This is a genomic window from Rubrivivax sp. A210 (assembly GCF_904426505.1).
Taxonomy (GTDB): Bacteria; Pseudomonadota; Gammaproteobacteria; order Burkholderiales; family Burkholderiaceae_C; genus Rubrivivax.
In genome coordinates this window covers 1-52,359 of record NZ_CAJGBN010000011.1, presented here as the reverse complement: position 1 = coordinate 52,359, position 52,359 = coordinate 1, and the positions used below count along the sequence as shown (strand labels likewise).

62 protein-coding genes and 1 tRNA gene (1 of these 63 only partly in view) are annotated in these 52,359 nt (G+C 69.2%); 10 read left to right on the top strand and 53 right to left on the bottom strand.

Features of this window, described 5'->3' with window-relative positions; translation table 11 throughout:
• From JMV16_RS08505 to JMV16_RS08495, 3 genes are all read right to left on the bottom strand, one after another.
• Nucleotides 1-1,238, bottom strand: the 5' portion of a protein-coding gene (locus JMV16_RS08505) for an O-acetylhomoserine aminocarboxypropyltransferase/cysteine synthase family protein (protein ID WP_201493826.1). The gene continues 58 nt to the left of window position 1, outside the view; the window shows 1,238 of its 1,296 coding nt (coding positions 1-1,238); its start codon is at nt 1,236-1,238; its stop codon lies beyond the left edge, outside the window.
• A 115-nt stretch (nt 1,239-1,353) separates the two neighbouring features.
• Nucleotides 1,354-1,776: a rubrerythrin family protein gene (locus JMV16_RS08500; RefSeq protein WP_201493825.1), complete on the bottom strand. Its 423-nt coding sequence runs from the start codon at nt 1,774-1,776 to the stop codon at nt 1,354-1,356.
• A 146-nt stretch (nt 1,777-1,922) separates the two neighbouring features.
• A complete protein-coding gene (locus JMV16_RS08495; protein WP_201493824.1) occupies nt 1,923-2,792 on the bottom strand; it encodes an alpha/beta hydrolase in 870 nt (289 codons plus the stop codon).
• A gap of 97 nt (nt 2,793-2,889) precedes the next feature.
• Here JMV16_RS08495 and JMV16_RS08490 point away from each other — a divergent pair.
• A tRNA-Ala gene (locus JMV16_RS08490) sits at nt 2,890-2,965 on the top strand.
• A gap of 70 nt (nt 2,966-3,035) precedes the next feature.
• On the opposite strand, the gene murI is transcribed toward JMV16_RS08490, so the two are convergent.
• Nucleotides 3,036-3,875, bottom strand: a complete 840-nt coding sequence (murI, locus tag JMV16_RS08485; RefSeq protein WP_201493823.1) for a glutamate racemase — start codon at nt 3,873-3,875, stop codon at nt 3,036-3,038.
• Between the two features lie 270 nt (nt 3,876-4,145).
• Here murI and JMV16_RS08480 point away from each other — a divergent pair, with 270 nt between their 5' ends.
• Nucleotides 4,146-4,643 carry a hypothetical protein gene (locus JMV16_RS08480; RefSeq protein WP_201493822.1) on the top strand — a complete coding sequence of 166 codons (498 nt, stop codon included), beginning with the start codon at nt 4,146-4,148 and terminating at the stop codon, nt 4,641-4,643.
• Here the strand turns inward: JMV16_RS08480 and JMV16_RS08475 are convergent, their stop codons facing one another.
• From JMV16_RS08475 to JMV16_RS08465, 3 genes are all read right to left on the bottom strand, one after another.
• Nucleotides 4,644-6,899 (bottom strand): diguanylate cyclase, encoded by a 2,256-nt coding sequence (locus tag JMV16_RS08475; protein WP_201493821.1) that lies wholly within the window; start codon nt 6,897-6,899, stop codon nt 4,644-4,646.
• 192 nt (nt 6,900-7,091) lie between these two features.
• Nucleotides 7,092-8,258 (bottom strand): hypothetical protein, encoded by a 1,167-nt coding sequence (locus tag JMV16_RS08470; RefSeq protein ID WP_201493820.1) that lies wholly within the window; start codon nt 8,256-8,258, stop codon nt 7,092-7,094.
• A 97-nt stretch (nt 8,259-8,355) separates the two neighbouring features.
• Nucleotides 8,356-10,254, bottom strand: coding sequence for a M48 family metallopeptidase (locus JMV16_RS08465; RefSeq protein ID WP_201493819.1), 1,899 nt, complete (start codon nt 10,252-10,254; stop codon nt 8,356-8,358).
• 160 nt (nt 10,255-10,414) lie between these two features.
• Between JMV16_RS08465 and JMV16_RS08460 the strand changes: the two genes are divergently transcribed.
• Nucleotides 10,415-10,972 carry a hypothetical protein gene (locus tag JMV16_RS08460; protein WP_201493818.1) on the top strand — a complete coding sequence of 186 codons (558 nt, stop codon included), beginning with the start codon at nt 10,415-10,417 and terminating at the stop codon, nt 10,970-10,972.
• A gap of 8 nt (nt 10,973-10,980) precedes the next feature.
• Here JMV16_RS08460 and JMV16_RS08455 read toward each other — a convergent pair whose 3' ends face one another.
• Entirely contained in the window at nt 10,981-11,592 is a 612-nt protein-coding gene (locus JMV16_RS08455; protein WP_201493817.1) for a methyltransferase domain-containing protein, read from the bottom strand.
• Between the two features lie 86 nt (nt 11,593-11,678).
• Between JMV16_RS08455 and JMV16_RS08450 the strand changes: the two genes are divergently transcribed.
• Both JMV16_RS08450 and JMV16_RS08445 read left to right on the top strand, forming a co-directional pair.
• On the top strand, nt 11,679-12,179 hold the full coding sequence (locus JMV16_RS08450) for a GNAT family N-acetyltransferase (protein WP_201493816.1): 501 nt from the start codon (nt 11,679-11,681) through the stop codon (nt 12,177-12,179).
• Nucleotides 12,180-12,286: 107 nt separating this feature from the next.
• Nucleotides 12,287-12,829, top strand: coding sequence for a hypothetical protein (locus JMV16_RS08445; protein ID WP_201493815.1), 543 nt, complete (start codon nt 12,287-12,289; stop codon nt 12,827-12,829).
• A 31-nt stretch (nt 12,830-12,860) separates the two neighbouring features.
• On the opposite strand, the gene nifA is transcribed toward JMV16_RS08445, so the two are convergent.
• The 26 genes from nifA to JMV16_RS08315 all read right to left on the bottom strand — a co-directional run bounded on the left by nifA (nt 12,861) and on the right by JMV16_RS08315 (nt 34,611).
• Nucleotides 12,861-14,666: a nif-specific transcriptional activator NifA gene (nifA, locus tag JMV16_RS08440; RefSeq protein ID WP_201493814.1), complete on the bottom strand. Its 1,806-nt coding sequence runs from the start codon at nt 14,664-14,666 to the stop codon at nt 12,861-12,863.
• 132 nt (nt 14,667-14,798) lie between these two features.
• Entirely contained in the window at nt 14,799-15,257 is a 459-nt protein-coding gene (locus tag JMV16_RS08435; RefSeq protein WP_201493813.1) for a ferritin-like domain-containing protein, read from the bottom strand.
• 10 nt (nt 15,258-15,267) lie between these two features.
• Nucleotides 15,268-15,561 carry a ferredoxin family protein gene (locus JMV16_RS08430; protein WP_201493812.1) on the bottom strand — a complete coding sequence of 98 codons (294 nt, stop codon included), beginning with the start codon at nt 15,559-15,561 and terminating at the stop codon, nt 15,268-15,270.
• The gene (locus tag JMV16_RS08425) at nt 15,558-16,862 is read right to left on the bottom strand and encodes an FAD-dependent oxidoreductase (RefSeq protein ID WP_201493811.1); all 1,305 of its coding nucleotides are present in this window, start codon (nt 16,860-16,862) and stop codon (nt 15,558-15,560) included. Before JMV16_RS08425 ends, JMV16_RS08430 begins: the two co-directional genes overlap by 4 nt.
• A 15-nt stretch (nt 16,863-16,877) precedes the next feature.
• Complete coding sequence (locus JMV16_RS08420) at nt 16,878-17,978, bottom strand: electron transfer flavoprotein subunit alpha/FixB family protein (protein ID WP_201493810.1); 1,101 nt, start codon at nt 17,976-17,978, stop codon at nt 16,878-16,880.
• Nucleotides 17,979-17,991: 13 nt separating this feature from the next.
• Nucleotides 17,992-18,840 carry an electron transfer flavoprotein subunit beta/FixA family protein gene (locus JMV16_RS08415; RefSeq protein ID WP_201493809.1) on the bottom strand — a complete coding sequence of 283 codons (849 nt, stop codon included), beginning with the start codon at nt 18,838-18,840 and terminating at the stop codon, nt 17,992-17,994.
• Nucleotides 18,841-18,856: 16 nt separating this feature from the next.
• The gene (gene nifW / locus JMV16_RS08410; RefSeq protein ID WP_201493808.1) at nt 18,857-19,207 is read right to left on the bottom strand and encodes a nitrogenase stabilizing/protective protein NifW; all 351 of its coding nucleotides are present in this window, start codon (nt 19,205-19,207) and stop codon (nt 18,857-18,859) included.
• A 19-nt stretch (nt 19,208-19,226) separates the two neighbouring features.
• Nucleotides 19,227-20,375, bottom strand: coding sequence for a homocitrate synthase (gene nifV / locus JMV16_RS08405; RefSeq protein ID WP_201493807.1), 1,149 nt, complete (start codon nt 20,373-20,375; stop codon nt 19,227-19,229).
• A 557-nt stretch (nt 20,376-20,932) separates the two neighbouring features.
• Nucleotides 20,933-21,289: an ISC system 2Fe-2S type ferredoxin gene (gene fdx, locus JMV16_RS08400; protein ID WP_201493806.1), complete on the bottom strand. Its 357-nt coding sequence runs from the start codon at nt 21,287-21,289 to the stop codon at nt 20,933-20,935.
• A gap of 4 nt (nt 21,290-21,293) precedes the next feature.
• The gene (gene hscA, locus JMV16_RS08395; RefSeq protein WP_201493805.1) at nt 21,294-23,201 is read right to left on the bottom strand and encodes a Fe-S protein assembly chaperone HscA; all 1,908 of its coding nucleotides are present in this window, start codon (nt 23,199-23,201) and stop codon (nt 21,294-21,296) included.
• A gap of 14 nt (nt 23,202-23,215) precedes the next feature.
• Nucleotides 23,216-23,539, bottom strand: coding sequence for a HesB/IscA family protein (locus JMV16_RS08390; RefSeq protein WP_201493804.1), 324 nt, complete (start codon nt 23,537-23,539; stop codon nt 23,216-23,218).
• 10 nt (nt 23,540-23,549) lie between these two features.
• Entirely contained in the window at nt 23,550-23,900 is a 351-nt protein-coding gene (gene erpA / locus JMV16_RS08385; protein ID WP_236580417.1) for an iron-sulfur cluster insertion protein ErpA, read from the bottom strand.
• Nucleotides 23,901-23,989: 89 nt separating this feature from the next.
• The gene (gene iscU / locus JMV16_RS08380) at nt 23,990-24,430 is read right to left on the bottom strand and encodes a Fe-S cluster assembly scaffold IscU (RefSeq protein ID WP_201493802.1); all 441 of its coding nucleotides are present in this window, start codon (nt 24,428-24,430) and stop codon (nt 23,990-23,992) included.
• Nucleotides 24,431-24,445: 15 nt separating this feature from the next.
• Nucleotides 24,446-25,666: an IscS subfamily cysteine desulfurase gene (locus tag JMV16_RS08375; protein WP_201493801.1), complete on the bottom strand. Its 1,221-nt coding sequence runs from the start codon at nt 25,664-25,666 to the stop codon at nt 24,446-24,448.
• Between the two features lie 223 nt (nt 25,667-25,889).
• Nucleotides 25,890-26,684 carry a TOBE domain-containing protein gene (locus JMV16_RS08370; RefSeq protein WP_201493800.1) on the bottom strand — a complete coding sequence of 265 codons (795 nt, stop codon included), beginning with the start codon at nt 26,682-26,684 and terminating at the stop codon, nt 25,890-25,892.
• A gap of 2 nt (nt 26,685-26,686) precedes the next feature.
• Nucleotides 26,687-27,781, bottom strand: coding sequence for a molybdenum ABC transporter ATP-binding protein (gene modC / locus JMV16_RS08365; protein ID WP_201493799.1), 1,095 nt, complete (start codon nt 27,779-27,781; stop codon nt 26,687-26,689).
• Nucleotides 27,778-28,461 (bottom strand): molybdate ABC transporter permease subunit, encoded by a 684-nt coding sequence (gene modB / locus JMV16_RS08360; protein ID WP_236580415.1) that lies wholly within the window; start codon nt 28,459-28,461, stop codon nt 27,778-27,780. Before modB ends, modC begins: the two co-directional genes overlap by 4 nt.
• Nucleotides 28,458-29,210: a molybdate ABC transporter substrate-binding protein gene (modA, locus tag JMV16_RS08355; RefSeq protein WP_201493797.1), complete on the bottom strand. Its 753-nt coding sequence runs from the start codon at nt 29,208-29,210 to the stop codon at nt 28,458-28,460. Before modA ends, modB begins: the two co-directional genes overlap by 4 nt.
• A gap of 127 nt (nt 29,211-29,337) precedes the next feature.
• Nucleotides 29,338-29,796 carry a nitrogen fixation protein NifQ gene (locus tag JMV16_RS08350; protein ID WP_236580414.1) on the bottom strand — a complete coding sequence of 153 codons (459 nt, stop codon included), beginning with the start codon at nt 29,794-29,796 and terminating at the stop codon, nt 29,338-29,340.
• Nucleotides 29,766-30,071, bottom strand: coding sequence for a ferredoxin III, nif-specific (fdxB, locus tag JMV16_RS08345; RefSeq protein ID WP_201493796.1), 306 nt, complete (start codon nt 30,069-30,071; stop codon nt 29,766-29,768). The genes JMV16_RS08350 and fdxB overlap by 31 nt, the downstream gene beginning before the upstream one ends.
• Before the next feature lie 26 nt (nt 30,072-30,097).
• Complete coding sequence (locus tag JMV16_RS08340) at nt 30,098-30,301, bottom strand: CCE_0567 family metalloprotein (RefSeq protein ID WP_201493795.1); 204 nt, start codon at nt 30,299-30,301, stop codon at nt 30,098-30,100.
• A 10-nt stretch (nt 30,302-30,311) separates the two neighbouring features.
• Nucleotides 30,312-30,788, bottom strand: a complete 477-nt coding sequence (locus tag JMV16_RS08335; protein ID WP_201493794.1) for a NifX-associated nitrogen fixation protein — start codon at nt 30,786-30,788, stop codon at nt 30,312-30,314.
• A complete protein-coding gene (nifX, locus tag JMV16_RS08330) occupies nt 30,785-31,195 on the bottom strand; it encodes a nitrogen fixation protein NifX (protein WP_201493793.1) in 411 nt (136 codons plus the stop codon). Before nifX ends, JMV16_RS08335 begins: the two co-directional genes overlap by 4 nt.
• A 32-nt stretch (nt 31,196-31,227) precedes the next feature.
• Complete coding sequence (gene nifN / locus JMV16_RS08325) at nt 31,228-32,601, bottom strand: nitrogenase iron-molybdenum cofactor biosynthesis protein NifN (RefSeq protein ID WP_201493792.1); 1,374 nt, start codon at nt 32,599-32,601, stop codon at nt 31,228-31,230.
• Nucleotide 32,602: 1 nt separating this feature from the next.
• Entirely contained in the window at nt 32,603-34,030 is a 1,428-nt protein-coding gene (gene nifE, locus JMV16_RS08320) for a nitrogenase iron-molybdenum cofactor biosynthesis protein NifE (protein WP_201493791.1), read from the bottom strand.
• Nucleotides 34,031-34,188: 158 nt separating this feature from the next.
• Entirely contained in the window at nt 34,189-34,611 is a 423-nt protein-coding gene (locus JMV16_RS08315; RefSeq protein WP_201493790.1) for an ArsC/Spx/MgsR family protein, read from the bottom strand.
• An 84-nt stretch (nt 34,612-34,695) separates the two neighbouring features.
• Between JMV16_RS08315 and JMV16_RS08310 the strand changes: the two genes are divergently transcribed.
• The gene (locus tag JMV16_RS08310) at nt 34,696-35,088 is read left to right on the top strand and encodes a NifB/NifX family molybdenum-iron cluster-binding protein (protein WP_201493789.1); all 393 of its coding nucleotides are present in this window, start codon (nt 34,696-34,698) and stop codon (nt 35,086-35,088) included.
• Nucleotides 35,089-35,464: 376 nt separating this feature from the next.
• On the opposite strand, the gene JMV16_RS08305 is transcribed toward JMV16_RS08310, so the two are convergent.
• From JMV16_RS08305 to nifH, 5 genes are all read right to left on the bottom strand, one after another.
• Entirely contained in the window at nt 35,465-35,797 is a 333-nt protein-coding gene (locus JMV16_RS08305) for a hypothetical protein (RefSeq protein ID WP_201493788.1), read from the bottom strand.
• A 58-nt stretch (nt 35,798-35,855) separates the two neighbouring features.
• Entirely contained in the window at nt 35,856-36,203 is a 348-nt protein-coding gene (locus JMV16_RS08300) for a 2Fe-2S iron-sulfur cluster-binding protein (RefSeq protein WP_201493787.1), read from the bottom strand.
• A 148-nt stretch (nt 36,204-36,351) separates the two neighbouring features.
• Nucleotides 36,352-37,911, bottom strand: a complete 1,560-nt coding sequence (gene nifK, locus JMV16_RS08295) for a nitrogenase molybdenum-iron protein subunit beta (RefSeq protein WP_201493786.1) — start codon at nt 37,909-37,911, stop codon at nt 36,352-36,354.
• Between the two features lie 40 nt (nt 37,912-37,951).
• Nucleotides 37,952-39,415, bottom strand: a complete 1,464-nt coding sequence (gene nifD, locus JMV16_RS08290; RefSeq protein ID WP_201493785.1) for a nitrogenase molybdenum-iron protein alpha chain — start codon at nt 39,413-39,415, stop codon at nt 37,952-37,954.
• Nucleotides 39,416-39,482: 67 nt separating this feature from the next.
• A complete protein-coding gene (gene nifH / locus JMV16_RS08285; RefSeq protein WP_201493784.1) occupies nt 39,483-40,379 on the bottom strand; it encodes a nitrogenase iron protein in 897 nt (298 codons plus the stop codon).
• Between the two features lie 442 nt (nt 40,380-40,821).
• Here nifH and JMV16_RS08280 point away from each other — a divergent pair, with 442 nt between their 5' ends.
• The 4 genes from JMV16_RS08280 to JMV16_RS08265 are packed head-to-tail and all read left to right on the top strand — an operon-like array spanning nt 40,822 to nt 43,466.
• Nucleotides 40,822-41,430: a hypothetical protein gene (locus tag JMV16_RS08280; RefSeq protein ID WP_201493783.1), complete on the top strand. Its 609-nt coding sequence runs from the start codon at nt 40,822-40,824 to the stop codon at nt 41,428-41,430.
• 25 nt (nt 41,431-41,455) lie between these two features.
• Nucleotides 41,456-42,286, top strand: coding sequence for an NAD(+)--dinitrogen-reductase ADP-D-ribosyltransferase (locus JMV16_RS08275; protein ID WP_201493782.1), 831 nt, complete (start codon nt 41,456-41,458; stop codon nt 42,284-42,286).
• Nucleotides 42,279-43,211: an ADP-ribosyl-[dinitrogen reductase] hydrolase gene (gene draG / locus JMV16_RS08270; protein WP_201493781.1), complete on the top strand. Its 933-nt coding sequence runs from the start codon at nt 42,279-42,281 to the stop codon at nt 43,209-43,211. Before JMV16_RS08275 ends, draG begins: the two co-directional genes overlap by 8 nt.
• A gap of 21 nt (nt 43,212-43,232) precedes the next feature.
• The gene (locus JMV16_RS08265) at nt 43,233-43,466 is read left to right on the top strand and encodes an FmdB family zinc ribbon protein (protein WP_201493780.1); all 234 of its coding nucleotides are present in this window, start codon (nt 43,233-43,235) and stop codon (nt 43,464-43,466) included.
• Between the two features lie 80 nt (nt 43,467-43,546).
• Here JMV16_RS08265 and JMV16_RS08260 read toward each other — a convergent pair whose 3' ends face one another.
• The 14 genes from JMV16_RS08260 to nifB are packed head-to-tail and all read right to left on the bottom strand — an operon-like array spanning nt 43,547 to nt 52,114.
• Entirely contained in the window at nt 43,547-43,849 is a 303-nt protein-coding gene (locus JMV16_RS08260) for a 2Fe-2S iron-sulfur cluster-binding protein (RefSeq protein ID WP_201493779.1), read from the bottom strand.
• A gap of 30 nt (nt 43,850-43,879) precedes the next feature.
• Nucleotides 43,880-44,725: an SIR2 family NAD-dependent protein deacylase gene (locus tag JMV16_RS08255; RefSeq protein ID WP_201493778.1), complete on the bottom strand. Its 846-nt coding sequence runs from the start codon at nt 44,723-44,725 to the stop codon at nt 43,880-43,882.
• A 12-nt stretch (nt 44,726-44,737) separates the two neighbouring features.
• Complete coding sequence (locus tag JMV16_RS08250; protein ID WP_201493850.1) at nt 44,738-45,886, bottom strand: DegT/DnrJ/EryC1/StrS family aminotransferase; 1,149 nt, start codon at nt 45,884-45,886, stop codon at nt 44,738-44,740.
• An 8-nt stretch (nt 45,887-45,894) separates the two neighbouring features.
• Nucleotides 45,895-46,158, bottom strand: a complete 264-nt coding sequence (locus tag JMV16_RS08245; protein ID WP_201493777.1) for a hypothetical protein — start codon at nt 46,156-46,158, stop codon at nt 45,895-45,897.
• Nucleotides 46,159-46,171: 13 nt separating this feature from the next.
• Nucleotides 46,172-46,384, bottom strand: a complete 213-nt coding sequence (gene nifT, locus JMV16_RS08240; RefSeq protein ID WP_201493776.1) for a putative nitrogen fixation protein NifT — start codon at nt 46,382-46,384, stop codon at nt 46,172-46,174.
• Nucleotides 46,381-47,571: a cysteine desulfurase family protein gene (locus JMV16_RS08235; RefSeq protein WP_201493775.1), complete on the bottom strand. Its 1,191-nt coding sequence runs from the start codon at nt 47,569-47,571 to the stop codon at nt 46,381-46,383. The genes nifT and JMV16_RS08235 overlap by 4 nt, the downstream gene beginning before the upstream one ends.
• A complete protein-coding gene (locus JMV16_RS08230; RefSeq protein ID WP_201493774.1) occupies nt 47,568-47,930 on the bottom strand; it encodes a hypothetical protein in 363 nt (120 codons plus the stop codon). The genes JMV16_RS08235 and JMV16_RS08230 overlap by 4 nt, the downstream gene beginning before the upstream one ends.
• A complete protein-coding gene (locus tag JMV16_RS08225; RefSeq protein WP_201493773.1) occupies nt 47,927-48,187 on the bottom strand; it encodes a nitrogen fixation protein NifZ in 261 nt (86 codons plus the stop codon). Before JMV16_RS08225 ends, JMV16_RS08230 begins: the two co-directional genes overlap by 4 nt.
• A gap of 25 nt (nt 48,188-48,212) precedes the next feature.
• Entirely contained in the window at nt 48,213-48,548 is a 336-nt protein-coding gene (locus JMV16_RS08220; RefSeq protein ID WP_201493772.1) for a nitrogen fixation protein NifZ, read from the bottom strand.
• The gene (locus JMV16_RS08215; protein ID WP_201493771.1) at nt 48,541-49,326 is read right to left on the bottom strand and encodes a 4Fe4S-binding leucine-rich repeat protein; all 786 of its coding nucleotides are present in this window, start codon (nt 49,324-49,326) and stop codon (nt 48,541-48,543) included. Before JMV16_RS08215 ends, JMV16_RS08220 begins: the two co-directional genes overlap by 8 nt.
• 10 nt (nt 49,327-49,336) lie before the next feature.
• On the bottom strand, nt 49,337-49,891 hold the full coding sequence (locus JMV16_RS08210) for a hypothetical protein (protein WP_201493770.1): 555 nt from the start codon (nt 49,889-49,891) through the stop codon (nt 49,337-49,339).
• Between the two features lie 9 nt (nt 49,892-49,900).
• Nucleotides 49,901-50,284 (bottom strand): HesB/IscA family protein, encoded by a 384-nt coding sequence (locus tag JMV16_RS08205; RefSeq protein WP_201493769.1) that lies wholly within the window; start codon nt 50,282-50,284, stop codon nt 49,901-49,903.
• A 5-nt stretch (nt 50,285-50,289) separates the two neighbouring features.
• Entirely contained in the window at nt 50,290-50,484 is a 195-nt protein-coding gene (locus JMV16_RS08200; RefSeq protein WP_201493768.1) for a 4Fe-4S binding protein, read from the bottom strand.
• Between the two features lie 34 nt (nt 50,485-50,518).
• Complete coding sequence (gene nifB / locus JMV16_RS08195) at nt 50,519-52,114, bottom strand: nitrogenase cofactor biosynthesis protein NifB (RefSeq protein WP_201493767.1); 1,596 nt, start codon at nt 52,112-52,114, stop codon at nt 50,519-50,521.
• Nucleotides 52,115-52,359 lie beyond the last annotated feature (245 nt).

Genomic DNA, 52,359 nt, shown 5'->3' with positions numbered 1-52,359 from the left:
CCCACCGACAGCCGCACCGTGTCTTCGCTGACGCCGGCCTTTTCCAGCTCGGCCGGCGAGAGCTGGCGGTGGGTGGTGCTGGCCGGGTGGGTGGCCAGGCTCTTGGCGTCGCCGATGTTGACCAGGCGCGTGAAGAGCTGCAGCGCGTCGAGGAAGCGCGCACCCGCGGCGCGGCCCTCGCCCGGCGCGCACTTGACACCGAAGGTCATCAGCCCCGAGGCCTTGCCCGAAAGGTACTTGCCCACCAGCGCATGGTCGGGGTGGTCTTCGAGGCCGGCGTAGTTGACCCAGCCCACCTTGGCGTGACCCTTCAGGTAGCGGGCCACGGCCAGCGTGTTGTCGCTGATGCGGTCGACGCGCAGCGACAGCGTCTCAATGCCCTGCAGGATGAGCCATGCGTTGAAGGGCGAGATCGCGGCGCCGATGTTGCGCAGCGGCACCACGCGGGCACGGCCGATGTAGGCCGCCGCGCCCAGGGCCTCGGTGTAGACGACGCCGTGGTAGCTGACGTCGGGCTCGTTGAGGCGCTTGAAACGCTCCTTGTGCTGGGCCCAGGGGAACTTGCCGCTGTCGACGATGGCGCCGCCGACGCTGGTGCCATGGCCGCCCAGGTACTTGGTGAGCGAGTGCACGACGATATCGGCGCCATGCTCGATGGGGCGGCTGAGATAAGGCGTGGCCACCGTGTTGTCGACGATCAGCGGCACGCCGTGGCGGTGGGCGATGGCGGCGATGGCGGCGATGTCGGTGACATTGCCCTGCGGGTTGCCCAGGCTCTCGACGAAGATGGCCTTGGTCCTGGCGTCGATCAGCGGCTCGAAGCTCTCGGGCCGGCGGTAGTCGGCAAAGCGCGTGTTGATGCCGTACTGCGGCAGCGTGTGCGCAAACAGGTTGTAGGTGCCGCCGTAGAGCGCGCTGCTGGCGACGATGTTGTCGCCGGCCTCGGCGATGGTGAGGATGGAATAGGTCACCGCCGCCTGGCCCGAGGCCAGGGCCAGCGCCGCGATGCCGCCTTCGAGCGCCGCCACGCGCTGCTCGAGCACGTCCTGCGTCGGGTTCATGATGCGGGTGTAGATGTTGCCCGGCACCTTGAGGTCAAAAAGGTCGGCGCCGTGCTGGGCGCTGTCGAAGGCATAGGCCACGGTCTGGTACAGCGGCACGGCCACGGCCTTGGTCGTGGGGTCGGGCGTGTAGCCGGCGTGGACGGCCAGGGTTTCGAAGCGGCGCGGGGTGGTCATCGGGGCTCCTTGCAAGATTGCGGGTCGCGGGGCCGCAAGTGTGGCAGCAAGCCGGGGCCATGCCGCCGTCTGGAGGCGGTCGCGTCAACCAGGCTTGCGCAGTAACCAGCGGCCCTCAATCAACCAGGGTGTCGAGCGCCTTCTGGAAGCGGTTGGCGTGGGAGCGCTCGGCTTTGGCCAGGGTCTCGAACCAGTCGGCGATCTCGTCGAAGCCCTCTTCGCGCGCAGTCCTGGCCATGCCGGGGTACATGTCGGTGTACTCGTGGGTCTCGCCGGCCACGGCGGCGGCCAGGTTCAGGCGGCTGTGACCTATGGGCAGGCCGGTGGTCGGGTCGCCGGAACCGCTTTCGAGGAACTCGAGATGGCCGTGGGCGTGGCCGGTCTCGCCCTCGGCGGTGGAGCGAAACAGCGTGGCGACATCGTTCTGCCCTTCCACGTCGGCCTTGCTCGCGAAATACAGGTAGCGGCGGTTGGCCTGGGATTCGCCGGCGAAGGCATCCTTCAGGTTCTGCTCGGTCTTCGTGCCTTTCAAGCCCATGGGGCGCTCCTGATGTCCGTGAGGTTGACGGGGTTGCCGGTGCCGGCGCTGCAGCACGATACGCCAGGCCGGCCCGCCGGGCGAGGCCTGAGCCCGGCAGCTGTGCGGGCCTCGGGGTCAGGCTGCCGGTGCCGTGGCCTGGCGTGTCAGTGCAGTTGCAGCAGGCGCAGGGCCAGTTCGTGCAGCCGGCCGGCGGGATCGGCCAGGCTCTGCAGCACGGTGAAGTGGTTGGCCCCCGCCAGGCTCTCGCACACCGGCACCGCCGTAGGGCCCCAGACATCGCGGATCAGGCGGTTCTGGCGCTGGAATTCCTCGCTCTCGTCCAGCCCCACGGCGGTGTAGAGCTTGGCGCCCTTGGGCCGCGGGAAGAAGGCCGGGCTCAGCCGCGCCACCGCAGCCGGCGTGAGCTGAAGATCTGCCTGCAGAAAGGGCGTGTGGCGCAGCGGCTCCAGGTCGTAGAGGCCCGAGATCGCCAGCGCGCCAGTCACCGGCTGGGTCGGCAGGTCGTCGGCCACTTCCTTCCAGCGGCAGCTCAGCAGCATGGTCGCCAGATGGCCGCCGGCTGAATGCCCGGCCAGCGCGATGCACGATGGGTCGCCGCCATGGGCAGCAGCATGGCGCCAGACCCAAGCAACGGCCTGCACCAGCTGCAGCACGATCTGCTCGATGCTCACGGCGGGACAGAGCGCGTAGTTCGGCACCACCACCATCGCGCCATCGGCGTTGAAGGCGGGCGCGACGAAGGAATGATCGGACTTGTCGAGCGCGCGCCAGTAGCCGCCATGGATGTAGATCAGCACTGGCGCGGGCTGCGTGCGCGGCGCGAGGGCCGGAAACAGATCCAGCGTCTGCCCCTGCTCGTCGCCGTAGCGCACATCGAGCAACGCAGCCGGCGAGCCGGCGCGCGCCGCCGCCGAGGCGCGCGCCCAGTTGTCCAGCAGATGCGCGTGGTTGGGCACGAGGGCGCGGTTGTTGTACTGGGCGTCCAGCCATGGCGGATCGAGTCGGTTGCGCATCGGCGGTCTCCGGGGGTCTGAGGCGCGGCGATGTTAAACGCGAGGCGCGTCAAGCCGGGGGGCCCTCACGGCAGTGCTAAACTTGCGGGCTCGCGTGGGGGGGGTAGCTCAGCTGGGAGAGCGCCGCGTTCGCAATGCGGAGGTCGGGAGTTCGATCCTCCTCCTCTCCACCACACACACCAAGGCCTTGTCACACAAGGCCTTTTTCCTGTCCGGGCCCGGTACCCTGCCGCTTGCACGGCATCAGGCCTTCGATTCAGCAGCACCGGATTCGCCGCCCGAACAGGGCAGGCGCTGCACATCGACAGGCTGGCGCCACAGGGCCGTGATGACGGCTTGCACGGCGTCGGTGCGGCCCGAGGTGAAGAACTGCACGCGGCCCCTGGCGCCGCTTTCGGCCGCATCCGAGTTTTCCGCCATGAGCCGCTTCAATTGCCGGGCCACCGCGGCCGAAGGTTCGATGACCTGAACCTCGGGGCCGGCGATCGCGCGAATCTGCGGCGTGAGGAAGGGGTAGTGGGTACACCCCAGCACCAGGGTGTCGGCGCCTTCGGCGAGCAGCGGGGTGATGTACCGCCTCAACAGGCTGCGCGTCGATTCGCCCTCGAGATCGCCCGCTTCTATCCGCTCGACGAGCCCCGGGCAGGGCTGGAGAAGGATCCTGGCGCCAGCACCGTATACGCGGCAAAGCTGCGCCACGGCCGGGCTCTCCAGGGTCCGGCTCGTGGCCAGGACGCCCACAACCCGCGATCTGGACATGGCGACGGCGGGCTTGATGGCGGGCTCCATGGCCACGATGGGAACCGCGAATGCGGCCCTGAGCCTGTGTACGGCCACCGCGGTGGCGGTGTTGCAGGCGATGACGACGGCCCTTGCTCCCATCTTCAGCAGGAACTCGAAAACCGCGAACGCCCGTGCCTCGATGAATTCCGGTTCCTGGTCGCCATAGGGCGCATTTCCGGAATCCGCCACGTAGACGAAATCCTCGGCAGGCATGGCCTCGCGCAGCGCGGCGAGCACGGACAGGCCGCCGACGCCGGAGTCGAAGATGCCGATGGGGGCCTGGCTTGTCGTGGCGGTCATGCGGCAGGGGGTTGCGTGTCGTGCGCAAAACGCCTGCACGAATGAGGCTTCGAGCACCGCCAAGCAACGCCTTCGGCGACGGCGAGACCCAGGGCATGAATGAGCGTGAAGGCAGAAATTCATCATAGCAACAGGCCGACAGCGCGAGCGTTGCGCATGCGGGTCATGGGCCCTGGTGCCTGAGGGCGCCGCCGCTGGCACCGAGTCGGCGAGACTCGCAGCCCCAGCACGGCAAGCCTGCCGTCATCCATTCCGCCCGAACCCACGCCCATGCCCCGCCGCTTCGATCTTGCCCTGATGCGTCCGCCCGCCCCACAACCGCTGGCCGACCCGGCCCTGCTCGCCCGCTTGCGCGCCTGGTGCGAGGCGGGCGCGCACGCCGCCGAAGCCTTCGGCGCCGCCAGCATCGCGCCGCACGCGGGCCTGGACGGCGTGGCCTGCGCGCTGGATGGCAGCCACGAACTCGCGCGCCTGGGCCGCTGGCGCGGCCTGGCCTGGCGGCTGCAGCTCCTGGTGCAGGAGCAAATGCCCGGGCACCGCCTGGGGCCCGAGGCCCCCTGGGACTGCGGCTGGTGGCGCGCTGGCCCGCTGCAGGCCGCGGCCGCTTTCCGGCCGCGCCGAGTGACGCTGCTGCTGGCCAACGAGCCCGAGCCTGCCATCGCCGCAGCCCTGCTGGCCACGCTGCGTGCCGCCAGCCCGGCCTATGCCCGGCCCCTGCGCCTGCTGGTGGTGTCGGCGCTGCCGCTGGCGGGGCAGCCCCGGCTCTGATCAGCCCGCCAGCGCCGGCTCTGCGTCGACCCGGTTGCGGCCCAGGCGCTTGGCGCGGTACATCGCCTGGTCGGCGCGTGCCAGCACCTGCTCCGGCGTGGCGTCCGCGGCGTCGAGCGCGGTGACGCCGATGCTCACGGTGATGCCGACCCCGAGGCCGCCCAGTTGCAGGGGGGTTTGGGCAATGCGGCTTCTCAGCCGCTCGGCAATGACCCTCGCATCGGCCAGGCCGCTGCCGGCCAGCAGCATCGCGAACTCCTCGCCACCCAGGCGGCCCAGGGTGTCCGCCGGGCGCGCCACCTGCGCGGCCAGGCCGGCAACGTGACGCAGCACCGCATCGCCGGTGGCGTGGCCGTGGCGGTCGTTGACCGCCTTGAAATGGTCGAGATCGAACATCAGCACCGAGGACGATTGGGCTGCCTGGCAGGCCAGCCGGGCCAGCTCCAGCTGCACGGATTCCAGCAAGCTGCGCCGCGAGGCCACGCCGGTCAGGGCATCGGTGGCGGCCAGGCGGCGCAGTTCGTCCTCGAGCCGCTTCTGCTCGGTGACGACGCGGCTGATGCCGAAGATGCCGACCACGCTGCGGCCGTCGTCGCCGAAGACCGGCCACTTGTTGGTGTTGACCCAGCCCGGCTGGCCGGCTGCGTCGACATACGGGTCGACACGGTTGAGCACCGCCACGCCTTCCTCGAAGACCGCCGCCTCCTCCATCTCGTAGACGGCGGCCAGCGCGGGCGGAAAGATCTCGCGGTCGTGCTTGCCCAGCATGTCGCGCCAACTGGCATGGCCGGTGATGCGCGCCAGGGTCTGGCTGCAGAAGCGGATGCGGCTGTCCTGGTCCTTGAAGTAGATGAAGTCGGACGTCGACTCCAGCAAGGTGACGAAGTCCTTGTTCATCCTGCGCAGCTGCGCCTCGCTGTCGCGCAGCCGGCCCTCGGCGAGCCGGCTGGCGGTGATGTCGGTGAATGAGGCCACCACGGCGGCCGGTGCCCCGCCACTGTCAATTTTGCCCACGGCGCAGGTGTTGACGCTGAGCCAGCGGGTGTCGCCGCCGGGCAGCCTGACGCCCATGATGAACTGGTGCTGGGGCGCCCCGCTGCTCAGCGTGAGCATGGCCGGATGCCGATCGCCCGCCAGCGATGCCCCCTGCCCGTCCACCGCCAGCCAGCGCGGGTCAAGCGAGCTCAGGCCCAGCAGCTGGTCGCGGCTGAGGCCGAGGATGCGCTCGGCCGCCGGGTTGGCATCGACGATGCGGCCGCCCTGCCGCTGGAAGACGACGCCTTCGGTCAGCGCATCGAGCGTGCTGCGCAGCCGCGCCTCGTAGGCATCGCGGCGGCGCCAGTGGGTCCAGGCAATCGCCGACAGGCCCCCGGTAGCCGCCAGGAACAAGAGGCCGATGGCCAGTGCCCGTTTCAGATCGCTGCGCCAATCCTCCAGAAAGTCCGCCGTACCGAGCCCGACGATCACGTACAGCGGGTACCTGGTGGAGCGCAGGTAGGCATTGCCACGCTCGATGCCATCGATCGCGGTGGCGGCCACATAGGTGCCGCCTGCCGGCTTTGCAGCGACGGCGGCCGCCAGCTGGGGCGACACCTTGCGGTTCTCGGCCTCGGTGGCCATGCGCAGCGGGCCCGGGTGGCGCGCCAGCAGCCTGAGGTCGCTACCGCGCAGCGACACCGCACCGTTGGCCCCCAGCTCCAGGCTTGCGAACAAGTCCTTGAAACGCGCCAGGGGCAGGACCGCCGTGGCCACGCCGGCAAAGCCGCCGTCAGGACGGCGCAGCCCGCGCGACAGGATCAGGCTCCACTCGCCGTCGATGCGGTTGGCCAGCGGGCCGGAGAGCAGCAGGTCGGTCGGCTGTTCGCGATGACGCAGGAAGTGCTCGCGGTCGGCAATGTTCATGTGCCGGCAGCGGCTTCGAGGGAAGCCGCAGACCTGGGCTCCTTCGGCGTCGAAAACGACCAGATCGCTCGCCCCTGGCGCCAGCGCCAGCTCGGCGTCGAGCAGTGCCCACAGGCTGCCTCGGTCGATGGTGCCAGCAACCAGCTGGTGTTCGAGCTGGTGCGACGTTGAGCCCAGCGCCACGCCCACGCGGTCCAGCGCCGCCGAGACATCGCGTTCGAGCAAGCGCGCCAGGTTGCGCGTGGCCGTTGCAGTGCGCTCGTGCGCGGCCCGGTGGGAACTGCGCAGGTGGGTGGCGGCGAGCAGGGCCACCAGCAGATTGAGCGCCAGCACTCCCACCACCAGCCATTGCAAGGGACTGAGCAGAAGGAAACAACGAGCGGCGCCCCGGCCAAATGCTGCCGGAGTCGCTTTCCGGCTCATGGACGGGCCTGTCCGCGTGGGGTGAAGTTCGAGACTAGGCCTGGCGGCCCGCCAAGACCTTGATCCTGGTCAGCCCGGCGGCCGGGGCCGGGACTCAGGCGGATTTCCAGCCGTCTGCCAGGCTCAGCCAGCCCTGTTGCCGCCCGGCCGCCGCGCCAGCACCAGCGCCACCAGCAGCCCGCCCGCGATGCCCGCAAAGGCCAGCGCATCGGACCAGGCCGCGACCACGGCGCCCAGCACCAGGGGTGTGGGCAGGCGGATGGCACCGGCCACCAGCGAGGCCATGCCCAGCGCCGCGGCCGCGCCGTCGCCGGCGCCGCGGGCGATCAAGGCAAAGCAGCAGGGCACGACGCAGGCCGTGCCCAGGCCCACGAGGGCAAAGCCGAGCAGGCTTTGCGGGAACTGCGACGACGTGGCCACGGTGGCGAAGCCCAGCGCCGCCAGCGCCAGCGAGATGACGATGACGCGCGGGTCACCCAGGCGGCGGCGCAGCGCGTCACCGAGCAGACGCACCACGGCCTGGACGCCAGCAAAGACGGCAGCACCGGCGCCGGCGTAGGCCGCCAGCTCGGCCGCCTGACTCACGAGGAAGCGCGCCGAAAACATCTGCGCCGCCATTTCGGCGGCGATGGTGAGCCCGAGCACGATGCCGATGCGCGCCACCCCCGTGCGCGCACCAAAGCCGCGCGACGGCACGGCCAGCGGCGCCACCCGAGCCTGGGCACGCGGGCCCAGCCTGCAGACCGCCAAGGCCACCGGCAGCGTGACGCCCAGCACGAGCACGGCGCACCAGCCCGGCCCGGCCCGGCTGGCGATCAGGCTGCCGCCCAGCGCGCCCAGCGCGAAGGCGGCCGAGGCGGCGGCGTGCATGGCCAGCAGCACCGGCCGCCCCAGATCGCGCTCGACGGCCGTGCCTTCGGTGTTCATCGCCAGGTCCAGCAGGCCCAGGCCCAGGCCCAGCAAGGCCAGGGCCGCCATCAGCACCGCCGGCGTGTCGGCGGTGAACAAGACGGCGTAGCAAGGCAGGTTGGCCGCCAGCGCCATCAGCATCAGGCGCCGCGGGGGCACGATGCGGGCCAGCTGGCCGCCGCCGGCCATTGCGGCGATATAGGCACCCGTGTGCAGCGTGAGCGCCAGGCCCAGCGCCGCGACGCCCAGGCCGGTGTGCAGGCTCAGCGCCGGGATGGACCCGGCCCAGAGGCCCAGGCCTATGGCGTAGGAAAAGAAGACCGCGGTGACCACCGCGCGGGGCGAGAGCCCGGCGGGCGGCGGATTCGAGGCATTGGGCATGCGCGTTCCGTTGAGAGCGAGGCCGATTCTCGCCAGCCCGACCAGGCACCGCGGATCGAAGGCCCGGGAACGCGCCGGAGGCGCAGCATGGCGGCTCTCAGAGCAGACGCGCACCCGGCAAGGCACGCAGCTTCTTCAGCCAGGGCGCGAAGCGGCCGTCCAGCGTGACGAAGACCAGCGGCAGCGGCCATTCCAGCTGGGCCAGGCGCTGCACCACCGCGGCCTGCTTGCCGCGGCGCCGCCCCCACCAGCTCAGGCGCAGGCCTGCCACCCACTGCAGCGCCTGGGCGTCAGCCGGTATCGGGCGGCGGGCAATGTAGACCTCGGCGATGGAGTCGCGCGCCTTGCCGGCCAGCAGGGCCTTGATGGCGGCCAGCATCTCGTCGTCCAGGCCGTGGGCGGCGAAGCTGTCCTTGGCGTCCAGTTGCTCCAGCTGGCGTACACGCTCGGCCTCCAGCGCATCGCGGGCGCGCCAGCGTTCGATGTAGGCATCGGCCTCGTCCTTGCGCCGCGCCTCGAGCAGGAAATCGACGGCGCGCTGGCAGGCCGGCTTGGTGGCCTCGGGGTCCAGCTCGCAGGCGCGGTCCAGCAAGGCGAGGCCCGCGGCGTCGCCCTTGTCCAGCAGCACCTGGCCATGGATGAAGAGACCCAGCGCATGGCCGGGGTGGGCGGCATTGAAGGCGGCCAGGGCCTCGCGCAGGTCGACCTCGGGCTCCAGCCTCAACGTCAGCCGGTGCAGCTCGATCTCTTCATCGGCCGTGCGCCCGGCCTGCGCGCGCAGCGCATCGAGGCGCAGGCGCTGCTGGCGTGCCTGCTCGTGGCGCTCGGCCCAGGGCGTGGCCACCTGCTCGGCCCAGCGGGCCTGGAATTCGGCGCGCAGGCGCTCCACCAGCGGGCCCAGCCAGGCCTCGGCGGCCGAGACGCCCTGCAGCGGCGGCGGCGGCTCCTGCAACTGCCCGGGTGGCGTGCGCAGGGCCGCGAGGCGGGCACGCAGCGTGGGATGGCTGTCGGTGTAATGGCCTTCGCGGTCCAGCGCCTGGCCCAGCCAGCGCTCGGCGTCGGGGCGGGCCGGCGGCTGCGCGCTCTCTTGCGCCCAACGCTGCATCAGGTCGGCCGGCGGCGCGGCATCGACCACGATGCGTTCGAAGGTCTGCGCCATGAAGCGCTGGTGGCGCGGGCCCACCACGTTGACGCGCTTGAGGGCATGGGCGGCATGGGCCCCGCCCACCAGCTGCGCCGAGGCGGCATCGGCCTGGTATTCGTCGGCCCGCGCCAGCACAAAGGTGTAGGCGTTGAAGTAAGGCGCATACCAGCGCACCAGCGGCGCCACCAGGCGGCCCAGCCAGCCCTGGATGTGGTCGGTATAGGCCTGCACCGTACCCCAGGTGTGGCGCAGGCGGTAGATGTAGGCCGAGAAGCGGCCGTGCGAGCCGGCGAGGTGACCGTATTCATGGGCCACCACGGCCAGCGCCTCTTCGGCCGGCAGGCTTTCCAGCAGCGGCAGGCCCAGCAGCAGGTAGTTGCGGTTGAAGCCCACGAGGCCGAAGGCCGGGTGCTGGGAGACGGCGGCGTTGACCTCGTCCACCACCAGCACATGGTGGAAGCGCGGGCCGCGCATCTGCGCCCGCATGCGGTCCAGCTCGGCGAAGAGCGCGGGCGCCTCGGCCGCGGTGATCGCGCGCCCCTGCGGCCGCGGCAGGCGCACGAAGAGCGCACGCAGGCCGGCCTTCACGAGATACCACAGCGGAATGGCCAGCAGGATCAGCAGCTTGCCCAGCTTGAGCAAGAGCAGCAGCGCCGCGCCACCGCTGAAGACAATGGCCACGGCAATGCCCGCCAGCACCAGCAGGCCGAAGCCGACGACGCCGAAGAGCAGCGCCAGGATGGCAAAGCCCAGCAGCGTGAGCGCCACCACGCGGGCACGATAGCCCACCGGGTTGGCGGCGCTCTCCTGTTCCAGGCGCGTAACAAGTTGCTTGAAATGCTGTGCATCCATGGTGGCTTCGAGGGCTGGCCTGCCTCAGTGTGCCGTGCCGTCGCCCTCGCGCACCCACCAACTTAGGGAGCAGGCGCGGCCAGCAGGGAAGCGCGGCCTGGGTTACCCTGAATCCACATTCAGGGGGCGCGGCAGGCCGCCTTCTGCAGGAGTGTTCCGCATGGGCTCCTCCCGCCGTCACTGGCTTCCCAAGGGCGCCGTTCTTGTCTTCGACCGCAGCGACCTCGGCTTTGCCGCCTTGCGCCTGGTGCGGCGCCCCTATGCCGAGCTGCACTCCTTCCAGCAGCGCCTGGGCGAATGGAAGGAGGATGGCGAGAAGTTCCTGGTGATGGTGCCGGCCCCGCCCGAGCTGCGCCTGGCCACGGCCGACAACCTGCGCGAGCTGGGCCTGGTGCTGATGAAGCTGGCGCTGCGGCGCCACCGCAATTTCGGCGATGTCGACGGCCTCGTCTTCAAGGCCATCGCCACCGATCCGGCCTTGCTGAAATGGGGTGATCGCTTCTGGTCGGAATGCGTGGACGGCCTGCTGGCGCCCATTCCCGTCGCCCCCATGGAGGCGGTAGAGCCCATCGCGCTGGGCCAGCCCCTGCCCTCGCCGCTGCCCGCGCCCGACGCCGAGGCGGATTCGGCACCGATGCCCCTGGACACGCTGCCGCCCGGGTTGTTCGGCAATGCCGCCACGGCAGCCGCGCCCGGCCACCGAATCGCCAACGCCTGAGGGCGGCCTCAGCGCCGCACCAGCCGCGCCGCCAGCTCGTGTACGAGGTTGGGATGGGGCACCTTGCCATAGGGCGGCTTGGGCCAGGTCCAGGCGGCCTCGGGGAAGAGGGCACGCATGCCATTGATGTCGCAGTGGTAGGGCGGGCCCTGGATCAGACCCTCCTCGGTGGCGGCCGGCCGCAGCATCTGCAGGAACAGCACCCACAGCACGCCGTCCTCCTTGAGCCAGGCGCGCAACTGGCCGGCATAGCGCGCCCAGTGCTCGGGGTGGAGGGCGCACAAACAGGTCTGCTCGTAGATGGCGTCGAAGGGCCGCGGCGGCCGGTAAGTCAGCACATCGGCCTGCACGATCTCGGCGGCGACGCCGCGCTCGCGGCACAGGGCGCGGGCCTTCTCGACCGCGGCGGCCGTGTAGTCGATACCCACCACCTCGAAGCCGCGACCGGCGAGTTCGGCCACCTCCCAGCCACTGCCGCAGCCGGGCACGGCGATGCGGCAGGGCGGGAGCGCGCCGCTGTCCAGCCAGGCCAGCAACTGCGGACTGGGACCGCCACGGTCCCAATGGGTCTGCTGGGTCTGGAAGCGTTCCTGCCAGAAATCGGGGGTGGGTCCGGACATGGGGGGGCACTCGGCAAGCTGGGACGTCCGATTCTGCGCCGCCCGGACCGCGCCAGGCCCTGCTCCCTGCAATGGCAAACTGGCGCATGCAATCCACCCTTGCCGCCGCCACCGCCGTCCTGCGGCCCATGGTCGAAGCCGCCTTCAGCAGCTATGTCGACGAAGCCGTGGCCGCTTATGCCCGCGACAAGGTCGCGGCCGGCCAGTGGGCCGAAGACGCAGCGCTGGCCAACGCCGGGCTCGAGTTCCTGGAACTGCTGCCCCAGGGCCTGGCAACGCCTGACAACTTCCTGTTCGAGATCGTGGGGCAAGACGGCGCCACCGCCGTGGGCGTGCTGTGGGTGGCAACGCAGGAGCGCGCGGGCCGGCTTGCGGCCTATGTCTATGACCTCGCCGTCCACCCCGCCCACCAGCGCCAGGGCCACGCCAGCCGCGCACTGACCAGCCTGGAAGCGAAAGTGCGCGCGGCCGGCCTGGCCGGCATAGGCCTGCATGTCTTCGGCCACAACCGCGGTGCCCAGGCCCTGTATGCCCGGCTGGGCTACCTGCCGATCAACATCAATATGTTCAAGACCGTGGCGCGCTGAAATCCGTGCGTCGGTGACCTCGGTCACCAAGCTGCACAGCCGGGAGCCGGTACGGTATGGGGTACGGCAGCGCAAGCCGCGCCGCCCCTCACCATCAGGAGCCCCCGATGACGATCAAGAAGTCTGCCCTTGCCCTTGCCCTGCTCGCCACCACCACGCTGGCCAGCGCCCAGTCGTGGCGCCTGTTCCCCCTCTTCACCGACCCCAACCACAAGCTCGAGCCGACGCTGGCGCTGACCGCCGGCTCGGTCAGCCCCGACGGTGGCAGCGACGCCTCCACCGTGGGCCTGGAACTGAGCTTCAACTGTGGCCTCATCCAGTCGCCCGACAACCGCATCCGCTCCTACCTGAAGATGGAACGCGCCGACAAGAACGGCGTCGAGTCGACCCAGTTCGAACTGAGCCCGCGCTACACCGTGCCGTTGGGCGGCAACGTCGTCATCGGCGCCGGCCCCAGCCTGACCGCGGTGAAGCTCAGCGCCCCCGGCCTGTCGAAGACGGTCTACGGCGGCGGCGTCGCGGCCGGGCTCGACTGGCGCATGGGCCGCCTGTATGCCGGCGTCGACCTGCGCTGGCACGACACCTCGGCCAAGGACGGCGCGCAGTTCGACAACACCGCCGTGGCCGTGAAGGTGGGCTTCAACTTCTGATGCCGGGCCGCCCCCGCCTGGGGGCGGGCGCTCAGAACTTGCGCACCTCGATGCGGTTCTTCTGCAGCGCATAGCCCATCTGGCGCGGCGTCAGCCGCAGCAGGCGGGCCGCCTTGGCCTGCACCCAGCCGCAACGCTCCATGGCCCAGATCAGGCGCTCGCGCTCGCTGCCGGGCGGCACCCCGGGCACCGCAGGCAGGTCAAAGGCGGCCAGGCCCTGGGTGGGGCCTATCGTGGTCACGCCGTCCGTGCCACCCTCGTCCTCGTCGGCCAGGGCCGCATAGGCCGCGTCCCCCTCGTCCTCGGGCCAGCCCGCCGAAGCAGCCGCGCGTGCCGGTTGAGCCGGCGGTAGCGGCCGAGCCGGCTGGTTGGGCGCCGGGCTGCGCAGGCGGCTGATGGGCGGGCTGATCGTGACCGGCACGGCGGCGGCGACCGCGTCTTCCTTGTCCAGCGAATGCAGGGCCTGGGTCAGGCAGCGGTCCTGCTTGCAGCCGAAGGCGACATCGCGGATGGTGTCGTCGCGCACCATGGTGGCGGTGCGCTCGATGCAGTTTTCCAGCTCGCGCACATTGCCCGGCCAGTAGCAGGAGCTGAGCACCTTCATCGCCTCGGGCGTGACCTTGAGCTGGCGCGCGTTGTCCTTGTTGAAGCGGTCGACGAAGTGGGCCACCAGGGGCGGAATATCGGCCCGGCGCTCGCGCAACGGCGGCAGGAAGATGCTGACCACGTTGATGCGGTAGTAGAGGTCGGCGCGGTACTCGCCGCGCTGCACCATCTTCTCGAGGTCGCGGTTGGTGGCGCAGATCAGGCGCACGTCCACCTTCACCGCCTTGCTGCCGCCCACGCGCTCGAACTCGCGCTCCTGCAGCACGCGCAGCATCTTGGCCTGGAAGCCGGGCGAGATGTCGCCGATCTCGTCCAGGAACAGCGTGCCGCCATGGGCCAGTTCGAAGCGGCCCTTGCGCTCGCCCACGGCGCCGGTGAAGGCGCCCTTCTCGTGACCGAACAGCTCGCTTTCGAGCAGCGATTCGGTGAGCGCCGCGCAGTTGACCTTGATGAAGGCGCCGTCCTTGCGCGGCGACAGGTAGTGGATGGCGCGTGCGATGGCCTCCTTGCCGGTGCCGCTCTCGCCGCGCAGCAGCACGGTGGCGCGCGAGGGCGCGGCCTGATGCACCTCGGTGAAGACCTGCTGCATGGGCTTGGACTCGCCGATCACGTTGTCCAGCGCATAACGGCCACGTGGCACGCGCTGCAGCGCCTTCTGCAACCGCGAAGCCTCGAGCTGGAGGCGCTGGTGTTCATCGCGCACCGCCGCCTGCAGCTGGGCTGCCTGGGCCAGCAGCGAGGCCACCATGGTCATCAGTCGCTGGTCATCGGACAGGCGGGCGCCGTCGCGCACGTCGCGCTGCGCCGCCAGCACGCCCAGCACATGGCGATCGGTCTTCAGCGGCACCGCCACCATGGCCAGCAACTGCCCTTGCTGCGGACCGAAACCGCCGGTGCGGTCGATGAACTCCGGCGCCTCGGCGACATTGGTCACCGCGGCCGGCATCGCGGTGGAATAGACATGGCCGACGACGCCTTCACCCGACTTCCAGCGGCCGCGCGCAGCCTGCTCGGGCGTGAGACCGACCCAGCTGTGCACCACCAGCTGGCTCGCTTCGCGGTCGGGCAGCACGATCATCGCGCGGGGCAGGTCCATGTGCGTCGACAGCACATTCAGGGCGACGCGGAAATTGCGGTCGATGTCGAGCGAGGCGCTGAGGATGCGCGAAATCTCGTAGACCGTGATCAGCTCGATGTGCGAGCGCTGTTCGGTGCGCGTGCGGGCCAACATGGGTCACCTCCTGGGTCTGCTGCGGGGCCGGCCCCTTGTGAGGGCCTCGTTCCGGTGCAAAAGCTGCGCCAAGGGAGGGCAACTGCAGGCAGGGCCCTTCCTGACCAGAGAGGTTTGCAAGAAGTGAGCCCGCTAGACGCGGGCCTGCGCGATCAGCTTCTCGATCTGGCGCACATGGTCGGCCTCTTCCTCGGCGAACTCGGCGGCCATGGCGCGCAACTCGGCGTCGGGCGTGGTGGCAGCGATGCCGGCGTAATAGGCGTGGCCGCTGCGCTCGCCGTCCAGCGCCAGCTCCAGCGCATCGAGCGCGCTCATCTGGGCGTCGACGCCGGCCCAGCCGGCGGTCTCGGGCGAGACGCCATCGGGCCATTCGAACTCGTGCGGCGCCAGCGTGGGCAGCTCGCGAAAGCCGCCGCGCGCCACCGCGTCGGCCAGGTGCAGGCGCGAGTAATGCGCCATGCGGCCGAAGAAGGCCTGCAGCTCGCGGTTGCCTTCGGTGCCCATGGAGGCGGACAGCTCTTCGTAGCGCCGCGCCGCCTCGCGTTCGAGTTGCACGGCGTGGGTGAGAAAGCTGCGGACGGTGGTAACCATGCTTTCGCCCTCAGCCGAACTTGAACAGGATGCCGTGGCCGCCGCGCGGGTATTCCCACGCGACGTTCATGTGCTGGTTGCAGATGACGCGGCAACTGCCGCATTCCAGGCAGCCGTCGGTGATCAGCGTCACCCGGCCATTGCCCTCGGCCTTGTAGCAGGAGGCCGGGCAGACATAGGTGCAGCTCTGGTCGCCGCACTGGTTGGTGCAGATGTCGGCGTCCTTGATGCGGATGTGCGGCCGGCCGTGGTCGACCTTGTAGCGGTTCTGGAAGAGCTTTTCTTCCACATTGACAGCGATCATCGGAAAGCCCTCCAGAGCTTGAATGCGTCACCGACCAGCCCGCGCCAGCGGCGCGCGGCCTTGAAGCTGCCGAAGATCTGGCGCTCCTTGGTCTTCTTGTCCACGCCATCGACCGTGAACATGGTCTTGGCGGCGCCGGTCACCAGGGACGGGTAGGTGGTGAAGAAGTGCGGGCTGCTGTGCAGCACCTTCGGCATGTCGCGGTACTTGTGCAAGTCCTTCATCACGAAGCTCTCGTCCAGCGCCGCCTTGTAGGCGCGCAGGGTCTTGGCGCTCATCTCCTGGCCGGCGGCCTTGGCCGCGATCACCGTCTCGGCCGCCAGGCGGCCGGTGGTCATGGCCAGGTTGCTGCCTTCGCGGTGTACCGCGTTGACGAAGCCGCCGCTGTCGCCGACGATCATCCAGCCGTCGCCGTACACCTGGGGCACGGCGTGGAAGCCGCCTTCGGGGATCAGGTGGGCCGCGTATTCCTTCATTTCGCCGCCCTCGATCAGCGGCGCGATGCTGGGGTGCTTCTTCAGCTTCTCGAGCAGCGCATAAGGCGTGGTGCGCAGCGGGTTGGCCTTGAAGTCGCCCAGCATGCAGCCCACGCCGATGGTGAGCGAATCCTTGTTGGTGTAGAGGAAGCCCGTGCCCACCATGCCTTCGGTGACGGTGCCCATCAGCTCGATGACCACGCCCTCCTCGCCCTTGATGTTGAAGCGCTGCTGGATCACCTCTTCGGGCATGAAGAGGATTTCCTTGACCGCCAGCGCCACATTGCCCGCATCCAGTTCCGGGTGGAAGCCGGCCTTGCGCGCCAGCGTGGAGTTGACGCCGTCGGCCAGGATCACCACATCGGCATAGACCTCGCCGCCCTTGCGGTCGCAGCGCACGCCGATGCAGCGCTTGCCGTCCATCAGCAGTTCTTCCACCGTGGTCTCGCAGATCAGCAGCGCGCCGGCCTCGCGCACCTTGGAACTGAACCACTTGTCGAACTGGGCGCGGATGATGGTGTAGCGGTTGTAGGGCGGCTTGTTGTAGTCGTCGCTGCGGTAGTGGGTGCCGATGAAGCTGTTGTCGTCCAGCACCCAGACACGCTGCTCGATGATGTGGCGCTCCAGCGGCGCGTCGTCGCGGAAATCGGGGATCACCCGCTCCAGCGCATCGGCATAGAGGATGGCGCCCTGCACGTTCTTGCTGCCGGGGTATTCACCGCGCTCGATCTGCAGCACCTTCAGGCCCGCCTTGGCCAGCGTGTAGGCCGCGGTGTTGCCCGAGGGGCCGGCACCGACGACGATGGCATCAAATTTTTCGGCCATGCTTGTCTCCCTTGTTCAGGCAACCTTGCGGATGCGCTTGTCCAGATGCGATCGGAAAGCCTGCGTCAGCGCCGGCAGCACCTGCATGGCGTTGCCGACGATGCCGTAATGCGCGAAGTCGAAGATGGGCGCATTGGGGTCGGTGTTGATGGCGACGATGACGTCCGAGCCCTCCATGCCCACGCGGTGCTGGATGGCGCCGCTGATGCCGGCGGCGATGTAGAGCTTGGGCCGCACGGTCTTGCCGGTCTGGCCCACCTGGCGCTCGGCCTCGGCCCAGCCGGCCTGGGTGACGGCGCGCGTAGCGCCCACTTCGGCACCCAGCACGCGCGCCAGGTCCCACACGAGCTTGAAGTTGTCGGCGTTCTTCAGGCCCTTGCCGCCGCTGACGATGACATCGGCATAGGCCAGGTTGACGGTGTTGCGGTTGGCGTCGGGGATGTAGGCCAGCAGCTTGGTGACGATGTCGGTTTCGATCATGCCCAGCGGCATCTCGACCACGTCACCCGTGCGTTCGTCGTCACGCCGCGGCAGGCTCATCACGCGCGGCCTCACGGTGGCCATCTGCGGCCGGTAGGCCAGCGTCATGATGGTACATAGCAGGCTGCCGCCGAAGGTGGGGCGGGTGGCGGCGAGAGCCCGGCCGTCGATGTTGAGCTCGGTGCAGTCGGCCGTGAGGCCGGTGCCCAGCGTGGTGGCCACGCTGCCGGCGAGGTCGCGCCCCATCGCGGTGGCGCCCAGCAGCATGATCTCGGGCTGGTGGGTGTTGACGAGATCGGTCAGGCCCTTGGTGAAGGGCTCGTTGCGGTAGCCCTTGAGCACCGCGTCGCGCATGATGTAGCAGCGGTCGGCACCATAGGCATAGGCCTCTTTCGCATAGGCGTCCAGCGGCTCGTCGGGGCCGCCGAGGATGATGCCGGAGACGCTGACCTGCAGCTTGTCGGCGAGCTTGCGGGCCTCGCCCATCAGCTCCCAGCTCACCGGGTTGACATGGCCGCGGTCGTGCTCGACGAAGACCCAGATGCCCTTGTAGGACTTCAGGTGCTCGGGCAGCTCGGTGTTGCGTCCGGCGCGGCCGGCCGCCTTGGGCGCGGCGGGCTTGGGGGCTTCGCTCATCGCGGGTTCTCCTTCAGGCGGAAAGGCGTTCGACCAGCTCTTCTTCGAGCTGCGGGTGCGTGGTGAACAGCTTTTGCAGCAGGTTCAGCGTCACGTCATTGAGATTGCTGTCGGCCAGCACCTGCAGGTCCACCTTCTGCTGGCGCGGCGTGGGGCCGAAGACCTTGCTGACGACGGTGGGCGAGCCCTTGAGGCCGATCTTGCTGACGTCCTCGATCTCGGCGTCTTCCTTGCTCCAGCGGCGCACCGGGAAGCGGCCGGCGCGCAGCATGTCTTCCAGGCTGGCGAAGCGCATCTGGTTGGTGCCGTCGAGCATGGTGATCAGCGAAGGCAGCGTGGTCTGCAGCAGTTGCACCCCGCCTTCGGCGCGGCGCTCGACCTTGAGCGTGCGGCCGTCGAGATCGACCTCGACGATCTTGCTGACATAGGTGAGCAGGTTCATGCCCAGGCGCTTGGCCACGCCGGGGCCGACCTGGGCGGTGTCGCCGTCGATGGTCTGCTTGCCGGTGAAGACCAGGTCCACCGCCTGCTCCTGGCCGATCTTGCGGATGGCCGCGGCCAGCGCATAACTCGTGGCCAGGGTGTCGGCGCCGGCGAAGGCGCGGTCGGTGACCAGCACCGCGTCGGTGGCGCCGAAGCTGATGCACTTGCGCAGGCTTTCCTCGGCCTGCGGCGGGCCCATGCACAGCGCGGTGACGCGGCCGCCGAACTGGTCTTTCAGGCGCAGCGCCTCTTCCAGCGCGAACAAGTCGTAGGGGTTGACGATGGCCGGCACGCCCTGGCGCATGATGGTGTTGGTGACCGGGTGGACGCGGATCTGCGCCGAATCCGGCACCTGCTTGATGCAGACGACGATGTGCATGGGGATGTCCTCGTGTTCAGGCCGCGTGGGCTTCGCGGCGGCGTTCGGCCAGGCTGTCGCGCAGGTTGGCCAGTTGCACATGCTGGGTGCCGCCGGCGTCCTGGAAGACCTTGAAGACCTTCTCCTGGGCCGGCGTGGAAACCACGAAATCCTGGTAGGCCTGGGACAGCAGTTGGCGGTAGCGGCGGAACAGCTCCACGTCGTCGGCCGTCTCCAGGCCTTCGGCACGGCGCAGGTACTGGAAGAAGCGCTTGAGGATGTGCAGGCGGTTCACCTGCAGCACCGGCTCGGCAAAGGGCAGGCCGAAGAAATGCATGAAGTCCTCGGCGCTGGACAGGGCCTTGAGGCGTTCGCTGAAACTTTCCATCGTCGTCTCCTTGGGGGGCTTAGGCGCAGGCCACGGCCGGGCGCGGCAGGGTCTGCAGGTAGAAGTGCATCAGCTCGGCATCGCTGGGCACACGCTTGGTGTCGACCACATGGGCGCGGATGCGGTCCAGCAGCGGCTGCACCTCGCGCTCACCCAGGGTCAGGCCCAGGCGCGCATAGGCGTGGCGCACGCCGTGGCCGCCCGAGTGCTTGCCCAGCACCAGGCGATGCTCGCGGCCCAGCTCCTCGGGCTGGAAGGCCTCGTAATTGCCGCGGTCCTTGAGCAGGCCGTCGACATGGATGCCCGATTCGTGGGTGAAGACGGCGTCGCCGACGATGCTCTTGCCCGCCGCCACCGGCCGCCCCGAGGCCAGCGCGACGAGCTGCGAGATGGCCGGAAGCGCCGTCGTATCGACGCCGCATTCGACGCCGTAGAGATGGCGCGCGGCCATCACGACTTCTTCCAGTGCCGCGTTGCCGGCGCGCTCGCCCAGGCCGTTGACGGTGGTGCTGGCGTGGGTGGCACCGGCCAGCATGGCGGCCAGGGTGTTGGCATTGGCCAGGCCCAGATCATTGTGGGCGTGCATCTCGATGTCAATGTCGGTTTCGCGCCTCAGCGCGGTGATGCGGGCATGGGTGGCAAAGGGGTCGAGCAGGCCCAGCGTGTCGGCATAGCGCACGCGGATGGCGCCGTGGCGCTGCGCCACCTGGGCCGCCTGCACCAGGAAGCCGGGGTCGGCGCGCGAGGCATCTTCGAAGCCGACGCTGACCGCGCTTCCTTCAGCCGCCGCCAGATCCACGTAGCGCGAGATGGTCTCCAGCACCCAGGCGCGGCTCTTGCCAAGCTTGCGTTCGATCTGCATGTCGGACACGCTGATCGCCAGGTGTACGGTGTCAGCGCCGCAGCCCAGCGCAGCGGCCAGGTCGTTTGCTGCCATGCGCGCCCAGACCATGGTGCGGGCGCGCCGCACCGAGCCGGTGATGGCGCGGATCAGCTCCCTCTCGTGCGCGCCCATCACCGGAATGCCGACCTCCATCTCGGGCACGCCGGCGGCGTCCAGCGCATGGGCGATGGCCAGCTTCTCGGCATCGCTGAAGGCCACGCCCGCGGTCTGCTCACCGTCGCGCAGCGTGGTGTCGTTGATCGTCAGGGTGGGTGTGGTGTGCATGGCGTTCAGGGCTTGGGATGCAAAGGCTTTCGCAAGCGCTGTGCCATGCGGCGCGTTGACTGCAAGTGGTTGATTTGATTGGGGTTGTGGGTGATGGGTTGCAGACGCCGGGGGCTGTGGTGTTTGTCGGGTGTGCGACAGGTGGCGGGTCAGCTGGGGTGGCGCGGCGCGCCAGGCGGCATTCGGCGGCGGCGCCTGCTGCGGCAGAAGGCGCCGCCGCCGAATACCACCTGGCGCGCAGCAAGCAGGGTGGCGCTCGGTACGCCACCGCGGTCTCGCAAAGGCGGGTGCGGGCGGGCTGTGGCGCGCCTACGGGGCGCCGAGGAGCGCAGGGCCCGTGGCCGCGAGCGCAGCGAGCATCGTGGACTGACTCGCCGCAACTGTCTGAGCGTAGCGAACGCAGTGAGCGCAGCGAGTTTTGCGGCGGGGCCACGGGCCCGAGCACCGCAGGGAAGTCGGCCCCCCAGGGGCCGACCGCCCCGTTGAAGCGCCGCGGCCCGCCCGCACCCGCCTTTGCCGCTCGCCTCTACGAGAACCCGACTTGAGCGGACTCCCGCCTACGCCTCACGCGCATGGTTGCGCGTATGCCGCGGCAACTCCACCACCAACTCAACCTCGCCAACTCTCACGCAGCACGACAAACGCGACTGCGCATCCAGCCCCCAGGCCGAGCCCAGCTGGTCTTCCTCGTCGTCGTCGGCCGGTGTCACCGCATCGGCGCCGACGCGCAGGTGCACATGGCAGGTCGAGCAGGCGCAGACCTTCTCGCAGGCGTGTTCGATGGCGATGCCCTGCGCCAGCAGTTCGTCCACCAGCTTGCGGCCCCGGCGTGCCTCGAAGGCCAGACCTTCGGGGCAGAGATCGGGGTGCGGCAGCACCGTGATGCGGGTGGTGCTGACGGTGTTGACGCTCATCGCTTCAGGCCGCCAGTTGATCGATGCGCTGGCCGGCCAGCGCCTGCTGCACGCGCGCATTCATGCGCTGGGCGGCAAAGGGCGTGGTGGCGACATTGAGCGCATCGGTGGCGGCGCGCAGCTCGTTGCACAGCGTCTGCTGCGCCTGCTGGTCGACACCCTCGCCCTCGGCGCATTGCTCCAGCAGGTCGGACACCGCCTGCAGCGCGGCCAGGATCAGGAACTGCTCGCGCGGCTGCAGCAGGGCCGGGCCGTCCTGCAGCAGCGCCGCGTGGGTGGCGTCGAGCAGGCGGCGGGCCTCGACCTCGGCCTCGCGCAGCATGCGCGCCGCGGCGTCAGTCTCGGCGCTGCCGATGGCATCGGTGAGCATGCGCGCCACCGCATCGGGTGGCAGGCCGTAGCTGGGCTTGACCTCGACCTGGGCGTGTACGCCGCTGCCCTGCTCCACCGCGCTCACCGACAGCAGGCCGTCGGCATCGATCTGGAAACTGACGCGGATGCGCGCCGCGCCGGCCACCATGGGCGGAATGCCGCGCAGCGTGAAGCGCGCCAGGCTGCGGCACTGGCTGACCAGCTCACGTTCGCCCTGCACCACATGCAGCGCCATCGCCGTCTGGCCGTCCTTGAAGGTGGTGAAGTCTTGCGCACGCGCGCAGGGAATGCTGCTGTTGCGCGGAATGATCTTCTCGACCAGGCCACCCATGGTCTCGAGGCCCAGCGAGAGCGGACTCACGTCCAACAGCAGCAGTGCCGCGTCGCCGCTGCGATTGCCGGCCAGCTGGTCGGCCTGGATGGCCGCGCCCAGCGCCACGGCCTCGTCGGGGTCGATGTCGGTGTGGGGCGCGCGGCCGAACAGCGCGGCCACCGCGGTGCGCACCGCCGGCATGCGGGTGGAGCCGCCCACCAGCACCACGCCGTCGACATCGGCCGGCTTCAACTGGGCATCGCGCAGCGCGCGCTTCACCGGGCCCAGCGTGCGCTCCACCAGGTCGGCCGTCAGTTCATCGAAGGTGGCGCGGTCCAGCGCCACCGCGACCAGGCTGCCGTCGCCGCGGCGGCACTGCATGGTCACGCTGTCGGCGTCGGTCAGCGCCTCTTTCGCAGCGCGGGCGGCGGCGTGCAGAGCGGCCATCTCCTGCGGCAGCCAGCCGCCGCCGCTGGCGCCGGCAAACCAGACCACCAGGCGGTGGTCAAAATCGTCGCCGCCCAGCATGGCGTCGCCACTGGTGGCCACGACCTCGAAGACGCCGCGCGCCAGGCGCAGCACCGAGACATCAAAGGTGCCGCCGCCAAGGTCATAGACCACGTAGAGGCCTTCCTCGGCCTGGTCCAGCCCGTAGGCCACCGCCGCCGCCGTGGGCTCGTTGAGCAGGCGCAGCACGGTCAGGCCGGCCTGCGCCGCGGCGTCCTTGGTGGCCTGGCGCTGGGCGTCGTCGAAATAGGCCGGCACGGTGATCACCGCGCCCACCAGGGCACCACCCATCGCGGCCTCGGCCCGCAGGCGCAGCGCGCGCAGCACCTCGGCGCCGACCTGCACCGGGCTCTTCAGGCCCTGGCGCGTGCGCACGCCCACCGCGCCGTCGGACAGCGCCGCCAGTTCGCAGGGCAAGGGCGTTTCAATGACATCGGCCAGCGAGCGCCCGATCAGGCGCTTGGCCGAGGCGATGGTGTTGAACGGGTCGGCCGCGGCCAGAGCGCGCGCCGCCTGGCCGACCACCACCTCGCCGCTCTCGCCGTAATGCACCACCGAGGGCAGCAGCCGCCGCCCTTCTTCATCGGCCAGCACCGTGGGCAGGCCGCTGCGCACCGTGGCCACCAGCGAATTGGTGGTGCCCAGGTCAATGCCCACCGCCAGCCGGTGCTGGTGCGGCGCCGCGGCGCGGCCGGGTTCGGCGATCTGCAGCAAAGCCATGGCGTGGGCGGTCCCTAGACCTTGAAGGATTCCCCACACCCGCAGGTCGCGCTGGCGTTGGGGTTGTTGAACTTGAAGCCCTCGTTGAGGCCTTCGCGCACCCAGTCGAGCTGGGTGCCATCGATCATCGGCAGGCTGGTCGCCGAGACCAGCAGCTGCACGCCCTCGCTCTCGAACTGCAGGTCCTCGGGCACGGCCGCGTCGGCGAATTCGAGCGCATAGGCATAGCCCGAGCAGCCGCTGGTCTTGATGGCCACGCGCAGGCCGACGCCGCCGCCGCGCTGGGCCAGCGCCTTCTGGATCTGCTTGGCGGCCTTGGGGGTGACGCTGATGGACATCGCGCCCTCCTCAGACGTTGAAGGAGCTGCCGCAGCCGCAGGTGCTGTTGGCATTGGGGTTGCGGATCACGAAGCGCGCGCCCTCAAGCTTGTCTTCATAGTCGATCTCGGCGCCCACCAGGTATTGCAGGCTCATGGCGTCGACCACCACGGCCACCGCGCCGCGCTCGACGCGGGTGTCGTCTTCCTTGACCTGGTCGTCGAAGGCGAAGCCGTACTGGAAGCCGGCGCAGCCGCCGCCGGTGACGAAGATGCGCAGTTGCAGCGAGGGGTCGCCCTCCTCGGCCAGCATCTCGGCCACCTTGGCCACCACGGCGTCGCTGATGTTCAGCGCCGCGGCGCCTTCGGCCAGCGTGGGCATGGGCAGGCTGCCGGCGGGCAGCGGGGTGCAGGCGGTGGCATTGCCTTGCGATTGGCAGGTGGACATGGTGGTTCTCCGCTGGGTGGGGGTCAGTGGCTGCTGGCGCAGGCCGGGTATTCAGCTGACGCGGCATCGCCGCCTTGCAGCGCGGCCTGGCGGGCGCGGTAGTCGCTCACCGCCGCCTTGATGGCGTCCTCGGCCAGGATGGAGCAGTGAATCTTCACCGGCGGCAGCGCCAGTTCCTCGGCGATGGCGGTGTTCTTGATGGCCAGGGCCTGGTCGAGCGACTTGCCCTTGACCCATTCGGTGACCAGCGAGCTCGAGGCGATGGCCGAGCCGCAGCCATAGGTCTTGAACTTGGCGTCCTCGATCAGGCCGGTGGTGGCGTTGACGCGGATCTGCAGCTTCATCACATCGCCGCAGGCCGGCGCACCGACCATGCCGGTGCCGACGCTGCCGTCGGTGGCCTCGAAGCCGCCGACATTGCGCGGGTTCTCGTAGTGATCAACGACTTTTTCGCTATAGGCCATTTCGGACTCCTGGGTTCAATGGGCAGACCACTGGATGGATGCGAGGTCGATGCCGGCCTGGTGCATGTCCCACAGCGGGCTCAGCTCGCGCAGCCGCGCCACCGTGGCGCTGACCTGGGCAATGGCGGCGTCGATCTCGGCCTCGGTCGTGTTGCGGCCGATGGAGAAACGGATCGAGCTGTGCGCGACCTCGTCCGACAGGCCCAGCGCGCGCAGCACATAGCTGGGCTCCAGGCTGGCCGAGGTGCAGGCCGAGCCCGAGGAGACGGCGATGCCCTTCATGCCCATCAGCAGCGATTCGCCCTCGACGTACTGGAAGCTGATGTTCAGGTTGTGCGGCACGCGCTGCTCGAGGCTGCCGTTGATGCGCGTTTCGGGCAGGGCCTGCAGGCCAGCCAGCAGGCGGTCGCGCAGCATGCGGATGCGCTCGTTCTCCACCGCCATGTGCTCGCGTGCCAGCCGGTAGGCCGCACCCATGCCGACGATCTGGTGCGTGGGCAGGGTGCCGCTGCGCATGCCGCGCTCATGCCCGCCGCCGTGCATCTGCGCTTCGATGCGCACGCGCGGCTTGCGCCGCACGTAGAGCGCGCCTATGCCCTTGGGGCCATAGGTCTTGTGCGCCGACAGGCTCATCAGGTCGACCGGCAGCGTGGCCAGGTCGATGGCGATCTTGCCGCTGGCCTGGGCCGCGTCGACATGGAAAAGCACGCCGCGGCTGCGGCACAGCGCGCCGATGGCGGCCATGTCCTGCACCACGCCGATCTCGTTGTTGACCGCCATCACTGACACCAGGATGGTGTCGGGCTGCAGCGCGGCGCGCAGCAACTCGAGGTCCAGCAGGCCGTCCTCCTTGACGTCGAGATAGCTCACCTCGAAGCCGGCGCGCTCGAGTTCGCGCATCGTGTCGAGCACCGCCTTGTGCTCGGTCTTGAGCGTGATCAGGTGCTTGCCGCGCGCCTGGTGGAACTGCGCCGCGCCCTTGATCGCGAGGTTGTTGCTTTCGGTGGCGCCGCTGGTCCAGGCGATCTCGCGCGGGTCGGCGCCGATCAGCGCCGCGACATCGCCGCGCGCCGCCTCGACCGCCTCTTCCGCGGCCCAGCCATAGGCGTGGCTGCGCGAGGCCGGGTTGCCGAACTGCTCGCACAGAAAGGGCAGCATCTGCTGCACGACGCGCGGGTCCACCGGGGTGGTGGCTGCGTAGTCCAGGTAGATCGGCAGGCTGGCGGTGGGGTCCATGGCGGGGCTGCTTTCGGGGCCGGGTTCAGCCCTTCATCGCAGGGACCGTGCCAGAGCCCCGTTCCTGCAGGAAAACCCTTGCAGATCAGCGACTTGGCTTGATCGCTGCGGCGGGGCATGCGCCCCGGCCCGGTGCGCCTGTCGGCTTTGTCGAAAGTGCGACGCGGGGCGCCACGCGGACCGGCAGGGCCGCACGGGTGGCGGCCACGGCCGCCATCTCCGCTCAGCCGGCGGCCACCGCCAGCATGACCGAGTACGCCTTGAACACCGCCGTTGCCGGCTGGCCCACGGCCAGCGCCAGGGCCGAGACCGCATCGTTGGTGACGCTGGCCGTGACCACCGCGCCGCCGGGCAGGGTCAGCGCGACCAGGGAAGACACGGCGCCCTTTTCGATGCGCGAGACGGTGCCGGCCAGCTGGTTGCGCGCCGAGAGCTTGTAGCCGGCGAAATCGGCCACCAGCACCACGGCCGAGGCCTTGACCAGGGCGATGGCCTCCTGCCCCTTCTTCAATGCCAGCGACCTGGCCGCGGCAGACGTCATGGTGGCGGTGATGGCTTGGCCGCCGGCCAGGGTGAGCGTGGCCTGGGCCGAGACGGGGCCGATGGCGACCTCGACCAGCGTGCCGGCGAACTGGTTGCGGGCGGTGGTCTTCATCGCCATTCTCCTCAGGGTGCCGGCCAGGGCCGGCTGTTGCATGAGCCAGGCGTCCTGCTCGCGCAGAAAGCCGTCGTGGGCCTGTTGCAGCTGGCGCCAGCACTGCAGCAGGGCCAGGGCCGCTTCGGTGAGCCGCGTGCCGCCGCCGCGGGCGCCGCCGGTGGCGGTGTGCAGCAGCGGCGCCCGCGCCAGGTTGGAGGCCGTCTCCAGCACCATCCAGGCGCCCTTGTAGCTGTAGCCGGCCACGCGCGCCGCCTTGTTGATGGAGCCGGTGTCGGCAATGCCTTGCAGCAGCGCGAAGAAGCGCCCGTCCAGGCGCCCGGCGAGCTTGAGTTCGGCGCTGAGCAGCGAGCCTTCGGCCATGGCTATTCCATCAAGGCCACGGTCTTGACCTGGGCCCAGACCTCCTGACCCGGCACCAGTTGCAGCGCATGGGCCGAACGCCGCGTCAACCGCGCCACCAGCGGCGTGGCCTTGCCCACGCGCACGCGCACCAGGGCCAGGGCCGGGTGGCTGTCGTCGGCGATGGCCTCGACCGTGGCGCGCAACTGGTTGCCGATGCTGGTGCCGGTCTGCGGTGCGCGCGTCAGGCTCACGTCGCGCGCCAGCACACGCAGGCGCACGCGCCGGCCCAGCGGCAGGCCGTGGTCACGCGCCCACAGGCCGCAGGCGCCGCCGCCCTGCGGGTCCTCGTCCACGTCCAGCCGCGCCAGCTGCCATTGCGCATCGCGCTCGCCCACCACGCCCTGCAGCACGACGCCGGCGTCCTCGCCCAGCGGCAGCGGCAGGTCCAGCCGCGCCAGCATCTCGGGCACGGGCCCCTGGGCCAGCACGCGGCCGGCGCGCAGCAGCACCAGCTGGTCGGCCAGGCGCGCCACCTCGTCCAACGCATGGCTGACGTAGACGATGGGCAGGCCCAGCTCGCGCTGCAGGCCTTCGATGTAGGGCAGCACCTCGGCCTTGCGCTCGGCATCCAGCGCGGCCAGCGGCTCGTCCATCAGCAGCAGGCGCGGGCTGGTGGCCAGGGCGCGGGCGATGGCCACGCGCTGGCGTTCGCCGCCCGACAGCGTGGCCGGACGGCGGTCCATCAGCGCGCTGATGCCCAGCAGCGCCACCACCTGGTCCAGCGGCACGCGGCGCAGTGCAGGCGCGATGCGCTTCAGGCCGTAGTCGAGGTTGCGCTGAACGCTGAGGTGGGGGAAAAGCGCCGCTTCCTGGATCACATAGCCCAGCGCGCGCCGGTGCGTGGGTACGAACAGGCCGCGGGCGTCGTCTTGCCAGGTCTCATCGCCCAGGCGCACATGGCCGGCGGCACGTTCCAGCCCGGCCAGCGCGCGCAGCACCGTGGTCTTGCCGCAGCCCGAGGGCCCGAACAGCGCACTCACGCCGCGCGCCGGCAGCTGCAGCGCCACCTCCAGCACAAAGCCGCGGCGCGGCAGGCGCAGGGCGATGTCGATCATGGCGGCGGCGGCGCAGCATGCGGCGCGCGGTTGACCAGGTAGAGCGTCACCAGCACCGTGAAGGCGAAGAGCAGCATGAAGGCCGACAGGCGGTGGGCGTCGGCGTACTCCACCGCCTCGACGTGGTCGTAGATGGCCACCGAAAGCACGCGCGTCTGTCCGGGGATGTTGCCGCCCACCATCAGCACCACGCCGAACTCGCCCACGGTGTGCGCAAAGCCCAGCACGCAGGCCGTCAGCAGCCCCGGTCGCGCCAGCGGCAGCGCCACGGTGAAGAAGCGGTCCAGCGGCCCGGCGCGCAGCGTGGCAGCGGCCTCCAGCGTGTTCTCGGCGATGGCCTCGAAGGCCTGCTGCAGCGGCTGCACCACGAAGGGCAGCGAGTAGATCATCGAGGCCAGCACCAGGCCGCCGAAGCTGAACGGCAGGCGACCCAGGCCCAGCGCCTGCGTCAGCTGGCCCAGGGGCCCCTGCGGCCCCATCAGCAGCAGCAGGTAGAAGCCCAGCACCGAGGGCGGCAGCACGATGGGCATGGCCACCAGCGCAGCCCACAGCGGCTTGAGCGGCGAGCGCGTGCGCGCCAGCCACCAGGCCAGCGGCAGGCCCAGCAGCAGCAGCAGCAGCGTGGTCGTGCCTGCCAGTGCGGCGGTCAGGCGGATGGCGGTCCAGTCGGCAGCCGTCATGGCAGGCCGTAGCCCCATGCCTGGATCTGCGCCCGCGCCGCATCGGTCTTCAGATAGGCCAGCAGCGCCGCCGCGGCCGGGTTGGCGGCGCCGGCCTTGAGCAGCACGGCATCCTGGCGTATGGGTTCGTACAAGGCCTGGGGCACGACCCAGTAAGAGCCGGCCGCCGGCTTGCCGGGCACGGCCAGCTGCGACTGCGCGACAAAGCCCAGCTCGGCATTGCCGGTGCTCACGAACTGGAAGGCCTGGGCGATGGTCTCGCCGGTCACCAGGCGCGGTGTCAGCTTGTCCAGCAGGCCGCGCGCCTTGAGCACCTGCTGCGCCGCCTGGCCATAGGGCGCGACCTTGGGGTTGGCGATGGCCAGGTGTTCGAAGCCGGCGCCGGCCAGCACCGCGCCCTGGGCGTCGACGAAGCCGGGCCTGGCACTCCACAACACCAGCCGGCCGATGGCGTAGCTGAAGGCGCTGGCGGCCACGGCATGCCCTTCGATGATCAAGCGGCGCGGCGTCTCGTCGTCGGCGGCCAGCAGCACCTCGAAAGGGGCGCCGGCGACGATCTGCGCATAGAACTTGCCGGTGGCGCCGCTGCTGACCTTGAGCGTGTGGCCGCTGGCCTTGGCAAAGTCTTCGGCAATGCGCGCCAGCGGGCCGGCAAAGTTGGCGGCGACGGCCACCTGCACCTCGCCGGCATGGCTGGCGCTGCCGGAGAGCAGGGCGAAGGATGCGATGAAAAGCTGAATGCGGCGCATGGCTGAACCCGGGCTGGTGGCGTACTGGCCCCGAACCGGCCTTGTCCAGTTTACGACAAAGCGCTATGTATTCAGGTACACAACCAAACGGCAGCAAAGATCGGGCCAGGGCGCCCGCGCCGGTGCTTCAGGTCTCGGGGCCGAAGCAGACCGGCCGGTCGCTGCAGACGGCGCAGCTGGGCGCCTTGCAGATGAAAAGCTCTTCGCGCTCGCACAGCTGCTTGTAGAGAAACTTCTTCCACTTCATGTCAGCGTGGTTGCGCGCCACCAGCGCCGGGAACCAGTGCGCCATCAGCGCCGAGAGTTCGGCGCGCGACTCGAAACCCAGGTCTTGCCAGAGGTGCTGGTCGCCCAGGCAGGCCAGCGCCACCCATTCGGCCACGGCCAGGCGCTGCTGCGGCGTGCCGGCCGTGGGGCTGGCGTGTTCCAGCAGCAGCGCGCGCACGTCGACGACCTCGTCGTCGCGCTGCTGGCGGCGTTGCGCCACCTGCTCCTGCAGCGCCGGGTGCAGCGGCGCTGGGATGGGGATGGGCCCCTGCAAGGCGGCCTGCATGCTCAGCCCGGCGCCGCCGCGTGCGAGTGGCACTTCTTGGGGCAGATCTTGGCGCAGGCGGTGCAGCCTATGCACAGCTCGGGGTGCGCCACGGTCATCACCTTCTTCTCGTACTCCTCGTCGTCGTCGGCGTCGGGGTCGAGGCCGACGCGCTGGCCCTCGTCGTCCAGGCCCACGAGCTCGAGCACGCCACGCGGGCAGACGCGGAAGCAGCGGCCGCAGCCTATGCACTTGATCTCGTCGATGGACTGCACGAACTGCGGCGTCCAGCTTTCGCCCGAAGGCATGGTGATGCTGAAGTCGGACATGGTGCGCCTCCTTGCGGCGGTGGGGTTCAGGCGGTCTGCTGCAGCGCTGCCAGGCGCAGCCGCGCATCGGTGAGCGCGACGTGGGCGTCGAAGGCGGCCTGGGCCACCGACGGGATGCGTTCGAAATCCTTGGGCAGTTCTTCCGACAGGTCGTGCAGGTCCATCTTGGTCTGCGTCGCCTTGGCGTTGAGCTTGCGGATCTCGGTCTTCAGGGTGTCGATGTCGCTCATGGCTTGTTCCTCAACCGTAGTTCGCCACGTCGGGATAGGCCTTGATCATCTCGACGCCTTCCTGCACCAGCTTGTTGCCGGCCAGCGCCAGCTTGGCCAAGCTGGGGTAGCCGAAGCGGTGTACGTCGCGCAGGTAGCGGTTGACGACGATCAGCCGGCCGGTGGTCAGCACGCATCGGCCGAAGCCCTCGTGGCTCATCTTCATCATCGGCGCCACCATGCAGCCGGTGGCGCGCTCGATGGCCAGGCCGATGGCGTTGTGGAACAGGTCCAGCCGCCACAGCGTGTCGGGATCGGGGTCGCCCATCATCGGCAGCTCGCGCCGCTGTTCGGCCGTCAGGATGTAGGGTTCGAGCAACTGGGCGTCGCTCTTGCCTTCCCAGGTGCCGTGGGTGTCCTGGGCGCGCAGCTGCTTGACCAGCTCGCGCACGAAAGGGTCTTGCAGCAGGGCGTCTTCGGCCAGCTCTTGCACCGCGGCTTCGCTCATGGTTTCACCTCTTCGTCTTCAAAATCGATGGCTCTTTCCTGGCCCTTGAGCAGGGCCTTGCGCATCCACGGCGGCGGCGTGCCCTTGAGCACGGTCTGCAGCTTGTCCAGGATGTCGAGGATGGGCTCGGGCGTGTTGACCTTGACCGGGTGGATCTTGGAAGCCACCACGCGCGCCGCGGCCGAGCCGCCGATGGCGGCGACATAGACGATGGCGCAGTCGGCAATGGCCGCGAGCTTGGGCGCGAGCTTGTCCTCGTCGCCGTCCTCGGCCAGGTCTTCGCCGAAGCCGAAGTCCTGCACGAAGGCATAGCCCTCGGCGGTGACGTCGTAGACGGCCAGGTGCTTGGCCCAGCCGAAATGCGCATCGACGCGCTGCTGGTCCTGGGTGGCGAAGGCGATCTTCATCGTGGGCTCCTCGTGAGTTTGGGGGGCGTATCTCAGACCGTGGCCGGACTGGCGGCCTGCAAGGCCGCCAGCGTGGACTCGGGCAGCGGCCAGTCCTGCGGGCCGGCGTGGTGGATCTGGTCCATCAGCAGGTTGCCCACGGCATAGACGAAGTCACGCGTGCCGCGGTAGCCAACCTGGCGGATGTGGGCGTTGCCCACGCGGTCGAACATCGGGATGCCGATGCGGAACAGCGGCTTGCCCAGGCGCTGCGCTGCCTGGCGGCCGTGCGAATGCGTCATCAGCAGGTCGCAGCCGGCGGCGGCGGCCGAGCGCTCGAAGTCTTCGAGATCGCCGATCAGTACCTCGGCGGCGGGCAGGCGTTCGAGCAACGGCGAGCGCGTGGTGGTGACGGCCACCGCCAGCTCGGCGCCCATCTCGGCCAGCAGGCTGCCGGCGGCCCACAGCAGGTCGGGCTCGGCGGCCAGCGCCACCTTGACATTGCCGAAGTGGAAGTGGCCGTCGAGCATGGCGTCCACCAGCTGGCTGCGCTGGCGGCGAAGCCTGGCCGGCACCGCGCGGCCGGAGATCAGCGACAGCTGCTGCACAAAAGCGTCGGTGGCGGTAAGGCCGCAGAGGCGGTCGAACAGCGTGAAGGGCACGCCGGTGCGCGCCAGCAGCGCCTGCGCCGCCGGCCGCATCTGCTCGCCGATGGCCAGGGTGTGGGCGGCGCCGCCCAGCGTGCGCAAGTCGGCCAGCGTGGTGCCGCCCAGCGTGGTGCCCAGCCATTGCTCGGGGATGTGGCCGTCCAGCGAGCCCGAGACATCGGGCACGAAGACCGGCCGCAGGCCAAAGGCCTCGACGATGTCGCGCAGCTCTTCCAGATCGCCCGGCGTCAGGTGGCAGCCGGGCAGGATGTTCACGCGGCTGGCATCGCGCGGTGATTCGGTATCCGGCAGTTGTGTGACCAGTTGCGTGACCGCCCGCGCCCAGCCGTCCTGGAAGGCGCCCACGTAATCGGGCGTGGAGACGTAGACGATCTCGGTGTCGGCCAGCTCCGGGTGCTGGGCACGGGCGAGCTTGATGTAGCCCTCGACATCATCGCCCTTGGTCTCGGTCAGGCCGGTGGAGCAGATGGCGATGAGGGCTGGCTGCGCCCGGCTGCGGATGTTGAGCAGGGCCGCGGCCAGGTTGTCGTAGCCGCCCATGATGGTGGTGGCCTCGTTCATCGCCGTGGTCTGCAGCGGGATGGCCTCCTTGAAGTGGCGCACCAACAGCACGATGCCGAACGAGGTACACCCTTGCGAGCCGTGCATCAGCGGCATGCAGCTGGCCAGGCCCATGAAGGCGAAGGCCGCGCCCAGCGGCTGGCTCATCTTCAGCGGGTTGACGCTGCAGGCCTTGCGGGTTTCGATGACGTGGGCCATCTCAAACCCCTTCCGTCGCCAGCAGCGGATCGACGGTCTCCCACGGCGCCGGCGTGCGCACCTGCTGCCACACCGGGTTGAACAGCGCCTTGTCGATCTCGGCCACCATGGTGACCATGCCCTCGTAGCCGGCAAAGGCGTGGTGGCGTTCCTGGTTGATGTCCATCCAGGGCATGCGCGCCTTGAGCGCGACGAACTGGCTGCGGCCGCCGCTGAGCATGATGTCGGCCCTGGCGTCACGCAGCATCGCGTACATCTGGCGCGGCGTCATGTCGTCGATCATGTGGGCGCTGTCTTCTCCGGTCAGGCCCATGATTTCCTTGATCTTGGCCTTGTCCTCTTTCGTGCTCTTCTTGACGCTGGTGCCCACCACCTCGAGCCCGGCCTCCTGCAGCGCCGAGACCACGCTCCAGCTCTTCACACCGCCGGTGATGAGCAGCACCTTTTTGCCCGCCAGGCGTTCGCGGTAGGCGCGGATGCGGCCCCAGGCACGCGCCTCTTCGGCCACGATCAGGGCTTCGGCGCGCTCACTCAGTTCGGCAGGCGCGCCCTGCTCCACCAGCAGGCGGCAGATCTCGCGCAGCGTCTGGCTCATGTCGCTGATGCCGTAGAAGCTGCCTTCGAAGTACGGGATGCCCCAGCGCTGCTGCATGCGCGTGGCGACGTTGATCATCGACTTGCTGCACACCATCATGTTGGCGCGGGCGCGGTGTGACGAGGCCACCTCGGCATAGCGTCCATCGCCCGAAATACACGACAGCACGCGCACGCCCAGCGCATCGAGCAGCGGCTTGACCTGCCACAGCTCACCGCTGAGGTTGTATTCGCCAATGATGTTGATGTCGTAGGGCGTGGTGTGCGCGGGCTCCTGGGTGCCGATCACGTAGTCCAGCAGCGCCTCGGCGCCGAGCTTGTTGCCCAGGTTCTTGGGGCCGGCAAAGCCCGGTGCGTTGACCGGGATCACCGGCTTGCCGAACTTCTCTGTGGCGCGCTTGCACACCGCCTCGATGTCGTCGCCGATCATCGCGGTGACGCAGGTCTGGTAGACGAAGATGGCCGGCGGGTCGACCTTTTCGATGATCTCGCGCACCGCCTTGAACAGCCGCTTCTCGCCACCGTAGATGACGTCGAACTCGTTGATGTCGGTGGTGAAGCCGCTGCGGTAGACCATGGAGCCCGACGAGGCGCTGTGGCGGTTGTCCCAGCTGTTGCCTTCGCAGGCGATGGGGCCGTGTACCAGGTGGGCCACGTCGACGATGGGCTGCAGCGCAATCTTGGCACCGTCGAAGGCACAGCCACCGGCCGCGGCGCCCGGCGTCAGTTGCTTGGTGCAGCCGGCCTTGCGCGCCTTGGCATCCTTGGACTGGTTGACGTCGCAGCCCGGCTCGTCGAAGACCTGGGCGATCTTGGCGTTGAGGGTGTGCGACATGCGGTGCCTTTCGTGGGCGGGGTTGCATGCACCATCGCAGGATTGGTGCCAGCACCTGCCAGCGCGCCAATCCCCAGCAAATCAAGCACTTGGCGCTTCGAGCCAGGCCTTGTCGCGTTGGGCGGATTGCGACAAAAGCGACGCGGCCGGCACCCGACTCAAGGGCAGGGGCCGGCGTCGGGCGCGGCGGCGCAGCCTTCCAGCGGGGCACTGCGATCCACGCTGGCGGCCAGGCCGACGAAGCGGTCGACCGCAGCCGCTTCAAAGCCGACCAGGCGCGCGCCGTCCTCGCGCTGCAGCAGCGGGCGGCGGATCAGCAGCGGCTGCGCCAGCAGCAGGGCCAGCGCCGCATCGGCATCGAGTTGCTCGGGCACGACCTGGCCGCTCTTCACCGCGGGCGCGGCACGGTTGAACCAGTCGCTCACGGGCAGTGGCTGCAAAAAGGGCAGCAGCGTCTGCGCCGTCCAGGGCTCGCTCAGCAGATCGTGCCGGATCAGCGTGTGGCCGGCGGCCTGCAGCAGCGCGCGCTGGCGCGCATTGCCGGCGCAGCCGGGCTTCTCATAGAAGTGGAGGGTGCTCATGGCCGCTGACGAGCAATCGGCGTACCACGGCGGCATGGACCGGATGTTGCAAGGCAGCCATTCACAGCCTCAAGCCATGACACCATGAAGATTGCCATTGCCGTCACCGATCAAGATCAGAACCCCCAGGTTGCCGGCCATGCGGGCCAGGCTCGCCACTGGTTGCTGTTCGAGTGCGAGCCGGGGATGGCGCTGCCGCCGGGTCAACCTGTTCTGCTCTCCAAGGAACAGCTGCCGCATCACTTCAAGGATGACGGCCCGCACCCACTGCACGGCGTGGAGATCATGATCGCCGGCAGTGCGGGCGACGGCTTTCTGCGCCACATGGCGAAGTGGGGGGCGCAGGTGCTGCTGACGGGCGAGAGCGATCCGGCGCTGGCGCTGCGCAAGGTGCTGGATGGCGAGGCGCTGCCGGACACGCGCTTCGACATCACGACGACGCTGTGCAAGCTGAGGGATTTGTTCTCGCGGCATTGAGACGTCGCGTCAGGCGGCGTTCGCGCGCCACCGACGGTTGTGCAACGGCGGGCCCGGGCGGGCCGTGGCGCGCCTGCGAGGCGCCGAGGAGCGCAGGGCCCGTGGCCGCGAGCGCAGCGAGCATCGTGGACTGACTCGCCGCAATTGTCTGAGCGCAGCGAACGAAGTGAGCGTAGCGATTTTTGCGGCGGGGCCACGGGCCCGAGCACCGCAGGGAAGTCGGCCCCCCAGGGACCGACCGCCTCGCCGAAGCGCCACGGCCCGCCCGGGCCCGCCTTTGCCGCTCGAAGCGCCGACCGCCGCAGCATGAGCCGCCGCCGAATGCCGCCTGGCGCGACGCCACCACTGCGGCGTACGCAGCAGCAGCAGCAGCCAATCAAAGATCGTCGGCCAACACTTCCAGCGCGATCAACTGCTCCCGCAGCGCCAGGCGCGCACGCCAGCCCTGGCCTTCCCAGAAGGGGTCGGCCAGCCGCTCGAACGCCGCCATCGCCGCGGACTCGTCGGTATAGATGCGATGCTCGCCGCGCGCCGACAAGGTGGCTTCGGCGGCCTCGGCCAGCGCGCCCATGTCGTCGGCAGCGTTGTCATCGTCCAGCCGCGCCGCCGCCTCGCCCGTGACCAGCTTGCGCAGCAGGTCGGGGGCGTCGTAGGCAAACCAGGCGTGGGCCGGGGCGCCGGAGGCGGGCTTCTCGACGACGATGATCATGGGGCGTGCAATCCAGAACAGAAGGCCCGGGCAACGAAGACATCGCCCAGGCCAAGCTTCAGAAGGTCACCAGGATGTCCTCGTGGCGCACGATGTACTGGCAGGCCAGGCGCCAGGGCGGCGGCATGTCGTTGGTCTCGGCGTCCTCGATCTGCTTGGCCGTGATCTTGCCGGCGTAGCGCAGCACCGTCTTTTCCTTCTCGGTAAGCGCGATGCCGGTCGGCCGGTTGGTGCCCAGCACCTTCACCTGGATCAGGCAGGAGCCGCACTCGCCGTTCTCGCACTCGTGGTGTACGGGCACCTTGTGCTCCTTGGCCACGGCCAGCAGGGTCTTGTTGTCGCCGGCCACGGCGTAGACCGTGATGTCGCGCTGCATGCTCGGCGAAGAGAAAGTCACATTGGCCATGAGGCCCTCCAAAATTGGTTCGGTGTTCTGAAAGGGTGCAACCACCATCGCGAGCGGGCCGAGGTTGCGGCGAGCGGCAACGCCATACACCCGTACGGCGAGCACCGCAGACGCATCCCCGGCCCACGCAGCCGGTGGATGCGCCGCTTCAGCGGACGATGTCGTAGGAGTAGTCGGTCTTGGCCGTCGCCTTGGTGTTGGCGTCCAGGGCCTCGAAGAACTCGTCCAGCAGCATCGTGTGCAGCCAGAGCGCGCCCTTGTAGCCCCAGGTCGCGAAGCGGTGGTAGTTGTGGCGGTCGAAGATCGGGAACGACAGGCGCACCAGCGGCACGTCGCAGTCGCGCTCGAGGTACTTGCCGTAGGTGCTGCCGATCAGGAAGTCCACCGGCTCGGTGTGCAGCAACGACCGCATGTGCCACAGGTCGCGCTTGGGATGCGCCTTGCCCACCAGGCCGTAGGGCGAGGCCGCGAGCAACGCAGTCACACGCTTGGCCCACTCTTCGCCACCGTTGGTGGACAGCAGGTGCACCGGCTCGGCGCCCAGCTCCAGCAGGAACTCGGTGTAGCCCAGCACCTGGTCGGGGTCACCATAGACGGCGTAGCGCTTGCCGTGCAGGTGGGCCTGGCTGTCGGCCATGGCGTCGACCAGCTGGCCGCGCTCGCGCTCGAGCACCGCCGGAACCGGCTTGCCGGTGAGGCGCGAGACGGCCATGATGAAGCGGTCGGTGCCGGCCACGCCCACGGGCATGTTCAGCGCCACGACTTCCTGGCCCTTGGTGGCGATGTACTTGGCCGTCTTCTCGGTGCAGAACTCCTGGAAGACGATGGTCGCCTTGGCGTTGAGCGCCGCGATGACCGTTTCCTTGGTGGTGCCGCCCTCGTACATGCGGAACTCGCCATCGGTGGGGGTGTTCCACACATCGGACGGGTCGCAGACGATGTTCACCTTGGCATCGAACAGCTTGAAGATGCGCTTGATCTCCTCCATGTTGCCGCAGACGAAACCGTCGAAGCCGGCGATGAAGTTGATGCTGTCGTCGGGCACGCGCTCCAGCGGCGGCACCGAACCGGCCTTGCCGTCCCAGAAGTACTGCAGCACGCCCAGCAGCGCGTTGTCGTAGCCGGTGATGTGGCTGCCGACGAACGCCGGGGTGTGGGCGAACGGCACGTCGAAGTCGGCCGGAACGCTGCCCTTTTCCTTGGCCGTCTTGATGAAGGCGTTGAGGTCGTCACCGATCACTTCGGCCATGCAGGTGGTGGACACCGCGATCATGTCCGGCTTGTACAGGTTGTAGGCGTTGCTCAGGCCGTCGACCATGTTGTTCAGGCCACCGAACACGGCCGCGTCTTCCGTCATCGAAGAGCTGACGCAGGAAGTCGGCTCCTTGAAGTGGCGGCTGAAGTGGCTGCGGTAGTAGGCCACGCAGCCTTGGCTGCCGTGGACGAAGCTCAGTGTCTTGTTGAAGCCGTTGGCGGCGAACACCGCGCCCAGGGGCTGGCAGGCCTTGGCCGGGTTGACGGTGAGCGCCTCGCGCGAGAAGTTCTTCTCGCGGTAGTCGAAGGTCTTGGTCCAGTCGACGATCTCGGCGACCTTGGCTTCACCGTGATTGAACTCGAAGTTCGCCTTCTTGTCGGCGAGCATCTTCTGGTATTCCGGCTCGCGGAACAGCATCTCGTGGTCTATGACCTTTTCGGCAACTTGGGGCATGTCGGGCTCCTGAGGGTGTTGATGGGTTGCGCGGCTGCCTTCAGGCGGCCTTCTTCCAGGGCGCCGTGGTCATGCCCCAGACCGGCGAGCTGATCGCCATGTCCATGTCGCGGGCAAAGATCGCGAAGCCGTCGTAGCCGTGGTAAGGGCCGCTGTAGTCCCAGCTGTGCATCTGGCGGAAAGGCACGCCCATCTTCTGGAAGATGTACTTTTCCTTGACGCCCGAGCCCACCAGGTCGGGCTGGATCTTCTCGACAAACTTCTCGAACTCGTAGCCGGTCACGTCGTCGTAGATCAGCGTGCCGTCCTTGACGTAATGCGTGGTGCGCTGGTAGTCATCGCCGTGGGCGAACTCGTAGCCGGTGCCCACCACTTCCATGCCCAGGTCCTCGTAGGCGCCGATGACGTGGCGGGGGCGCAGGCCGCCCACGAACAGCATCACGGTCTTGCCCTGCAGGCGCGGCTTGTACTTGGCCACGATGGAATCCACCAGCGGCTGGTACTTGGCGATCACGGCCTCGGCCTTGGCCTTGATGGTGTCGTCGAAGTGGCTCGCGATCTCGCGCAGGCTCTCGGCGATCTTGGTCGGGCCGAAGAAGTTGTATTCGACCCAGGGAATGCCGTACTTCTCTTCCATGTGCCGGCTGATGTAGTTCATCGAGCGGTAGCAATGGATCAGGTTGAGCTTGGCGCGGGGCGTGTTCTCCAGCTCGGCCAGCGTGCCGTCACCCGACCACTGCGCGATCACGCGCAGGCCGATCTCTTCCAGCAGGATGCGGCTGGACCAGGCGTCGCCGCCGATGTTGTAGTCGCCGATGATGGTCACGTCGTAGGGCGTGCTCTCGAACTCGGGACGCTTGGCGCCGTCCATCTTGTCGAACACCCAGTCGCGGATGGCGTCGTTGGCCAGGTGGTGGCCCAGGCTCTGGCTCACGCCGCGGAAGCCTTCGCAGCGCACCGGCACGATGGTGTGGCCGCCGTACTGCGCGCTCTTCTTCTTGCTGACGGCCTCGATGTCGTCACCGATCAGGCCGATCGGGCACTCGCTCTGGATGCTGATGCCCTTGTTCAGCGGGAACAGTTCCTGGATCTCGTCGATGATCTTGTCGAGCTTCTTGTCGCCGCCGAAGACGATGTCCTTTTCCTGGAAGTCGCTCGTGAACTGCATCGTCACGAAGCTGTCGACGCCGGTGGTGCCGATGTAGTAGTTGCGGCGATTGCCCCAGCTGTACTGGCCGCAGCCCACCGGGCCATGGCTGATGTGCACCATGTCCTTGATCGGGCCCCAGACCACGCCCTTGCTGCCCGCATAGGCGCAGCCGCGGATGGTCATCACGCCGGGCAGGCTCTTGATGTTGCTCTTGACACCGCAATCCGGCTTGCCTTCCTCGAATTGATTGAGGTGCTTGGCGCGGCGCTTGGCCATCTTGTCCGGGTAGGCCTTCAAGACCTCTTCGATCAAGGCCTTGTTGGTGGCCTTGCGCTCTTCAACCGTCATGCTCATGTCTATTCTCCGCAGGGTATTCGGGGCCCGGGCGGCGTACCGCCCGGGCTGCAGGGGTTGCTTGGGATCAGGCCGCGGCGGCGAGCGCGGCGGCTTCGGCCGCAGCCTTGCCGACCAGGCTCTCGTCGATGGACTTCATGATCCCGTGCTCCATCAGCAGGTCTTCCAGCTGGTCCATGGTGATGGGGGTGGGGATGGTGCCGTTGCCGGCGTTGGCGTGGATCTTCTGGGCCAGCTGGCGGTACTCTTCGGCCTGCTTGGACTCGGGCGCGTACTCGAGCACCGTCATGCGGCGCAGCTCGGCGTGCTGCACGATGTTGTCGCGCGGCACGAAGTGGATCAGGCGGCTGCCCAGCATCTTGGCCAGGCTGTCGGCGAGTTCCAGTTCCTTGTCGGTCTGGCGCTCGTTGCAGACCAGGCCGCCCAGGCGCACGCCGCCGCTGTTGGCGTACTTCAGGATGCCCTTGGAGATGTTGTTGGCCGCGTACATGGCCATCATCTCGCCCGACATCACGATGTAGATTTCCTGCGCCTTGTTCTCGCGGATGGGCATGGCGAAGCCGCCGCAGACCACGTCGCCGAGCACGTCGTAGCTGACGTAGTCGACGCCGTCATAGGCACCGTTTTCCTCGAGGAAGTTGATCGAGGTGATGACGCCACGGCCAGCGCAGCCGACGCCCGGCTCCGGGCCACCGGACTCGACGCAACGAATGTCGCGGTAGCCGATCTTCATGACGTCTTCGAGCTCCAGGTCCTCCACCGAGCCGGCTTCGGCGGCCAGCGAGAGGATGGTGTCCTGGGCCTTGGCGTGCAGGATCAGGCGGGTCGAATCGGCCTTGGGGTCGCAGCCGACGATGAGGATCTTCTGACCCATTTCGGAAAGGGCCGCGAGGGTGTTCTGGCTGGTGGTGGACTTGCCGATGCCGCCCTTGCCGTAGAAGGCGATTTGCCGAAGTTTTGCCATTTGAGTGCTCCTGTGGGAGTAAAGGGAGAGTTGACGAGAGGGGATGCCGTTCGTCGCTATCTCCATGCAGCCTTCGGTGCCTGTGTGGGTCTTCTTTGAAGGTCCCTCGGGGCCTGTCATGGGGTTCGCGCCCTGTCCTCTTCGCAATGGCCGTGCCACCCCCTGACCTTGAGGCCAAGCCTTTGATTTCAATGAGAAAAGTTCGCTCTTGGCGATGGCGGCCCGGGCCCTGGCCTTTTGTTCGAAACGCGACAAACGCGAGTTCGTGGCGGTCTTTTGCGGCGATGCGGCCTGGCGCGCTGCCGCGCTTCAATGGAGCTTTCATCGAGCGCCCAGCCTGCGGCCCTGCGAGGTGGCACGCGGGAATTGCCGCTCGCGCCCGCATGCTGGTACGGGGGTTGCATTGATAGGTGGCAGACCCCCATTACCAACGGAGCCCCCCATGACCACTGCCGTCGCCGAAAGCGGCCTTGCCGCCACCGCCTTTGCCCGCCTCGAAGCCGAGGGCCGCATGCTCAACCCCGTGCTCAAGGCCGCCACCAAGAAGCCGGGGCGCATCGGCTTCCGCGGCGAACTGGCCTTGCGCTTCGCCCCCAAGATGGCCGACGAGGCGCGCCCGCCCGAGCTGACCTGCGACCAGGTCATCGCCGTCGCCCAGGAAGGCAGCGACAAGCTGCCCTTCTTCGCCGGTTACCTGCTCAACTTCGCCCACCTCAAGGACGTGGCCGAGGTGCTGGGCAGCACACTCAGCGCCGGCGGCAAGTACTTCCTGTTCTGCAACAACATCGACCTCAGCAAGAAGTACCAGGTGGCGCTGAATGGTGCGATGTTCTATGTGCTGCCCATCGACGAATCCACCGTCTACAACGAACTGCTGGAACTGCTGTACCTGGAGAAGACCGAGCTGAAGAAGCTCGACACCGCCGGCAAGACCGACCGCGTGGCCGATGCGGCGCTGAAGTTCGACACCACCTTCGACACCATCACCTATGCCGAAGGCCTGGCGCTGATGGGCCCGGTTCGCAACCCCAACGAGAACCGGCCCGTCTGAACCCGGCCCGTCGCAGGCGCGGGCCATGGACGAAGAGCGCGGCGCCGACGCGGCACGCTGGACCGCCACCAATCTGGTGGGCGTGCCGGCGTCGCTGCTGGCCGGCACCGCGTTCAATGCGGCGCCGCAGCCGCTGCATGTGGCCGGCGTACGCGAGGCCCATGCCGGCCTCTTCGAGCGCCTCGCCCGCTGCGATGGCCTGGCCGAGGCCCGCAAGCTCTTCGCCCGCCACATGAGCGACAGCTTTGCGCTCACGCCCCTGCCGGTGCTGCAGGAGGTCACGGCCGATCCGCCCCACCGCTGGCGGCCCAGCTACCTGAAGCTGCTGCAGGGCTGGGGGCTGGATTCGAATGGTGGCGCCGGCGCCGTGCTCAAGGGCTGGGCGCAAAGCCGCTTCGGCGTCATCCCGGTCTTCCACAAGGTGGCGCTGGGCCGCTTTCCCTCGCCGGCCTGGGTGGCCTATCTCGAGGAGAAGGCGGCCAACCGCTACGAAGGCAATTACGTCTTCCACCAACTCGACCTGCTGTTCGAGTTCTGCCAATGGGCACTGGCCCGCCACGGTTTGCTGGGTGCCGGGCCGCGCGTCACGCTCTGGCGCGGCAGCAACCGCTGCGAAGAGCAGATCGTGGCCGGCTCGCTGCGCCAGCGCCACTGCACCGTGCGCCTGAACAGCCTGGTCTCGTTCAGCACCACGCGCGAACAGGCCGGCTGCTTCGGTGACTGGCTGCTGCGCGCCGAGGTGCCGCTGACCAAGCTGCTGCTGGTGCCCGGCCTGCTCGACACCAATTCGCTGCGCGGCGAGGCCGAGGTGCTGGCCATCGGCGGGCTCTATGAAGTGGAGGCCAGCTATGCCTGATCTGACCGATCACGGCACCGAAGCGTGCACGCTCAAAGACCGTGCGCTGGGCGCCTACCTGGGCCTGGCCATCGGCGACGCGCTGGGCGCCACAGTCGAGTTCATGACGCCGCGCGAAATCGCGCAGCGCTATGCCTCGCAAGGCGGCATGCACCGCCACATCGTCGGCGGCGGCTGGCTCAAGCTGGCGCCGGGCCAGGTGACCGACGACACGACCATGTGCCTGGCCCTGGGCAAGGCCTTGATCCAAGGCCAGCGCGAAGGCCGGCCCTGGGAGACGCGGCTCATCGCCGACGCCTATGTCGCTTGGTGGCGCGGCAAGCCGGTGGACTGCGGCAATACCTGCCGCCGCGGCATCCAGCGCTATTTGCGCGACGGCACACTGGCCGGTCCGCAGCAGGAATCCGACGGCGGCAATGGCGCGCTGATGCGCAATCTGCCCGCGGCCCTGGCCACGCTGGGCGACGAGGCCTTGTTCGAGCGCGTCTCGCTGGCCCAGGCCCGCATCACCCACCACCACCCGTTGTCCGATGCAGCAGTGCTTGGCCTGGGGCGGATGCTGCGCGGGCTGCTGGAAGGCGAGAACAACTTGTCCGAGCAGGCTCTTGCCCTCGCGGCGGCCCACCCGGCCTTCCGCTTCCAGCCCTATCCAGGCCGCGCCAGCGGCTATGTGGTGGACACGGTGCAGACCGTGCTGCACTGCGTCTGCAGCCATCAAGACTTCGAGGACGCGATGCTGGCCGCCGTCAACCGCGGTGACGACGCCGACACCACTGGCGCCCTGGTCGGCATGCTGGCCGGCGCGCGCTGCGGCGCCACCGGCCTGCCGCGGCACTGGCTCAAGCGTCTGGATCCCGCCGTGCGTGCCGAGATCACCGAACAGACGCTCGCCCTTCTTGCATTCGCCACGCCTTCCCCTTCCTGAACAAGACCCGAAAGGACGACCATGCCGATGTACGACTACCGCTGCAGCGCCTGCAGCCAGGCCTTCGAGCTGCTGGTGCGCAGCAGCACCGTGCCGGCCTGCCCGCACTGCCAGAGCACCGAATTGCAGCGCCAGGTGTCGCTGACCGCGGCCCCCGGCACCAGCCAGGCCCTCATCGCCGCGGGCCGCCGCGCGGCGGCCCGCGAAGGGCACTTCAGCAATTACAGCAAGGCTGATCGCGCGAAGATCAAATAGGGCTCAGCCCGCTCTTGCGAGACATTCGCGGTCCTTCGCCTGGCGCAGGACAGTCCGCAGGGACTGTCCTGCGTCCCGGCTCAGCCCGAAAGGGCGCCCAGAAGTTCTACCGTCACCGCCTCGGTGCCGGTCAGGCTGGCCTGGCAGGCCAGCCGCGACTTGCCGCTGACGCCGATGATGGAATCGAGGCGGGCGTTTTCCACCGGCGTCATCTTGGAGACGCCCTTGCGTCCGGCGGTGACGAAGACATGGCAGGCGCCGCATTTGGCGCCCGGGCAGGATTCGGCAAACTTGCCGCCGGCGGCCAGCACGGCCTGCAGCAGGGTCGTGCCCTCGGGCAGATCGAGGGTGACGCCCGCGGGCATCAGGGTGAAGTCGCTCATGGTGGTGCTTGGGAGTGGAGGAAAGGGAATTCAGGCCAGGGCCGGTGTCGAGCCGCACAGCGCGGCGGCCACCTGCTCCAGCGGCAGCGCGATGCGCGTGATGCCCTGTTCGGCCAGGAAGCGGGCTTCCATGCGCGTGGGCTCTTCGGCCAGCACGGCGTAGTGCGGCCCGGCAGAGCGCTTGAGGATCTGGCGCGCAAAGGCGCGCGGCAGCTGGTCGTTGAAGCGGCAACCCAGGAAGACGAAGCCCAGCGCGGCGCGGCGCTCCTGCACCAGGGCCGGAATCGGCGTCTGGATGTCGATCTCGGTCAGCACCTCGACGAAGTCGCTGTCCGAGATCAGGTAGTTGCCGGCCGGTGCATGGCCGCCCCAAGGCTTGTAGAGCAGGGTGCGCGGCATGGCCGGGTCGGGGCGGCTCTTGCCCTCGCTGTCGTACCAGCCGTACCAGGTGCCGAAGTGCTCGCTCTGCGCCAGGCCCTGGGCCTCGATCCAGTCGCTGCGCTGCGCCGCCACCGCGCTGCGCAAGGTGTCGTCGTACCAGGTGTCGACGATCAACGGCGCCGGCAGCGCGGCCAGCCAGCGGTGCAGTGCGGAAGGCTCTGCCTGCAGCGCGAAGATCTCGTTCATCGCCTTGACCAGGGTCTTGCGGTGCTTGAAGTTCTCGATGAACTGGGCCGCGGCGGTGAGGCGGTTCTTGATCTTGCCCGGCACTGCGACCTTGGCGGTCAGCGCCGTGGCCAGCGCCAGCGGATGGGCCGGCGGCGCCGCGCCTTCGCACAGTGAAAGCAGGCCGGGGCCCAGATAAGGCGCCAGCGTGCCGGCCTCCAGGCCCTGGGCGATGGCGGCGGGCAGGCTGCTAACGGTAAGGTGGTTCATGGTGTCCCGGGTTCAGTAGATGGCGGCGCCGGCGCCGACGTTGAGGGAAGAGTCCTTGAGCGTCTTGACGATGAAGGCGATCTGCCCCGGCTCCAGATGGCCGTGCAACGGCAGCGCCAGCGCGCGGTCGGCAATGCGCTCGACCAGGGGCAGCTGGCCGCGCTTCCAGCCCAGCTGCGTGTAGTGGTGCTGCTGGTGCAGCGGCCGGCTGTACATGGCCGCTGCGATGCCCTCGGTGGCCAGGTCTTCGATGATCTGGGCGCAGGCGCTGGCACCGAAGCGCTTGCCCAGGTGCACCACATAAAGCATCCAATGGACCGCGTCGACATCGGGCGCCACATAGGGCGGCTTGATGCCCTCGAAGCTGAGCATCTGGTCGAGGTAGTGCGCCACCACGGCGCTGCGCCGCTCGAGGATTTCATCGATGCGGGTCAGCTGGGCCAGGCCGAGCGCGGCCGTCAGCTCGCTCATGCCGCACTGCAGCGGCACGCGTGCGCCGGCCGAAACGGAGCGCCGGTCGCCCGCCTCGCGCGCCCGCAGCAGGCGTAGCTCGATGGCGAGCGCCTCGTTGTCGGTGGCTACCATGCCGCCCTCGCCGCAGCACAGCGCCGAGGGCTGGGCAAAGTCGAAGACCGCGACATCGCCGAAGCTGCCGACCTTGCGGCCTCGGTAGACCGAGCCCAGGGCCTCGCTGCTGTCCTCGATCAGCGCCAGGCCGTGGTGGTCTGCCAGCGCTCGCCAGGCCTTCCAGTCGGCCGGGTGGCCGTTGGCATTGCCCACGATGAGGGCGCGCGTGGCCGGCGTGATCAGTGCTGCGGCTCGTGCCGGGTCCAGGCAGCCCGACCAGTAGTCGATGTCGCCGAAGACGGCACGGGCGCCAGCCAGCGCCACCGCCTGCGCCACCGGCTGCCAGCCGTGGGCCGAGGCGATGACCTCATCTCCCGGCCCGACGCCCAGCGCGCGCAACGCCAGCCAGGTGCCCAGGGTGGCGCCGGGCACGGCCACCGCATGGGCGCGGCCCAGCCAGCGCGCAAAGCCGCCCTCGAAGCGCGCCAGCAGCGGACCGTCACTCAGCTGCGGCGATTGCAGTGCGGCCTGCACCAGTTGCAGCTCGAGCGCGCTGATGTCGGGGTCCGACAGTTCCAGCGTGTCCGGCGCCAGCACCTCGTTCATGGCGCCGGTCTCGCGGCGATGAAAACCCCGGCGGCTTGCGTCAGGTCGGTGGTGAGGCTCCAGCAATGGCCGTCGGTGGCGGCCAGGAAGAGTCGGTGGCGCAGTCCTTCGGCGGCCGGTGTCTCGTCGCGCATGTCGAAGTCGTCGACCACCACCACGCGCAGGCCGGCGTGGCGCTGGCGCAGCGCGGCCGCGGCCTCGCGCACGCTGCCGGCCTGCTCGGCCAGGGCCAGCATGTCCTGAAGGGCCTGCGCGTCCATGCTCAGTCTCCCCTCAATCGCCCGCCAGGCGGCGCGCCTCGACGGTGATGGGCAGCGGCGTGTCGGCCGCCATCGCCGGCAGTTCCAGCACCCAGCCATTGCCGAGCGTGACGGTGCCGCCCCAGAGCCCCTCGTTCTGCTGCGCGACGACGAACTCCTCGAGGTCCTTCTTGGGCACATAGACCGAGAGCCTGCCGGTCGAGGTCTTGCGGATCATGACTTTCATGGGGTGCTTTCGGCAGGGTTGAACAAGGGTCCGGAAAGGGCTGCGGCCTGCAGCAGCGGCGCCACGGCCTCGGCCACGGCGCGCAGGGTGTGGGCGATGTCGGCCGGCGTGGTGTGCGTGCCCAGCGAGAGCCGCACGCCGCCCTTGGCATGCAGCGGGCTCTCGCCCATGGCCAGCAGCACATGCGAAGGTTGCGTGCCGCCGGCGCTGCAGGCGGCACCGGACGAGGCGAGGACGCCGGCGCGCTCGAGCCGGTCGAGCACGCGCTCGGCCGGCAGGTCGCCGAGCCGGAAGCAGCAAGTGTTGGCCAGGCGTTCGGCCTCGCGGCCGTAGATGCGGATCTGCGGCCAGGCCTGGACCAGGCCGCGCTCCAGCCGGTCGCGCAGCGAGCCCATGCCCGAGATCTGCTGCGCCAGCGTGGCCGCGGCGTGGTCGCAGGCGGCGGCAAAGCCGGCGATGCCACTCAGGTTCTCGGTGCCGCCGCGGCGCTGGCGTTCCTGCCGGCCGGAAAGCAGCGGCGGCAGCACCAGGCCCTTGCGCTGCATCAGCGCGCCCACGCCCTTGGGGCCGCCGAACTTGTGCGCCGAGACCGACATCAGGTCGGCGCCACTCTCCCCAAAATGCAGTGCCGCCTTGCCCGCCAGCTGCGTGGCATCGACATGCATCCAGGCGCCGCAGGCGCGGGCCATCGCGGCCACGGTGGCGGTGGGCATCAGCACGCCGGTCTCGTTGTTGGCGCCCATCACGCTGACCAGGGCCAGATCCTCGCCCATCAGCGCCTGGGCCGCGGCCTGGTCGAGCCGGCCCTGGCTGTCGACCGGAATCAGGTCGACCGCCACGCCCTCGCCTTGCAGGCGGCGCGCCAGTGCCAGCAGGCCGGGGTGTTCCACCGCCGACAGCAGGATGCGGCGACGGCCGCGCTGAGCTGCCAGAGCGCCCAGCACCGCCATGTGGTTGGCCTCGGTGGCACCGCTGGTGAACACCAGCTCGGCCGCCTGGCAGCCCAAGAAGCTGGCAACGCGCAACCGCGCATCGGCAAGCACGCGCCGCGCCGCCTGGCCGCTGGCGTGCATCGACGAAGGGTTGGCCCAGACATGCTGCAGCACGTCCACCATCTCGGCCACCACCGCGGCCAGCGGGGGCGTGGTGGCGTTGTGGTCCAGGTAGACCGGCAGCTCGGCGCTCATGGCCAGTACACCCCGAGCGGATCGGCGCAGACCCGCTCCAGAGCCTCTGGCAACGTGAGGCCCTCTTCCTGCAGTTCCCACAGGCCCTGCTCGTGCAGGCGGGCATGCAGGCGCCAGCGGCCCTCGGGGCCCGGCTCGAACCAGGCGATGGCGATTTCGCCGCCATCGGGCGCGATGTGGCGCGAACAGTTGGGGCAATGCACCTGCCAGCCCGCGCCCACGGCCTCGACGCGCGGCTGCACATAGCGGTAGCGCGTGCGTGCAGCGAGTGCCCGCTCTATGCGCAGGGCGTCCAGCGCCAGCACGCGGCCGGCGGGTGCGCCGCGGCGGCGGCGGGGGCGGACGCCGCTCGCGTTCATGAGGGCAGCAGCGGCGCCGGCGCCAGCTCTTCTTCCAGGCAGCCCAGCACGGCGACGCCGAAGTCGACCATGTAGACGGGCTGGCGACTTTCTTCGTGCAGGCCCACCTGCACGATCTCGCCAGGCCCGCCGGCGGCCACCAGCAGCGCGTCCAGCGGCGCATCGGGGAAACTGCCGTCGTTGAAGAGGTGGTCGGCAGCGAACACCGCCTGGCCCCACTGGTAGCGGGCGGCGTCGGGGTCGGGCAGATCGATCATGGCGGTGGTCTCCTGTGCGGGGTGTTCAACGCAGTGCGCGCACCAGCGCGGCGCGCTCGCCCAGCTGTGCAAGCACTTCATCGGGTAGACGGTCGAGCGTGCAAAGCTCCTTGGCACGCATGCCGACCTGGCGGCCGCTGTCGGTGAATTCGACGGCGTAGATGTAGAACTGCTGCAGGAAGGTGCCGATAGAGCGCACATAGCCGACCTCGCCCTTGCCCACCAGCACGACGCCGATGTCGTGGCCGTTGTAGGTACCGTCGTTGCGCACGACGCTGCGGCTGGCTACGCGCTCGCCGATCTCGAAGCGCGGCGGCTCCTCGATCTCGATCACATCGTCGTCGCGGCGGATATCAGCCATGAGCGGGCTCCTCGGCCTTCAGTTCAAGGGCACGGGCGGCGGCGCGCTCGCTCACCTCGGGTTCGGTGTCGGCCAGCAGGCGCAGCAGGGCCGGGCCGGTGGCGCGGCAGGCCACCTCCCAGCGCACGGTCCAGTCGCCATCGTCCGCCAGGCCGTCGAGCAGGGCCGCCGGCAGGCGTTGGGCGACGATGCGGCGCACCTCGGGGGCGGCATCCGCCTGCATCCGCCACAGCGCCGGCATGGAAAGGCGCGCCGCAACCACCTGGCGCACCTGAAGATCGCCGTCGTTGATCAGCAGCGGCAGCAAGGCTTCGGGCAGGCGCTGGGCGACGATGGCGCGCACCTGGTAGTCGGGGTCATACAACAGCGGCCTCAGCTCGGACGGGGCCAGGCGGTGGGCAACGCGGATGCGCACCTCGCGGTGCGGGTCGTCGCGCAGGCGCAGCAACTGGCGCTGGGGCAGGCGCAGCGCCAGCTGCATGCGCACGGTCTCGTCGGCGTCGGCCAGCAGCGGCGTGAGGTGGAAGAGATCAGCGTGGCGCGCGGCGATGGCGCGCACCTCGAAGTAGGGGTGAGCCAGATGGCCGTTGGACAGGGCCGGATGCGCGCGGAAGAAGCGGTCGATGCGCCTTGCATAGACATCCTGCATGCAGCTGCGGCCGGGCTCGCAACCGGCGCGCGAACGCAAGTCGGCGTGGACGCAGGCCTGGCAGTAGGCCTCGGCGACGGGCGCGCCCAGCCAGTCCTGGGGCGGCATGTCGTTTTCAGCAGCGTCCATGCAGGCCTCGTCACGCCGTCTGGGGCAGGCGCGCCCAGGCGGCGGCGCCGGTGGCAGCGGGCAGGCCCTCATCCTCGGCCTCACCGGCCAGGCCGCGCTGGCGCACGGCCTCCAGCACAGCGGCACCGACGCGGTCTTCGGGGTCCAGCGCGCGCAACAGCGCTAGCGCGTCTCGCGCCTCGTCGGCTTCGCCCAGGCGCAGGCTCAGATAGGCATAGCCCTTGAGCGCGAAGAGGTAGAAGCGGGTCGTGGCGTCGAAGCGGGCGCCGGGCAGCGCAAGCGCCGGCACCTCGCGCCAGACCGCCGGCAGGCCCAGCGCCGCGGCGCCCGCCAGCAGCGCGCGCCGGGCCAGATCGCGCGCAGGTCGCAGGCGGTGGCCGTAGAAGTGGCTGCGGTAGAAGGCGATCAGCACCGCCGGGTGCTCGGGCGCCAGCGCCTGGGCGCGCATCAGCGCGGCCATCTCGCGCTCGGCGTCACCGCGCAGCTGGCTGGCTTCGAGCAGCGCCTCGGCGCAGCCGGGCGGCAAGGCCAGGCCGAGCAGGGCGTCGTCGAAGTCGGCCTGCATCGCGCCGCCCTACATCCGCTTGATCGACGACAGCGACACCGAGGCCTGGGCCGGACGCTGCGCCGGACTGTCGGCCGTCGAGCAACCGCAGGCGGCTGCGTTCGGGTTGATGAAGCTCAGGCCGGATTGCAGAGCCGACTCGGTGTAGTCCACCGTCACGCCGTCCAGCAGCAGCCGGCTTTCGGCGGGCAGGAAGATGCGCAGGCCGTTGACGGCCAGTTCCGCCTCGCCGGCCGCGGGCGCAGCGGTAACGCTGAACTCCGACGTATAGCCCGAGCAGCCACCCGGCGCCACGCTGAGGCGAAAGCCGCCGGCCGGATGGTCGGAGAAGCGCACCATGCGGCGCATGAACTTCTCGGCCGCCGCGGTGACCGTGACATTGGGTTGCAGCATGGCCATCAAACCTTGACGATGCAGCCGTCGACCGGGCACACGGCCACGCACTGGGGCGAGTCGTACTGGCCTTCGCACTCGGTGCATTTCTTGGGGTCGATCAGGAAGGTGCCGCCCTTCTCGCGGATGGCAACGTTCGGGCACTCGGGCTCGCAGGCGGAGCAGCCGGTGCAGGTGGAGGCAATGATCTTCAGGGCCATGAGGGTCTCCTAGTCGGGATGGAAATAGCGTGAATCAGGCTGCCGCTTCGGTGGATACAGCCGATGCGGTGTAGGCGCCCTGGCGGATGCGGGCGTCGCCGCGCGGGCGATGCTCGATCTCGCCGCGGAAAATGCGGGCGCGGTAGCCGGCAAACCAGGCCAGCGCGGCGCTCTCGATGAACTCGTGGGCGTAGGCGTCTACCGGCTCGATGCCCGCGGCCGTCAGCTCGTCGCGCGGGCAGGCGCCGATCTTGGACACCAGCACCGCATGGCAGTCGTTGATGGCGCTGACGATGGACGGCAGCTGCTCATCCTCGCCATAGCCGCCCTGGCAGTAGAGATCGACGCGGCGGTGACCGACGAAGTGGGCCGCGGCCCGGCTGACCTCGTAGATCTGGAACTCGGTTGCGTGGCCGAAATGCTGGTTGACGCGACCCTGGCCCTCGGTAGCGATGGCCACCAGCACGGCGATGTCGTCTTCGGCAGCGGCGGCGGTGGTGGCGGCGGCGTCCAAAGCGGCCTGCTTGGCGGCGTGCTGGGCCTGGCGCTCGAGCTCGACCTGCTGCTGGTAGGCGCGGCGCTTGTCGAGGTCGTAGACGATTTCCATCTGGTCGACCTTGTCTTGCGTGAATTCCTCGCTGCGGTCTTCGCCCAGCAGGCCCACGGCATCGGCGCGGCACTGGCGGCAATGCCGCATCAGATTCGCGCCGCCCATGCAGGCGTCCTGCACCGCCTTCAATTCCTGGGCGCTGGGCCCGCGCTGGCCGGTAAGCCCGAACACCGTGCCGTGCTCGGCCTCGCTGATCAGCGGCATGATGTTGTGCAGGAAGGCGCCGCGCTTCTTGACCTCGCGGTTGACCTCGATCAGGTGTTCGTCGTTGATGCCGGGAATCAGCACCGAGTTCACCTTGGTGAGCACGCCGCGGGCGGTGAGCATCTCCAGGCCCAGCATCTGCTGGCGGTGCAGGATGGTCGCGGCCTCGATGCCGGTGACCCGGCGGTGCTGCCAGAAGATCCAGGGGTAGATCTTGGCGCCCACCTCGGGATCGACCATGTTGATGGTGATCGTGACGTGGTCGATGTTGTACTTGCAGATTTCGTCAACCATCTCCGGCAGCGCCAGGCCATTGGTCGACAGGCAGAGCTTGATGTCGGGTGCATCCTGCTGCAGGCGGCGGAAGGTCTCGAAGGTCTTCTTCGGATTCGCCAGCGCGTCACCCGGTCCGGCGATGCCCAGCACCGTCATCTGCGGAATCTCGCTGGCCACCGCCAGGACCTTCTTCACCGCCTGGTCGGGCGTGAGCTTGGCGCTGACCACGCCGGGCCGGCTCTCATTGCTGCAGTCGTACTTGCGATTGCAGTAATTGCACTGGATATTGCAGGCAGGCGCCACCGCCACATGCATGCGGGCGTAATGGTGGTGGGCCTCTTCCGAATAGCAGGGATGGTTCTTGACCTTCTCCCAGATCTCGGCCGGCATGTCGGCCGGGCCATCGGACGAGCCGCAGCTGGCCTTGCCCTCGCCGCCACTGGTGGAACAGCCTCCCGAGGCCGCCGTCTCCAGGATGGCGCTGACCGCATGGCGGCCGCGCTTGAGATCGGCAATCGAAACGAATGCGGTATTGCTCATGGCGGTTTCGCGTGCAACGTAGCGGTGTTGCCACGTCCATTGCGAAAGCCGTGCCAGAGCAAAAAGTCTTTATGAATCAGTCACTTGACTTCAATGCCGCGGCGGTTGGCGTTGTTCCGTTACCGACAATCGCTACAGCGGCCTTGGCCGAATGGAGTGCCCAAAGGCGAAAGGGCCCCAACCTTTCGGTTGGGGCCCATTCTGGTAAATAGCCTGACGATGTCCTACTTTCACACGGGAACCCG

Excerpts from the sequence above, each read along its gene's own strand:
- JMV16_RS08500 (WP_201493825.1), bottom strand. The coding sequence starts at position 1,776 with ATGGGCTTGAAAGGCACGAAGACCGAGCAGAACCTGAAGGATGCCTTC.
- JMV16_RS08495 (WP_201493824.1), bottom strand. The coding sequence starts at position 2,792 with ATGCGCAACCGACTCGATCCGCCATGGCTGGACGCCCAGTACAACAAC.
- murI (WP_201493823.1), bottom strand. The coding sequence starts at position 3,875 with ATGACCGCCACGACAAGCCAGGCCCCCATCGGCATCTTCGACTCCGGC.
- JMV16_RS08480 (WP_201493822.1), top strand. The coding sequence starts at position 4,146 with ATGCCCCGCCGCTTCGATCTTGCCCTGATGCGTCCGCCCGCCCCACAA.
- JMV16_RS08470 (WP_201493820.1), bottom strand. The coding sequence starts at position 8,258 with ATGCCCAATGCCTCGAATCCGCCGCCCGCCGGGCTCTCGCCCCGCGCG.
- JMV16_RS08465 (WP_201493819.1), bottom strand. The coding sequence starts at position 10,254 with ATGGATGCACAGCATTTCAAGCAACTTGTTACGCGCCTGGAACAGGAG.
- JMV16_RS08460 (WP_201493818.1), top strand. The coding sequence starts at position 10,415 with ATGGGCTCCTCCCGCCGTCACTGGCTTCCCAAGGGCGCCGTTCTTGTC.
- JMV16_RS08455 (WP_201493817.1), bottom strand. The coding sequence starts at position 11,592 with ATGTCCGGACCCACCCCCGATTTCTGGCAGGAACGCTTCCAGACCCAG.
- JMV16_RS08450 (WP_201493816.1), top strand. The coding sequence starts at position 11,679 with ATGCAATCCACCCTTGCCGCCGCCACCGCCGTCCTGCGGCCCATGGTC.
- JMV16_RS08445 (WP_201493815.1), top strand. The coding sequence starts at position 12,287 with ATGACGATCAAGAAGTCTGCCCTTGCCCTTGCCCTGCTCGCCACCACC.
- nifA (WP_201493814.1), bottom strand. The coding sequence starts at position 14,666 with ATGTTGGCCCGCACGCGCACCGAACAGCGCTCGCACATCGAGCTGATC.
- JMV16_RS08435 (WP_201493813.1), bottom strand. The coding sequence starts at position 15,257 with ATGGTTACCACCGTCCGCAGCTTTCTCACCCACGCCGTGCAACTCGAA.
- JMV16_RS08430 (WP_201493812.1), bottom strand. The coding sequence starts at position 15,561 with ATGATCGCTGTCAATGTGGAAGAAAAGCTCTTCCAGAACCGCTACAAG.
- JMV16_RS08425 (WP_201493811.1), bottom strand. The coding sequence starts at position 16,862 with ATGGCCGAAAAATTTGATGCCATCGTCGTCGGTGCCGGCCCCTCGGGC.
- JMV16_RS08420 (WP_201493810.1), bottom strand. The coding sequence starts at position 17,978 with ATGAGCGAAGCCCCCAAGCCCGCCGCGCCCAAGGCGGCCGGCCGCGCC.
- JMV16_RS08415 (WP_201493809.1), bottom strand. The coding sequence starts at position 18,840 with ATGCACATCGTCGTCTGCATCAAGCAGGTGCCGGATTCGGCGCAGATC.
- nifW (WP_201493808.1), bottom strand. The coding sequence starts at position 19,207 with ATGGAAAGTTTCAGCGAACGCCTCAAGGCCCTGTCCAGCGCCGAGGAC.
- nifV (WP_201493807.1), bottom strand. The coding sequence starts at position 20,375 with ATGCACACCACACCCACCCTGACGATCAACGACACCACGCTGCGCGAC.
- fdx (WP_201493806.1), bottom strand. The coding sequence starts at position 21,289 with ATGAGCGTCAACACCGTCAGCACCACCCGCATCACGGTGCTGCCGCAC.
- hscA (WP_201493805.1), bottom strand. The coding sequence starts at position 23,201 with ATGGCTTTGCTGCAGATCGCCGAACCCGGCCGCGCCGCGGCGCCGCAC.
- JMV16_RS08390 (WP_201493804.1), bottom strand. The coding sequence starts at position 23,539 with ATGTCCATCAGCGTCACCCCCAAGGCCGCCAAGCAGATCCAGAAGGCG.
- erpA (WP_236580417.1), bottom strand. The coding sequence starts at position 23,900 with ATGCCCACGCTGGCCGAAGGCGCCGCGGCGCTGAACATCAGCGACGCC.
- iscU (WP_201493802.1), bottom strand. The coding sequence starts at position 24,430 with ATGGCCTATAGCGAAAAAGTCGTTGATCACTACGAGAACCCGCGCAAT.
- JMV16_RS08375 (WP_201493801.1), bottom strand. The coding sequence starts at position 25,666 with ATGGACCCCACCGCCAGCCTGCCGATCTACCTGGACTACGCAGCCACC.
- JMV16_RS08370 (WP_201493800.1), bottom strand. The coding sequence starts at position 26,684 with ATGGCCGAAGGCTCGCTGCTCAGCGCCGAACTCAAGCTCGCCGGGCGC.
- modC (WP_201493799.1), bottom strand. The coding sequence starts at position 27,781 with ATGATCGACATCGCCCTGCGCCTGCCGCGCCGCGGCTTTGTGCTGGAG.
- modB (WP_236580415.1), bottom strand. The coding sequence starts at position 28,461 with ATGACGGCTGCCGACTGGACCGCCATCCGCCTGACCGCCGCACTGGCA.
- modA (WP_201493797.1), bottom strand. The coding sequence starts at position 29,210 with ATGCGCCGCATTCAGCTTTTCATCGCATCCTTCGCCCTGCTCTCCGGC.
- fdxB (WP_201493796.1), bottom strand. The coding sequence starts at position 30,071 with ATGTCCGACTTCAGCATCACCATGCCTTCGGGCGAAAGCTGGACGCCG.
- JMV16_RS08340 (WP_201493795.1), bottom strand. The coding sequence starts at position 30,301 with ATGAGCGACATCGACACCCTGAAGACCGAGATCCGCAAGCTCAACGCC.
- JMV16_RS08335 (WP_201493794.1), bottom strand. The coding sequence starts at position 30,788 with ATGAGCGAAGCCGCGGTGCAAGAGCTGGCCGAAGACGCCCTGCTGCAA.
- nifX (WP_201493793.1), bottom strand. The coding sequence starts at position 31,195 with ATGAAGATCGCCTTCGCCACCCAGGACCAGCAGCGCGTCGATGCGCAT.
- nifN (WP_201493792.1), bottom strand. The coding sequence starts at position 32,601 with ATGGCCCACGTCATCGAAACCCGCAAGGCCTGCAGCGTCAACCCGCTG.
- nifE (WP_201493791.1), bottom strand. The coding sequence starts at position 34,030 with ATGTCGCACACCCTCAACGCCAAGATCGCCCAGGTCTTCGACGAGCCG.
- JMV16_RS08315 (WP_201493790.1), bottom strand. The coding sequence starts at position 34,611 with ATGAGCACCCTCCACTTCTATGAGAAGCCCGGCTGCGCCGGCAATGCG.
- JMV16_RS08310 (WP_201493789.1), top strand. The coding sequence starts at position 34,696 with ATGAAGATTGCCATTGCCGTCACCGATCAAGATCAGAACCCCCAGGTT.
- JMV16_RS08305 (WP_201493788.1), bottom strand. The coding sequence starts at position 35,797 with ATGATCATCGTCGTCGAGAAGCCCGCCTCCGGCGCCCCGGCCCACGCC.
- JMV16_RS08300 (WP_201493787.1), bottom strand. The coding sequence starts at position 36,203 with ATGGCCAATGTGACTTTCTCTTCGCCGAGCATGCAGCGCGACATCACG.
- nifK (WP_201493786.1), bottom strand. The coding sequence starts at position 37,911 with ATGCCCCAAGTTGCCGAAAAGGTCATAGACCACGAGATGCTGTTCCGC.
- nifD (WP_201493785.1), bottom strand. The coding sequence starts at position 39,415 with ATGAGCATGACGGTTGAAGAGCGCAAGGCCACCAACAAGGCCTTGATC.
- nifH (WP_201493784.1), bottom strand. The coding sequence starts at position 40,379 with ATGGCAAAACTTCGGCAAATCGCCTTCTACGGCAAGGGCGGCATCGGC.
- JMV16_RS08280 (WP_201493783.1), top strand. The coding sequence starts at position 40,822 with ATGACCACTGCCGTCGCCGAAAGCGGCCTTGCCGCCACCGCCTTTGCC.
- JMV16_RS08275 (WP_201493782.1), top strand. The coding sequence starts at position 41,456 with ATGGACGAAGAGCGCGGCGCCGACGCGGCACGCTGGACCGCCACCAAT.
- draG (WP_201493781.1), top strand. The coding sequence starts at position 42,279 with ATGCCTGATCTGACCGATCACGGCACCGAAGCGTGCACGCTCAAAGAC.
- JMV16_RS08265 (WP_201493780.1), top strand. The coding sequence starts at position 43,233 with ATGCCGATGTACGACTACCGCTGCAGCGCCTGCAGCCAGGCCTTCGAG.
- JMV16_RS08260 (WP_201493779.1), bottom strand. The coding sequence starts at position 43,849 with ATGAGCGACTTCACCCTGATGCCCGCGGGCGTCACCCTCGATCTGCCC.
- JMV16_RS08255 (WP_201493778.1), bottom strand. The coding sequence starts at position 44,725 with ATGAACCACCTTACCGTTAGCAGCCTGCCCGCCGCCATCGCCCAGGGC.
- JMV16_RS08245 (WP_201493777.1), bottom strand. The coding sequence starts at position 46,158 with ATGGACGCGCAGGCCCTTCAGGACATGCTGGCCCTGGCCGAGCAGGCC.
- nifT (WP_201493776.1), bottom strand. The coding sequence starts at position 46,384 with ATGAAAGTCATGATCCGCAAGACCTCGACCGGCAGGCTCTCGGTCTAT.
- JMV16_RS08235 (WP_201493775.1), bottom strand. The coding sequence starts at position 47,571 with ATGAGCGCCGAGCTGCCGGTCTACCTGGACCACAACGCCACCACGCCC.
- JMV16_RS08230 (WP_201493774.1), bottom strand. The coding sequence starts at position 47,930 with ATGAACGCGAGCGGCGTCCGCCCCCGCCGCCGCCGCGGCGCACCCGCC.
- JMV16_RS08225 (WP_201493773.1), bottom strand. The coding sequence starts at position 48,187 with ATGATCGATCTGCCCGACCCCGACGCCGCCCGCTACCAGTGGGGCCAG.
- JMV16_RS08220 (WP_201493772.1), bottom strand. The coding sequence starts at position 48,548 with ATGGCTGATATCCGCCGCGACGACGATGTGATCGAGATCGAGGAGCCG.
- JMV16_RS08215 (WP_201493771.1), bottom strand. The coding sequence starts at position 49,326 with ATGGACGCTGCTGAAAACGACATGCCGCCCCAGGACTGGCTGGGCGCG.
- JMV16_RS08210 (WP_201493770.1), bottom strand. The coding sequence starts at position 49,891 with ATGCAGGCCGACTTCGACGACGCCCTGCTCGGCCTGGCCTTGCCGCCC.
- JMV16_RS08205 (WP_201493769.1), bottom strand. The coding sequence starts at position 50,284 with ATGCTGCAACCCAATGTCACGGTCACCGCGGCGGCCGAGAAGTTCATG.
- JMV16_RS08200 (WP_201493768.1), bottom strand. The coding sequence starts at position 50,484 with ATGGCCCTGAAGATCATTGCCTCCACCTGCACCGGCTGCTCCGCCTGC.
- nifB (WP_201493767.1), bottom strand. The coding sequence starts at position 52,114 with ATGAGCAATACCGCATTCGTTTCGATTGCCGATCTCAAGCGCGGCCGC.